Origin of the sequence: Roseomonas sp. CECT 9278, assembly GCF_918698155.1 — a bacterium.
In the GTDB taxonomy this organism is placed as follows: Bacteria; Pseudomonadota; Alphaproteobacteria; order Acetobacterales; family Acetobacteraceae; genus Neoroseomonas.
Genome location: NZ_CAKKLX010000009.1, coordinates 1 through 54450, shown reverse-complemented (window position 1 = coordinate 54450; position 54450 = coordinate 1). Strand labels below are relative to the sequence as shown.

56 protein-coding genes (1 of these 56 only partly in view) are annotated in these 54450 nt (G+C 73.2%); 27 read left to right on the top strand and 29 right to left on the bottom strand.

Annotation, left to right across the window (positions count from 1 at the left end; translation table 11 throughout):
* The 5 genes in view from addB to tsaE are tightly spaced (at most 25 nt apart) and all read right to left on the bottom strand, a layout consistent with a single transcriptional unit that may run on beyond the window.
* Window positions 1-2859, bottom strand: the 5' portion of a protein-coding gene (gene addB / locus LQ222_RS08415) for a double-strand break repair protein AddB (protein WP_230165744.1). 171 nt of this gene lie to the left of the window's left edge; the window shows 2859 of its 3030 coding nt (coding positions 1-2859); its start codon is at window positions 2857-2859; its stop codon lies off the left edge, out of view.
* 25 nt (window positions 2860-2884) lie between these two features.
* The gene (locus LQ222_RS08410) at window positions 2885-3508 is read right to left on the bottom strand and encodes an OmpA family protein (protein ID WP_230165743.1); all 624 of its coding nucleotides are present in this window, start codon (window positions 3506-3508) and stop codon (window positions 2885-2887) included.
* Entirely contained in the window at window positions 3508-4236 is a 729-nt protein-coding gene (locus LQ222_RS08405; RefSeq protein WP_230165742.1) for a nucleotidyltransferase family protein, read from the bottom strand. Before LQ222_RS08405 ends, LQ222_RS08410 begins: the two co-directional genes overlap by 1 nt.
* Window positions 4233-5222 carry an aminoglycoside phosphotransferase family protein gene (locus LQ222_RS08400; protein ID WP_230165741.1) on the bottom strand — a complete coding sequence of 330 codons (990 nt, stop codon included), beginning with the start codon at window positions 5220-5222 and terminating at the stop codon, window positions 4233-4235. The genes LQ222_RS08405 and LQ222_RS08400 overlap by 4 nt, the downstream gene beginning before the upstream one ends.
* Complete coding sequence (tsaE, locus tag LQ222_RS08395; protein ID WP_230165740.1) at window positions 5219-5677, bottom strand: tRNA (adenosine(37)-N6)-threonylcarbamoyltransferase complex ATPase subunit type 1 TsaE; 459 nt, start codon at window positions 5675-5677, stop codon at window positions 5219-5221. The genes LQ222_RS08400 and tsaE overlap by 4 nt, the downstream gene beginning before the upstream one ends.
* Before the next feature lie 80 nt (window positions 5678-5757).
* On the opposite strand from tsaE, the gene LQ222_RS08390 reads away from it, so the two are divergent.
* Window positions 5758-6771 (top strand): NAD(P)/FAD-dependent oxidoreductase, encoded by a 1014-nt coding sequence (locus LQ222_RS08390; protein ID WP_230165738.1) that lies wholly within the window; start codon window positions 5758-5760, stop codon window positions 6769-6771.
* A 28-nt stretch (window positions 6772-6799) separates the two neighbouring features.
* Here LQ222_RS08390 and LQ222_RS08385 read toward each other — a convergent pair whose 3' ends face one another.
* From LQ222_RS08385 to LQ222_RS08375, 3 genes are all read right to left on the bottom strand, one after another.
* On the bottom strand, window positions 6800-7744 hold the full coding sequence (locus tag LQ222_RS08385) for a tripartite tricarboxylate transporter substrate binding protein (RefSeq protein ID WP_230165736.1): 945 nt from the start codon (window positions 7742-7744) through the stop codon (window positions 6800-6802).
* Between the two features lie 304 nt (window positions 7745-8048).
* Entirely contained in the window at window positions 8049-8609 is a 561-nt protein-coding gene (locus LQ222_RS08380) for a hypothetical protein (RefSeq protein ID WP_230165734.1), read from the bottom strand.
* Between the two features lie 202 nt (window positions 8610-8811).
* On the bottom strand, window positions 8812-10047 hold the full coding sequence (locus tag LQ222_RS08375) for an argininosuccinate synthase (protein WP_230165733.1): 1236 nt from the start codon (window positions 10045-10047) through the stop codon (window positions 8812-8814).
* Between the two features lie 33 nt (window positions 10048-10080).
* Here LQ222_RS08375 and LQ222_RS08370 point away from each other — a divergent pair, with 33 nt between their 5' ends.
* The 3 genes from LQ222_RS08370 (at window position 10081) to LQ222_RS08360 (ending at window position 12907) form a co-directional block, all read left to right on the top strand.
* On the top strand, window positions 10081-11139 hold the full coding sequence (locus LQ222_RS08370; RefSeq protein ID WP_230165731.1) for a LysR family transcriptional regulator: 1059 nt from the start codon (window positions 10081-10083) through the stop codon (window positions 11137-11139).
* Window positions 11140-11225: 86 nt separating this feature from the next.
* On the top strand, window positions 11226-11954 hold the full coding sequence (locus LQ222_RS08365) for a class II aldolase/adducin family protein (protein ID WP_230165729.1): 729 nt from the start codon (window positions 11226-11228) through the stop codon (window positions 11952-11954).
* Window positions 11951-12907, top strand: coding sequence for a tripartite tricarboxylate transporter substrate binding protein (locus LQ222_RS08360; RefSeq protein WP_230165728.1), 957 nt, complete (start codon window positions 11951-11953; stop codon window positions 12905-12907). The genes LQ222_RS08365 and LQ222_RS08360 overlap by 4 nt, the downstream gene beginning before the upstream one ends.
* Before the next feature lie 82 nt (window positions 12908-12989).
* Here the strand turns inward: LQ222_RS08360 and LQ222_RS08355 are convergent, their stop codons facing one another.
* Together LQ222_RS08355 and LQ222_RS08350 are read right to left on the bottom strand one after the other, a co-directional pair.
* Complete coding sequence (locus tag LQ222_RS08355) at window positions 12990-13715, bottom strand: superoxide dismutase (protein ID WP_230165727.1); 726 nt, start codon at window positions 13713-13715, stop codon at window positions 12990-12992.
* A gap of 693 nt (window positions 13716-14408) precedes the next feature.
* Window positions 14409-14735 carry a TIGR02300 family protein gene (locus LQ222_RS08350; protein WP_230165726.1) on the bottom strand — a complete coding sequence of 109 codons (327 nt, stop codon included), beginning with the start codon at window positions 14733-14735 and terminating at the stop codon, window positions 14409-14411.
* Window positions 14736-14845: 110 nt separating this feature from the next.
* Here LQ222_RS08350 and aroA point away from each other — a divergent pair, with 110 nt between their 5' ends.
* Both aroA and cmk read left to right on the top strand, forming a co-directional pair.
* Entirely contained in the window at window positions 14846-16204 is a 1359-nt protein-coding gene (aroA, locus tag LQ222_RS08345; protein ID WP_230165725.1) for a 3-phosphoshikimate 1-carboxyvinyltransferase, read from the top strand.
* On the top strand, window positions 16170-16841 hold the full coding sequence (gene cmk, locus LQ222_RS08340; protein ID WP_230165724.1) for a (d)CMP kinase: 672 nt from the start codon (window positions 16170-16172) through the stop codon (window positions 16839-16841). Before aroA ends, cmk begins: the two co-directional genes overlap by 35 nt.
* A 207-nt stretch (window positions 16842-17048) precedes the next feature.
* Here cmk and LQ222_RS08335 read toward each other — a convergent pair whose 3' ends face one another.
* The gene (locus LQ222_RS08335; RefSeq protein WP_230165723.1) at window positions 17049-17609 is read right to left on the bottom strand and encodes an NADPH-dependent FMN reductase; all 561 of its coding nucleotides are present in this window, start codon (window positions 17607-17609) and stop codon (window positions 17049-17051) included.
* A 189-nt stretch (window positions 17610-17798) separates the two neighbouring features.
* Window positions 17799-19037: a methyltransferase gene (locus LQ222_RS08330; RefSeq protein WP_230165721.1), complete on the bottom strand. Its 1239-nt coding sequence runs from the start codon at window positions 19035-19037 to the stop codon at window positions 17799-17801.
* A gap of 135 nt (window positions 19038-19172) precedes the next feature.
* On the opposite strand from LQ222_RS08330, the gene LQ222_RS08325 reads away from it, so the two are divergent.
* Window positions 19173-19706, top strand: a complete 534-nt coding sequence (locus LQ222_RS08325) for an invasion associated locus B family protein (RefSeq protein ID WP_230165719.1) — start codon at window positions 19173-19175, stop codon at window positions 19704-19706.
* A 29-nt stretch (window positions 19707-19735) separates the two neighbouring features.
* Window positions 19736-20947 (top strand): 23S rRNA (adenine(2503)-C(2))-methyltransferase RlmN, encoded by a 1212-nt coding sequence (rlmN, locus tag LQ222_RS08320; protein WP_230165854.1) that lies wholly within the window; start codon window positions 19736-19738, stop codon window positions 20945-20947.
* Here the strand turns inward: rlmN and LQ222_RS08315 are convergent, their stop codons facing one another.
* From LQ222_RS08315 to LQ222_RS08295, 5 genes are all read right to left on the bottom strand, one after another.
* Window positions 20948-21328 carry a rhodanese-like domain-containing protein gene (locus LQ222_RS08315; RefSeq protein WP_230165717.1) on the bottom strand — a complete coding sequence of 127 codons (381 nt, stop codon included), beginning with the start codon at window positions 21326-21328 and terminating at the stop codon, window positions 20948-20950.
* Window positions 21329-21567: 239 nt separating this feature from the next.
* A complete protein-coding gene (locus tag LQ222_RS08310; RefSeq protein WP_230165716.1) occupies window positions 21568-22746 on the bottom strand; it encodes a cupin domain-containing protein in 1179 nt (392 codons plus the stop codon).
* Window positions 22743-23198, bottom strand: coding sequence for a hypothetical protein (locus tag LQ222_RS08305; protein WP_230165857.1), 456 nt, complete (start codon window positions 23196-23198; stop codon window positions 22743-22745). The genes LQ222_RS08310 and LQ222_RS08305 overlap by 4 nt, the downstream gene beginning before the upstream one ends.
* A 24-nt stretch (window positions 23199-23222) precedes the next feature.
* Window positions 23223-23750 (bottom strand): hypothetical protein, encoded by a 528-nt coding sequence (locus LQ222_RS08300; RefSeq protein WP_230165715.1) that lies wholly within the window; start codon window positions 23748-23750, stop codon window positions 23223-23225.
* Window positions 23751-23911: 161 nt separating this feature from the next.
* Window positions 23912-24310 (bottom strand): hypothetical protein, encoded by a 399-nt coding sequence (locus tag LQ222_RS08295; protein ID WP_230165714.1) that lies wholly within the window; start codon window positions 24308-24310, stop codon window positions 23912-23914.
* Window positions 24311-24499: 189 nt separating this feature from the next.
* Here LQ222_RS08295 and LQ222_RS08290 point away from each other — a divergent pair, with 189 nt between their 5' ends.
* The 6 genes from LQ222_RS08290 to LQ222_RS08265 all read left to right on the top strand — a co-directional run bounded on the left by LQ222_RS08290 (window position 24500) and on the right by LQ222_RS08265 (window position 30303).
* On the top strand, window positions 24500-25459 hold the full coding sequence (locus tag LQ222_RS08290) for a tripartite tricarboxylate transporter substrate binding protein (protein WP_230165713.1): 960 nt from the start codon (window positions 24500-24502) through the stop codon (window positions 25457-25459).
* 10 nt (window positions 25460-25469) lie between these two features.
* The gene (locus LQ222_RS08285) at window positions 25470-25976 is read left to right on the top strand and encodes a tripartite tricarboxylate transporter TctB family protein (protein ID WP_230165712.1); all 507 of its coding nucleotides are present in this window, start codon (window positions 25470-25472) and stop codon (window positions 25974-25976) included.
* A gap of 192 nt (window positions 25977-26168) precedes the next feature.
* A complete protein-coding gene (locus LQ222_RS08280; protein ID WP_230165711.1) occupies window positions 26169-27062 on the top strand; it encodes a PhzF family phenazine biosynthesis protein in 894 nt (297 codons plus the stop codon).
* A 147-nt stretch (window positions 27063-27209) separates the two neighbouring features.
* A complete protein-coding gene (locus LQ222_RS08275; protein ID WP_230165710.1) occupies window positions 27210-28706 on the top strand; it encodes a tripartite tricarboxylate transporter permease in 1497 nt (498 codons plus the stop codon).
* Window positions 28707-29339, top strand: coding sequence for a flavin reductase family protein (locus LQ222_RS08270; RefSeq protein WP_230165707.1), 633 nt, complete (start codon window positions 28707-28709; stop codon window positions 29337-29339). It abuts the gene before it with no gap.
* Between the two features lie 16 nt (window positions 29340-29355).
* Complete coding sequence (locus LQ222_RS08265; RefSeq protein ID WP_230165706.1) at window positions 29356-30303, top strand: DUF563 domain-containing protein; 948 nt, start codon at window positions 29356-29358, stop codon at window positions 30301-30303.
* Between the two features lie 4 nt (window positions 30304-30307).
* On the opposite strand, the gene LQ222_RS08260 is transcribed toward LQ222_RS08265, so the two are convergent.
* Genes LQ222_RS08260 through LQ222_RS08245 form a run of 4 tightly spaced genes read right to left on the bottom strand, consistent with a single transcriptional unit; the run spans window position 30308 to window position 34141 of the window.
* Complete coding sequence (locus LQ222_RS08260; RefSeq protein ID WP_230165705.1) at window positions 30308-31555, bottom strand: MFS transporter; 1248 nt, start codon at window positions 31553-31555, stop codon at window positions 30308-30310.
* Between the two features lie 57 nt (window positions 31556-31612).
* Window positions 31613-32881, bottom strand: a complete 1269-nt coding sequence (locus LQ222_RS08255) for a DNA polymerase IV (RefSeq protein WP_230165704.1) — start codon at window positions 32879-32881, stop codon at window positions 31613-31615.
* Window positions 32862-33254, bottom strand: coding sequence for a hypothetical protein (locus LQ222_RS08250; RefSeq protein WP_230165703.1), 393 nt, complete (start codon window positions 33252-33254; stop codon window positions 32862-32864). The genes LQ222_RS08255 and LQ222_RS08250 overlap by 20 nt, the downstream gene beginning before the upstream one ends.
* Entirely contained in the window at window positions 33251-34141 is an 891-nt protein-coding gene (locus LQ222_RS08245; RefSeq protein WP_230165702.1) for an ROK family protein, read from the bottom strand. The genes LQ222_RS08250 and LQ222_RS08245 overlap by 4 nt, the downstream gene beginning before the upstream one ends.
* A 217-nt stretch (window positions 34142-34358) precedes the next feature.
* Here LQ222_RS08245 and LQ222_RS08240 point away from each other — a divergent pair, with 217 nt between their 5' ends.
* From LQ222_RS08240 to LQ222_RS08195, 10 genes are all read left to right on the top strand, one after another.
* Complete coding sequence (locus tag LQ222_RS08240) at window positions 34359-34598, top strand: sulfurtransferase TusA family protein (RefSeq protein ID WP_230165701.1); 240 nt, start codon at window positions 34359-34361, stop codon at window positions 34596-34598.
* Window positions 34595-35524, top strand: a complete 930-nt coding sequence (locus LQ222_RS08235) for a histone deacetylase family protein (RefSeq protein ID WP_230165699.1) — start codon at window positions 34595-34597, stop codon at window positions 35522-35524. The genes LQ222_RS08240 and LQ222_RS08235 overlap by 4 nt, the downstream gene beginning before the upstream one ends.
* Window positions 35521-37092 carry a GMC family oxidoreductase gene (locus tag LQ222_RS08230; protein WP_230165697.1) on the top strand — a complete coding sequence of 524 codons (1572 nt, stop codon included), beginning with the start codon at window positions 35521-35523 and terminating at the stop codon, window positions 37090-37092. Before LQ222_RS08235 ends, LQ222_RS08230 begins: the two co-directional genes overlap by 4 nt.
* A gap of 100 nt (window positions 37093-37192) precedes the next feature.
* The gene (locus tag LQ222_RS08225; protein WP_230165695.1) at window positions 37193-37891 is read left to right on the top strand and encodes an NYN domain-containing protein; all 699 of its coding nucleotides are present in this window, start codon (window positions 37193-37195) and stop codon (window positions 37889-37891) included.
* Window positions 37892-37963: 72 nt separating this feature from the next.
* The gene (locus LQ222_RS08220) at window positions 37964-38932 is read left to right on the top strand and encodes a tripartite tricarboxylate transporter substrate binding protein (protein WP_230165693.1); all 969 of its coding nucleotides are present in this window, start codon (window positions 37964-37966) and stop codon (window positions 38930-38932) included.
* 35 nt (window positions 38933-38967) lie between these two features.
* Window positions 38968-39225, top strand: coding sequence for an exodeoxyribonuclease VII small subunit (locus tag LQ222_RS08215; RefSeq protein ID WP_230165692.1), 258 nt, complete (start codon window positions 38968-38970; stop codon window positions 39223-39225).
* Between the two features lies 1 nt (window position 39226).
* Entirely contained in the window at window positions 39227-40141 is a 915-nt protein-coding gene (locus tag LQ222_RS08210) for a polyprenyl synthetase family protein (protein WP_230165690.1), read from the top strand.
* A complete protein-coding gene (dxs, locus tag LQ222_RS08205; RefSeq protein WP_230165689.1) occupies window positions 40141-42060 on the top strand; it encodes a 1-deoxy-D-xylulose-5-phosphate synthase in 1920 nt (639 codons plus the stop codon). Before LQ222_RS08210 ends, dxs begins: the two co-directional genes overlap by 1 nt.
* Window positions 42061-42372: 312 nt before the next feature.
* A complete protein-coding gene (locus tag LQ222_RS08200) occupies window positions 42373-43143 on the top strand; it encodes a hypothetical protein (RefSeq protein ID WP_230165688.1) in 771 nt (256 codons plus the stop codon).
* 16 nt (window positions 43144-43159) lie between these two features.
* Window positions 43160-43909 carry a TlyA family RNA methyltransferase gene (locus tag LQ222_RS08195; protein WP_230165687.1) on the top strand — a complete coding sequence of 250 codons (750 nt, stop codon included), beginning with the start codon at window positions 43160-43162 and terminating at the stop codon, window positions 43907-43909.
* Window positions 43910-44046: 137 nt separating this feature from the next.
* Here the strand turns inward: LQ222_RS08195 and LQ222_RS08190 are convergent, their stop codons facing one another.
* The 5 genes from LQ222_RS08190 to LQ222_RS08170 form a co-directional block, all read right to left on the bottom strand.
* The gene (locus tag LQ222_RS08190) at window positions 44047-44184 is read right to left on the bottom strand and encodes a peptide chain release factor 1 (protein WP_230165686.1); all 138 of its coding nucleotides are present in this window, start codon (window positions 44182-44184) and stop codon (window positions 44047-44049) included.
* 166 nt (window positions 44185-44350) lie between these two features.
* Window positions 44351-45253 carry a S1C family serine protease gene (locus tag LQ222_RS08185; protein WP_230165685.1) on the bottom strand — a complete coding sequence of 301 codons (903 nt, stop codon included), beginning with the start codon at window positions 45251-45253 and terminating at the stop codon, window positions 44351-44353.
* 51 nt (window positions 45254-45304) lie between these two features.
* Window positions 45305-46210 carry a hydroxymethylglutaryl-CoA lyase gene (locus tag LQ222_RS08180; protein ID WP_230165684.1) on the bottom strand — a complete coding sequence of 302 codons (906 nt, stop codon included), beginning with the start codon at window positions 46208-46210 and terminating at the stop codon, window positions 45305-45307.
* 136 nt (window positions 46211-46346) lie between these two features.
* Window positions 46347-46967, bottom strand: a complete 621-nt coding sequence (locus LQ222_RS08175; protein ID WP_230165683.1) for a hypothetical protein — start codon at window positions 46965-46967, stop codon at window positions 46347-46349.
* A gap of 78 nt (window positions 46968-47045) precedes the next feature.
* The gene (locus tag LQ222_RS08170; RefSeq protein WP_230165681.1) at window positions 47046-48377 is read right to left on the bottom strand and encodes a FliI/YscN family ATPase; all 1332 of its coding nucleotides are present in this window, start codon (window positions 48375-48377) and stop codon (window positions 47046-47048) included.
* A gap of 301 nt (window positions 48378-48678) precedes the next feature.
* On the opposite strand from LQ222_RS08170, the gene LQ222_RS08165 reads away from it, so the two are divergent.
* The 3 genes from LQ222_RS08165 (at window position 48679) to LQ222_RS08155 (ending at window position 51740) form a co-directional block, all read left to right on the top strand.
* Window positions 48679-50139 carry a hypothetical protein gene (locus tag LQ222_RS08165; RefSeq protein WP_230165679.1) on the top strand — a complete coding sequence of 487 codons (1461 nt, stop codon included), beginning with the start codon at window positions 48679-48681 and terminating at the stop codon, window positions 50137-50139.
* Window positions 50136-50960, top strand: coding sequence for a hypothetical protein (locus tag LQ222_RS08160; RefSeq protein WP_230165678.1), 825 nt, complete (start codon window positions 50136-50138; stop codon window positions 50958-50960). Before LQ222_RS08165 ends, LQ222_RS08160 begins: the two co-directional genes overlap by 4 nt.
* A gap of 90 nt (window positions 50961-51050) precedes the next feature.
* Window positions 51051-51740 carry a YjbF family lipoprotein gene (locus LQ222_RS08155; RefSeq protein ID WP_230165676.1) on the top strand — a complete coding sequence of 230 codons (690 nt, stop codon included), beginning with the start codon at window positions 51051-51053 and terminating at the stop codon, window positions 51738-51740.
* Here LQ222_RS08155 and LQ222_RS08150 read toward each other — a convergent pair.
* The 3 genes from LQ222_RS08150 to LQ222_RS08140 form a co-directional block, all read right to left on the bottom strand.
* Window positions 51721-52779 carry a glycosyltransferase family 4 protein gene (locus LQ222_RS08150; RefSeq protein WP_230165675.1) on the bottom strand — a complete coding sequence of 353 codons (1059 nt, stop codon included), beginning with the start codon at window positions 52777-52779 and terminating at the stop codon, window positions 51721-51723. The genes LQ222_RS08155 and LQ222_RS08150 overlap by 20 nt on opposite strands.
* 270 nt (window positions 52780-53049) lie before the next feature.
* Window positions 53050-53721 carry a hypothetical protein gene (locus tag LQ222_RS08145; RefSeq protein WP_230165674.1) on the bottom strand — a complete coding sequence of 224 codons (672 nt, stop codon included), beginning with the start codon at window positions 53719-53721 and terminating at the stop codon, window positions 53050-53052.
* A complete protein-coding gene (locus tag LQ222_RS08140; RefSeq protein WP_230165673.1) occupies window positions 53718-54215 on the bottom strand; it encodes an RNA polymerase sigma factor in 498 nt (165 codons plus the stop codon). Before LQ222_RS08140 ends, LQ222_RS08145 begins: the two co-directional genes overlap by 4 nt.
* Between the last annotated feature and the right edge of the window lie 235 nt (window positions 54216-54450).

Genomic DNA, 54450 nt, shown 5'->3' with positions numbered 1-54450 from the left:
CGCGGTGGCGTCGATTTTCTTGACCTCGCCAGGCTGCTCGCCGCCGGTCAGGCGCCAGTAGATCAGGTCGCGCGCGACCCCCGGCGTGCCGCGGAAGGCACCCTGCCGCAGCAGCCAGGCCTCGATGGGCAGTTGCGGCGCGCCGCCATCGGCCAGCGCCGCTTCCTTCGGGACCGTGCCGGTCTTGTAGTCCACCACGCGCCACCCGCCGGAGGAGAGCTGGTCGAGCCGGTCGGCGCGTGCCTCGATCTCGACCTCGCCGCCCGGCAGCGACAGTGCGGCTTTGCCCTTGGTCTCGACATGGCAGGCGATCAGGCCGCCATCGCCGCGCAGCGCGGCTTCCTCGGCGATCACGAAGTCACCGATATTCGCCAGCCGCGGCGCCCAGAAGGCGAGGATGCCGGGCCGGTCGGCATGGACGCTCAGCGCCGCCTCGCTGGCGCGCGTCCAGGTCGCGCGCGCGGCCTCCTCGCCCGGCCAGGCCAGCGGCAGCGCGCGCAGGAAGCCCGCCATCGCGTCGTGCACCAGCGTGCCGTATTCGATGGCGCCGACATCCTCCTCCAGCGCCTTCAGCGGCTGCAGCCGCAACACGCGCTTCGCGTAGAAGGCGTAGGGGTCGGCGATCAGCAGCGCGGCATCGGAGACGGTCAGGCGCCGCGGCCGCAGCACCGCCGGCGGCGTGGGGGCCGGCCGCGCGCAGTGTGCCACCACGCCCGGCGCATCCAGCGCCGTCGCCCATCCCGCAGCGGTCGATGCCACGAGCGCCATCCCGCCCTGCCCCGCCAGGAAGGTGTCCAGCCGCACCATCCAGCGCGCCGGCACGCGCGGCGACCCGCCACGCCGCAGCGCCGATGACAGCACCGCCCCGCGCGCCGAAGCCGCGGCGAACAGGAAATCCGCCGCGACACGCCCGATGCGCGCCTCCGCTTCCGGCAGGCCGAAGGCGGCGCGCATCGGGCGGCTCATCCATGGGCCGGGTTCGGTCGCCTGCGGCCAGACGCTCTCCTCCAGCGCGCCGAGCACCACGCGGTCGAAGGATTGCAGCCGCGCTTCCAACAGGCCGAGCACCGCGATGCGCGGATGCGCCGCCGCCCCCCGCCCGCGCGAGGCGCGCAGCGACGGCGCGACCGGCCCGGCCAGCGCGCCCTCGAACAGGTCCGGCCAATCGGCGGGCGCGATCGGCGGCATGTGCGGCAGCGCGGAGGCAAGCGCATCGAGGTGGCGCGCCAGCGGTTCGCCTTCCTCCCCGGCATAGAGGCGCAGCCCGCCCGGCAGGTCGGGTGTCGCGGCCAGCGCCTCCGCCGCCGCCATATGCGCGGCGAGCAGGTCGGCGGGCGGGCGCGCCGGCGCATCGGGCAGCGTGTCGAAGCCCGCCAGCGCCGCTTCCAGCGCATCGAGCAGCGCCGTGACCGAGGCCGGCGCATCGCCTGCCGCCTTCACCGACGCGCGCAGGCCGGCCAGCCCGGCGGCCGGCCGCGGCCCGCGCAGCGCGATGCGTTCCAGCGCGCGCGCCGCCGCCAGCCATTCGTCCCGCGCCATGCCGCCCGCGCACAGCGGATGCTTCAGGACCGACAGCAGCGGCACCGGCGCGAAGCCCTCCGCCACCATGCGCGCCAGCAGGCGCAGGAAAGCAGCGGCAGGGGTCTCGGCGAGCGGCGCGCCGGCGCTGTCATCGGCGGTGATGCCATGGCGCGCGAGCTCGGCGCAGACGCGCCGCGCCAGGTCGCGGTCGGGCGTGATCAGCGCGGCGCGCGCGCCCTCGGTCTCCATCGCCTCGCGCAGCAGCAGCGCAATGGCGGCGGCTTCCTGCTGCGCATCGGCGGCGACCAGGCGCGTCAGCCCCTCACGCGCCGCATCCCAGCGTGCCGGGTCGCGCTGCGTCCAGGCAGCGAGCCCCGCCGCCGGCGCCAGCGCGCGGCCCAGCAGCACGGCACGATCCGGCGCGGCGCCGGCTGGCGAGGGTTCATGCCAGGCCAGCAGGTCGCTGCGCGACGCCCCCATCGCCGCGAGCAGCCGCGCCTGGCCCGCGAGCGGATGCGTAGGCGATGCGCGCACGGCCTCCCACAGCGCGTCGTCCATCGCTTCCGGCAGGCCCTGCAACACCACGGCACCCTGCGGCGCGCGCGCCAGCGTGCCCAGCAGCGCCGCCGCCGCCGGGATGGTGCCGCCGGCGCCGATGCCGGCCGCGATGGTCGGATGCGCCGGCGGTGCGTCGCGCCACGCCGCGGCCTGCGCCGCCAGGGCGCGCACGCGCCGCAGCCCGATATCGAGCAGCCCGCGGTCGTCGAGCCAGCCGTTCCAGTCGGTCGCGATTCCGCGCAGCACCGTGGTGGTGATCTGCCAATGCGCCGCGTGGCGGTCGGGCACCAGCGCATCGAGCCGCGCCAGCCAGCCCTGCGCGACCTCGCCCGGCGTCATCAGCGCCAAGGAATCGAGGTCGTGTTCCTCCAGCGCGATCTCGTCGAACAGCCGCGCCAATTCACCGGCCAGCAGCCAGGCCTGCTCAGGCGTGGCGGGGCCGCCGGCACGGCGCGGGATGCGCGCGGCCATCGCCGCCAGCACCGCCTGGCGCGTCAGCGGCTCGACCGCCGGCGCCAGGTCGAGCAGGTCGGGCAGCGCGAGTTCGTCGGCATCCTCGGTGGACAGGCCGGCGAGCGCACGCATGCGCGGCAGCAGCAGCGCGCGACCGGAGGCGGCGCGCAGAAAGGCCTCGCGCAGCGCACGCGCGGCGCGGCGCGTGGGCAGCAGGATGGTGGTGCGTGCCAGCGCGTCGGGCGCGGCATCCGACAGGCGCGCGAGCACGCCGGCGGCGAGGGTGTCGAGGAAGGGCGACGCGGGCGGGATGGCAAACAGGTTCATCGTGATCCCACCCGTCCTGGCCGTTTCATGGGCGGCGTCTTTGCCACACGTGCGGCGGCCACTGGTTTGCTGCTGGCGGAACGCCACCTCCGAGTATGGTGAAGCCGACCTCGCATTCCCAAGCGTTGTTGCGTCCGGCGTCGCCGACGCAGTTCTGACGCACGGATTCGGCCACGCGTTGCTGATAGTCGCGACGGCACGTGGAGCCCCACGCCGTCGGTGTGATTTCCACACGGCGATTGTGCATGGCATCCGTCTCTGACGCGCCGCTGATCAAGGGCTCCGTATCACCACGTCCGGCGACCCAGATGCGGTTCGGCGGGACGCCACGCTGAACGATCAGTTGGGCAACGGCTTCGGCGTTCCGAAGGTCGGACCCATCCGCATCGCGTGTATCCCGATGCCCCGCAACAAGCACGGAGCCGCCGTCCTGACGGAAGACCTCGACCACCTGATCGACAACACGGTCGGCCCGAGCGTCCGGCCCCGCATTCGTCACGAAGGCACCGATTCTCCCGCTGTGTCCGGCGCAGTGAGAATACACGGTGAATAGCCGTATAAGGTCGAACAGGTCGTCAGCGGCCCAAGCCCGCTGAGGCAGATGGAAGCCGACCAGGACGGCAAAGGCCACAGCCAGTCGCGCAACCATCAGAACAACGCCCGCACCAGCCCCGCCCGCAGCGTCTCCTCCGCGTATCGAAGGTCCTCCGGCGTCGAGAGGTGAAACCACACCCCATCATGCACCAGCCCGAACAGCCGCCCGTTCTCGACCGCGCGGTCATACAGCCGGTTCAGGCTGAAGGCCCCTGACGGCGCGCCCTCGAACAGCGCCGGCGAGAGGATCTGCACCCCCGCATAGAGATACGGCGCGATCTCGCGCTCCTTCGGCCGCCGCATCCGCCCGAGCGGATCCAGCAGGAAATCCCCCAACCCCACCGCGCCATCGACCTGCGTGGTGCGGACCATCAGCAGCAGCGCGTCCATCTGCGCGGGGTCGAAGGCCGCGGCCAGGCGCCGCAGCGCCGGGGTCGGCCCGTCCAGCCAAAAGGCGTCGCCATTCACCACCGCGAAGGGGGCATCGCCCAGCAGCGGCAGCGCGCGCGCCACGCCGCCGCCGGTCTCCAGCAATGCCTCCTCGCGCTGCAAGGCGACGCAGGGATGGTCCCGCAGCGACATCGCCTCCGCAACGCGGTCCGCCCGCCAATGCGCATTGACCACCGCCTGCGTCACGCCGGCCGCCGCCAGCCGATCCAGCGCATGGTCCAGCAGCGACCGCCCCCCCAGGTCGAGCATCGGCTTCGGCATGTCGTCCGTCAGTGGCCGCATCCGCGTTCCGAGGCCGGCGGCGAGCACCATGGCATGGGTCAGGTCGATCATGCGGGCTCCGTCACGGCAATGGGATTGCGGCGCAGGTCATGCGGGACGCGCGCATCGAGGAAATCGCGCAGCGGCCGGGTCGCGGGATGCGCCAGCGCCGCGTCCAGCAGGCGCCAGCAGCGCGGCCCGTGCACCAGGTAGCCAGGCTTCGCATCGCGCCGCGCAAGCCGCACCCACAGCGCCGCCACGCGCAGGTGCCGCTGCGCCGCGCAGGCCGCCATGGCCGCGTGGAAGCGGTCGCGATCGACGCCGCCGCGCGCATCGAGGTACCGCGCGATGGCGGCATCGCGCACCGCCGGCGCCACGTCGCGCCGCGCATCCTCGACCAGCGAGACCAGGTCGTAGGCCGGGCTGCCGCGCGCGGCGTCCTGGAAATCGAGCAACCCGGTGCGGCGCGGCCCTGCGCGACCGGAAAGCCGCATCAGGTTGGCCGGGAAGAAGTCGCGATGGACGAAGGCGCCATCCTGCGCGAAGGGCGCGACCATGGCGCCGATCGCGGCGTCCAGCGCGGCGCGCGTGTCGGCATCGGCCGGCGCGCCCATCGCCGCCGGCCACCACCAGTCGAGGAAGGTCGCCGCGGTGGCGCGCGCCATTTCCGCCCCGCCCCAGGCCGGCAGCGACGCCGGCGGCGGCGCTTCATGCAGCGCGGCCAGCGCCTCGGCGGCGTCGAGGTAGCAGGGCAGCGCCGCCTCACCGGCGTCCAGCAGCGCGGCATGCGTGGCGTCGCCGAAATCCTCGATCAGCAGCAGCCCGGCGGCGTCGTCGGTGGCGATGATGTCGGGCGCCGAGAGCCCGATGCCGGCGATGTGGCGTGCCACCGCGACGAAGGGGCGCACATCCTCGGGCGGCGGCGCATCCATCAGCAGTGCCGGGCGCGGCCCGCCGCGCAGCCGCGCGTAGCGGCGGTGCGAGGCATCGCCCGGCAGCCACTCCGCGCGCGCCGCACCGAAGCCGTGGTCGCCGAGGAAGGCGGCGACATCCCTCATGCGGCGAGCGCCCGAAGCCGCGCATCCCAGCCGGACAGGCGCGCATGTCGCGCATCCTCGGCGTCCAGCGGCGCCAGGGCGATCCGCAGCGCCTCGGGCGGCGCCAGCGCGCCCAGGCGGTCCGGCCATTCCACCAGCACGATCCCCTCCCGCGCCTCGTCCCAGCCGAGTTCGTCCAAGCCTGCCGGCCCGTCCAGCCGATACAGGTCGAAATGATGCGCCGGGCCGGCCGGCAGCTCGTAGGACTGCACCAGGGTGAAGGTCGGGCTCGGCACCTCCAGCGCCGGATCTCCCGCCGCCGCCCGCAGCACGGCGCGCGCCAGTTCGCTTTTGCCCGCCCCCAGCGGGCCTTCCAGCAGCACCGCGTCGCCCGCGCGCAACAGCGCCGCCAGCCGCGCCGCGAGGGCATGGGTGGCGGAAAGGTCGGGCAGTTCCAATGTCACGGTCGGGGGCATGGGGGGCCTGCCGGGGGGCGCCGGCTATGAACCTCGGGGCGTCCCGTCTATCACGCGGGGCAGGATTCGGGGGAGTGGCCATGACGGCCGTCATCGATACGGATGTGGCGATCATCGGCGCGGGGCCCGTGGGCCTGTTCGCGGTGTTCGAATGCGGCATGCTGCGGATGAAGTCGGTGGTGGTCGATGCGCTGGAAGCCGTGGGCGGGCAATGCACCGCGCTGTACCCGGAAAAGCCGATCTTCGACGTGCCGGCGCATCCCTCGATCGCCGGGGCCGACCTGATTGCGAAGCTGGAGGAACAGGCCGCGCCCTTCGCACCTACCTACCTGCTCGGCCGGCGCGTCGAACGGCTGATGAGCGAGGGCGGCGTGCTGACGCTGGGCACCAGCGCCGGCGACACCATCCGCTGCAAGGCGGTGATCATCGCCGCCGGTGCGGGCGCCTTCGGGCCGAACCGTCCGCCGCTCGATGGCCTGCCGGGCTACGAGGCCTCGGGCGCCGTGCGCTACCTGGTGGCGCGGCGCGAGGATTTCCGCGGCAAGCGCGTGGTGATCGCCGGCGGCGGAGATTCCGCGGTGGACTGGGCGCTGTCGCTGAAGGACATCGCGACCGTCACGGTCGTGCATCGCCGCCCGAAATTCCGCGCGGCACCCGAGACCGCCGCGCAGCTCGACGCCGCCGCCGCGCGCGGCGAGGTCGAGATGGCCATCCCCTACCAGCTGCACGGCCTGAAGGGCGATGGCGCGAAGCTGGACGCGGTCACCCTCGCCACGCTGAAGGGCGAGCAACGCGACATCCCCGCCGACCACCTGCTGGCCTTCTTCGGCCTGTCGATGGAACTGGGCCCGATCGCGGAATGGGGGCTGGGGCTCGACCGCAGCCACATCGCCGTGCAGCCGGCGACCTGCGCCACCAACATCGACGGCGTCTTCGCCATCGGCGACATCGCGACCTATCCGGGCAAGCTGAAGCTGATCCTGCAGGGCTTCAGCGAGGCCGCCATGACCGCGCACGCCATCCACCCCCGGGTGTTTCCGGGGGAGGCGCTGCACTTCGAATACTCGACGACGAAGGGCGTGCCCGCGGGTTGAGGGCCGGAGGGCTGCTCCGCCGCCGGCATCACCGCCTGACGCTGGCCCGCAGCCCGTCCAGCACGGCATCCATCGCCGCCTGGTAGCCAGGCCCGTCCAGGTAGCCCTCGAAGGTGCCGGTGCGGTCGAGAAAGCCGCGCCAGGCGGGTTCCTGCAAGGCGCGCCGGAAGCGGTCATGCAACGAGGCATAGATCTCGTCCGGCAATCCGGCCGGTGCGTTCAGGCCCTTCATGTTCTCGACCACCACGTTCCAGCCCTGCTCGCGCAGCGTCGGCACATCGGGCAGGACCGGGATGCGCTCCGCCGAGCAGACCGCCAGCGCGCGGATCTCGCCCGACTGGACCATCCCGCCGGTCTCCTCCGGCGCCAGCACCGCCAGGTCCACCGTGCCCGCCAGCAGCGCCTGCAAGGACGGCGCACCGCCCGAGAAGGGCACGTGCAGCATCTCGAACCCCGCCGCGGCCGAGAACAGCACGAAGACCGCATGGTAGATCGACCCGATGCCCGAGGAGGCGTGCGTGACGGACCCCGGCGAGGCCTTGGCAGCGGCGACCGCGGCGGCAAGGTCGGCGAAGCGCCCGCCGCGCTTCGCCACGATCAGCAGCGGCTGGCGCGTGATGCGCAGGATGGCGCGGAAGGACCGCTTCGGGTCGTAGGGCAGGTCGCGGAAGGCAGCGAGCGAGGTGCTCTCGGACCCGCCGCCGACCAGCAGGTTCAGCCCGTCCGGCGCCATGCCCGCGACCTGCTGCGCGGCGATCGCGCCGCCGGCGCCTGGGCGGTTGATCACCACCAGCGGCGTGGGGAAGAAGCGGCTCGCGGCCTCGGCCAGGGCGCGCGCCTGGAGGTCCGTGCCGCCCCCGGGCGGAAAGCCGGCGATCAGCTGGATCGGCCGCGCGGGCTCCCAGGCGCGGGCGACGGACGGCGCGGCAAGCAGCCCGGCGGCGCCCGCAAGGATGGTCCGGCGTGTGGTCATGACGTTTGCGCTCCCTGGCTTTGGCAGGAGGCTACGGTTCCGCGCGGCGGGGGGCCAGCCCCCCGGACACCCCGCTGGGAGGCAGCCGCCTCCCAGACCCGGGGTCAAATGGCCAGGATGGGGAGGAGGGGCATGGCGCGCCCGTCGCGCAGGTGCCGCCGACGAGCCCCTCCCCCATCCTGGCCATTCACTCTCTCCGCGGGTCCGAGGGCACATAGGCCCCCGGCGTCGGGACCCATCGCAGAAGCAGAGCATCTGCGATGGGAGCCCGCGAGGGTCCGGGCGGGCAAAGCCCTCCCGGCGCTCAGAACGGCCGGCCCGCCGCGGACTGCCCAAGCAGCGGCGCCACCGCGCCGGCCAGGTGCGTGAACAGCGCCTCGTCATCCGTGCCATGACGTTCGCAGGTGATCACGGCGGTCCAGACCACCCGGTTCGCGGCCCGGTCGCGCAGTTCCACCGTGCCGCTGACGCGCAGCACCGGCACGCGGCGGCCGCCGGCGCGCGGCACGTTCTGCACCCAGGACAGGTCGTCGCTGTCGCGGAAACTGCGGCCCTGCATGGTGTCGCCAAAGCCGCCGAAATTGTCGCCCTCGGCGCTCACGCCGCCACGCCATGACAGGATGAAGGGCGCATCCGCCGCGATGCGCCGGCCGTTGCCTTGCAGCGCGGCCACGATCGCACGGCGCAGCCGCTGTTCATTCGGCGACCCGCCGGCGCGGTCGGGCACCGTAATGGCGGCATCGCGCGGCACCGGCGCGAAGGCATTGGCGGAGATGCGGCCGGGACAGGCGGATTGCGCGAGTGCCGCCGGCGCGGCGAACGCCAGCAGCGCGACGGCAAGCGAGATGCGGGCAATGGCGGGCATGGCGTGTCCTCGCGGCGAATCGCGGCACGGTAGAGCAGCCCGGGAAGCATCACAAACCGCCGGTTTCCGCCAGCGCGCGGGAGGCGGCGACCCAGGAAGCGCCGATCCGGGCAGCCACCATCATCAGCGACTGAGAGCCGGCGGGGCGCTGCCCCTCCGGACCTCCCCGCCAGGGGGCGACGGCCCCCTGGACCGCGGGAACCTACAGGGCGCCGCCGCGGCGGCCGGCCATCGCACCGAGGCGCAGGCGGAGCGCGTTCAGCTTGATGAAGCCCTGGGCGTCGAACTGGTCATAGGCGCCCTGGTCGTCCTCGAAGGTCACATGCTTCATCGAGTACAACGAATGCGGCGACTGCCGGCCGGTCACGATGGTGTTGCCCTTGTAGAGCTTCAGCCGGACGGTGCCGGTCACGCTCGCCTGGCTCTCGTCGATCAGCGCCTGCAGCATCCGGCGCTCGGGGGCGAACCAGAAGCCGTTGTAGATGATCTCCGCATACCGCGGCATCAGCGAGTCCTTCAGGTGGCAGGCCTCGCGATCCAGCGTGATGGATTCCATCGCGCGATGCGCCACGGACAGGATCGTGCCGCCCGGTGTCTCGTAGCAGCCACGGGACTTCATGCCGACGAAGCGGTTCTCCACCAGGTCGAGGCGGCCGATGCCGTTCTCGCGGCCCAGCGCATTCAGCTTCGTCAGCAGCGTGGCGGGCGACAGGCGCTCGCCATTGATGCCGACCGCGTCGCCGCGCTCGAATTCGATGGTGATCTCGGTGACCTCGTCCTTCGCATCCATGGGCGAGATCGTGCGCTGCCAGACCATCTCGTCCGGCGCATCCCAGGGTTCCTCGAGGATCTTGCCCTCGGACGACGAGTGCAGAAGGTTCGCGTCCACGCTGAACGGCGATTCACCGCGCTTGTCCTTGGCGATCGGGATCTGGTGCTGCTCGGCGAAGGCGATCAGCGCGGTGCGCGAAGTCAGCTCCCATTCGCGCCACGGCGCGATGATCTTGATGTCCGGCTTCAGCGCGTAATAGCTGAGTTCGAAGCGGACCTGGTCGTTGCCCTTGCCAGTCGCGCCATGCGCCACGGCATCCGCACCCATCTTCTCCGCGATCTCGATCTGCCGCTGCGCGATCAGCGGCCGCGCGATCGACGTGCCCAGCAGGTACATCCCTTCGTACAGCGCATTCGCCCGGAACATCGGGAAGACGAAGTCCTTCACGAAGGTCTCGCGCAGGTCGTCGATGAAGATGTTCTCGGGCTTGATGCCGAGCAGCAGCGCCTTGTCGCGCGCCGGGCCCAGTTCCTCGCCCTGGCCGAGGTCGGCGGTGAAGGTCACCACCTCGCAGCCATAGGTGGTCTGCAGCCACTTCAGGATCACGCTGGTGTCGAGCCCGCCGGAATAGGCAAGCACGACCTTCTTCACGTCCTTCACGCGCATCGGGCGCTCCCACTTGTCTAGAACGGGCGCGGTATGGCGCCCCGCACCCGGACAGGCAAGGGCGCGCCGGGCGGCCCCCTGGTCGTGGGGCTGGCCGTCTGCCACGCTGCCCCATCGCCTTGGAGGCATGCCGGCCTGAACCTGCGCCAGCTCCGCTATTTCATCGAGGCCGCCGAGGCCGGCAGCATGACGCGCGCCGCCGACCGGCTGCGCATCGCGCAACCCGCGCTCGGCATGCAGATCCGCGCGCTGGAGGAGGAGCTCGGCGTGGCCTTGCTCGAACGCCATTCGCGCGGGACCGCCCCGACCGAGGCCGGCCGCCTGCTGATGCGGCGCGCCCGCGCCATCCTCGACCTGGTGGAGGCAGCGCGGCAGGACGTCACGGCCCTGCGCGGCCACGCGGACGAGACCATCCGCCTCGGCCTGACGCCCAGCCTCATGCACATGGTCGCGCCCGAGATCGTCCTGCTGGCGCGCGAGCGCGCGCCGCGCCTGGTGCTCAGCCTGGCGGAAGACATGAGCCACCTGCTCGCCGATGCGCTCGAACGGGGCGACCTCGATGCCGCGCTCGCCTACGAGCTGCCGGACATCCCGGGCGTCGCGCGACGCGGCCTGTACCAGGAGGATCTGGCGCTGGTGACGCTGCCCGGCCCCGGTCAGGGCACCTCCGTCGCCTTCGCCGAAGCGCTGGCGCAGCCCCTGGTGCTGCCCGAGGCGCGCGACAGCGTGCGCAGCCTGGTCGAGGGCACCGCGCGGGAGCTCGGCCTCACGCCGCGGCTCGCCTACGAGGTCCGCTCGATCCCGGGCATCAAGAACATGATCCTGCGTGGCGGCGTCGCCGGCATCCTGCCCTTCGGCACGGTCGCGCAGGAGGTGGCCGAGGGGCGGCTGGTAGCCCGCCCGGTGGTAGCGCCGGCCCTGCGGCGCACGCTCTACCTCGCCGTCACCGGGCCTCAAGGCCGGCTGCGGCACGAGGCGGTGCTCACCGAAGTGGTCCATGTCGCGCTGGTGGTGCTCGCGAAGGCGCTCGGGCCCTTCGCCCATCCGCTGCTGCCCGCGCCGGGCGACATGCCGGCGGAAGGAATCGCTTAGGGCTGCGCGAAGCCGAAGGTGTTGGACGCGGCTGCGCGGGCGACGCTTCTATGCCCACGCGCAGACGCAAGGGAGAACGACCAGCCGTGAGCATCAGCACCCAGGCCCTGCTGCGCGAGGTCGTGGCCGCCAGCCGCATCCTGGCGACCGAGGGCGTGATCGACAGCTTCGGCCATGTCTCGGCCCGCGACCCCGCGGCGCCGGACACGTTCCTGATGCCCCGCGTGCGCGCCGCCGAACTGGTCGAGGACGCCGACATCCTCGCCTTCCACCTGGACGGCACGCCGGTGGCGCCGACCGACCTGCGCATCTTCGCCGAGCGCGCCATCCATGCCGCGATCTACCGCACGCGCCCCGATGTCATGGCGGTCTGCCACCACCACGCGCCACCCATGATGCCCTTCTGCATCACCGGCGTGCCGCTGGTGCCGGTGTTCCACCTGGGTGCGACCATGGGCGCCGTCGTGCCGCTCTGGGACAGCCAGGAGGAATTCGGCGACACCAACCTGCTCGTCTCGACCCCGGAGCAGGGCGACAGCCTGGCCAGGGCGCTCGGCCCCCACTGGACCGTGCTGATGCGCGGCCATGGCGTGAGCGTGGCGGCGCGCGGCGTGGTGGAGCTGGCGTTCCGCTGCATCTACGGCATGCGCAACGCACAGGCCCAGGCGGCCGCCGCGGCGCTCGGCCAGGTCCGCACGCTGACGCCGGGCGAGGCCGTGGCCGCGGCGGAATTCAACCTGCGCCCCTTCGCCATGGACCGCGCCTGGGAACAATGGCGCCGTCGCGCCGGCCTGCCGGAAGGAAACCCCGCATGACCCGCATCGCCCGCCGCGCCTTGTTCGCCACGTTGCTGCCTTTGCCCGCGCTGGCGCAGGCCGACACGCGCCCGATCCGCCTGATCGTGTCCGTCGCCCCGGGCGGCGCGGTGGACCTGACCGCGCGGCTGCTGGCGCAGCACATGGCCGGGCCGCTGCAACGCACGATCCTGGTCGAGAACCGCCCCGGCGCGAACGGCATCCTGGCCGCCGAGGCGGTGGTGCGGTCCACGCCCGACGGCACCACCCTGCTCGTCGCGCCGGGCGAGGTATTCTCGGTCAACCCGGTCCTGCACGCGCCGCTGCCCTACGACGCGGACCGCGCCTTCGCGCCCATCGGCATCGCCACCACCGGCCACTACGTGCTGGTGGTGAATGCGGGGCTCGGCGTCACCTCGCTAGCCCAGCTGGTCGAATTGGCGCGGCGGCGGGAGCTCGCCTACGGCAGCACCGGGGTGGGCAGCATCCCGCACCTCAATGCCGCGGCCTTCGCGCGCGATGCCGGCATCCGGATGCTGCACGTGCCCTATCGCGGCACCGGCCCGGCAGCGACGGCGACGGTGGCAGGCGACGTGGCGCTGCTGGTGTCCACGCCGCCCTCGGTGGCGGCGCTGGTGCAGGATGGACGGCTGGCGGCCTTGGGGGCCGGCGGCACGGCGCGGCTGCCGCAATTCCCGAACGTCCCGACCATGGCGGAGGCGGGGATCGCGCCCGAGGCGCTGCGGCCCAACTGGTTCGCGCTGGCCGGCCCGGCCGGGCTGCCGCCAGCGCTGGTGGCCAGGCTGAATGCCGCGATGCGCCAGGCAGTCGCCGCGCCCGAGATGCAGGACCGCCTGCGCGCCGGCGGGCTGACCCCCGCGGCGGGGTCGCCGGAGGAGCTCGCCACGACCATCGCCGCCGACCTGCGCCATTTCGGCGACCTGATCCGCGCGACCGGGATCACGCGCGAATAGCATGGGCCGGGCCGCGGCATCGTGCCGCCGGTCCTGCATCAGCCTGGCCCCGGCGGCGGGTTCGGCGCGCCGCCGCGCCCGGTCAGACCCTGAGCGTGCCGCCGCGCGCCGCGTCGTAGCGCGCCTGGAGCTTCTCCCAGTTCAGCACGTTCCACCACGACGCCAGGTAGTCCGCGCGGCGGTTCTGGTAGCGCAGGTAGTAGGCGTGCTCCCAGACGTCGTTGCCCATCAGCACGCGCTGCCCGTCCATCAGCGGCGTGTCCTGGCCGGGCTTCGTCGTGATCGCGAGGGCGCCGGCCGGCGTCACGGTCACGAAGACCCAGCCCGAGCCGAACACGCGCATTCCGGCCGCGTTGAAGTCGGTGCGGAACTTCTCCATCCCGCCCAGGTCGCGGTCGATCGCCGCCTTCAGGTCGCCGGTCGGCTCGCCGCCCGCCCCGCCCATGATCTCCCAGAACATCGAATGGTTGGCATGGCCGCCGCCATTGTTGCGCACGGCGGTGCGGATGGCCTCCGGCACCTGGGACAGCCGCATCAGCAGGTCGTCGAGCTGCATCGCGGCCAGTTGCGGCTGGTCGCGCACCGCCGCGTTCAGCCCGGCCACCTGCGCGCCGTGATGGCGCGCGTGGTGGATCTCCATGGTCATCGCGTCGATGGCGGCTTCGTTCGCGTTGGGCGCATAGGGCAGCGGCGGCAGGGTGAAGGGCCCGGCGGGCGCCTGGGCATAGGCCGGACGGCGTGCCACGGCGAGGCTCGCGGCAAGGCCCGCGGCACCGAGGAACAGGCCGCGGCGATGGAGGATGGTCATGGGTTTCTCCCTGTCATGCCGGGAGAATGTGCGCCCGCGCCACGTCGGGGCAACAGGCGCGTTGTGCCGGCGGACGGAACGCGTGGCGCGCCGACATCGCCCGCGACCTGCGCAGAACGGCGGGTCGCGCGGCGGTTCGGTGGCGTATGGCGCGACCGCGCCGAGACAACCTGTCGCGATGGGTTCAACAGCGCGTTGCGCGCAAGCCAAGCCCGCGGATGCGGGCGCCCAACGCCTACGGGCAGACAAAACGGATCGCGCAGCGATCCGGGAGCGCACGGCGCGACCGCGCCCAACCCATCAGCCGCGCCCGGCGCACCCGTGCGTGGCGCGCAAGCCAAGCCCGCGCATGCGGGCGCCCGGCGCCTGAGGGCAGACAAAACGGATCGCGCAGCGATCCGGAAGCGCACGGCGCGACCGCGCCCAACCCATCAGCCGCGCCCGGCGCACCCAAGCGTGGCGCGCAAGCCAAGCCCGCGCATGCGGGCGCCCGGCGCCTGAGGGCAGACAAAACGGATCGCGCAGCGATCCGGGAGCGCACGGCGCGACCGCGCCCAACCCATCAGCCGCGCCCGGCGCACCCGTGCGTGGCGCGCAAGCCGAGCCCGCGCATGCGGGCGCCCGGCGCCTGAGGGCAAAGAAACTAGGATCGCGCAGCGATCCGCGGGCGCCCGGCGCCTGAGGGCAAAAAAGTTACGTCTCTTCGTCGCGCTCGGTCTCGACCTCGATCGCCTCGTCGATGCCGTCCGCCTCGTCCTCGAGCTCCTCGGCGTCCTCGATCGCCTCGTCGCCCTCGACATCCTCCACCTCGAGCTCCTCGCCCTCCGCCTCCGCGGCGACGGCGCGCTTCTTCAGCTTCTCGTCCGGGATGGGCGTGGCGGCGGCGCGGCGCAGGCGCGGCTGCTCCGCCGGCTGCTCCGTGCCGCATTTCGGGCAGACGGCAGGCGCGCGCGCCAGGTCGTAGAACCTGGTGCCGCAGGAGACGCAGCTGCGCTTCAGGCCGAGTTCAGGCTTCGCCATGGATCACATCCGTCTCGCGCAACGGGGCCGGGGGGTGGTGCCTCGTCGCGGATTTCCAAAAGGTCGGGCGCATTGCCACGCGATGCCGGGGCGTGTCAAACGCCCAAGCCATGTCCGATCCCGCGCCGAGGCCGCTTCGTGCCGCCGCCCCCTCCGCCCCGCTGTCCGGCCGGCTCGGCGTGCCGGGCGACAAGTCGATCAGCCACCGCGCCCTGATGTTCGGCGCCATGGCGGTCGGCACCACCACCATCACCGGCCTGCTGGAAGGCGAGGACGTGCTCCGCACCGCCGCCGCCATGCGCGCCCTGGGCGCCGAGGTCACGCAGACCGGCCCCGGCGCCTGGCGCGTGGCCGGGCGCGGCGTGGGCGGGCTGGTGGAACCGGCCGATGTGCTGGACATGGGCAATTCCGGCACCGCGGCGCGGCTGCTGCTGGGGCTGATCTCGGGCCATCCGGTCTTCGCGGTGATGACCGGCGATGCCTCCTTGCGGAAACGCCCGATGAAGCGCGTGACCGACCCGCTCTCGGCCACCGGCGCCCAGTTCTGGACGCGCGAGGGCGGCCGCCTGCCGCTGGCCGTGCGCGGTGCCACCGACCCGCTGCCCATCGACTACGTGCTGCCGGTCGCCTCCGCGCAGGTGAAATCGGCCTGCCTGCTGGCGGGCCTCTGCGCGCCCGGCACCACCCGCGTGGTCGAACCGGAACCCACGCGCGACCACACCGAGAACATGCTGCGCCATTTCGGCGCGACGGTGTCCGTGACCGATACGCCCGCCGGCCGCGTGGTCACGCTGGAGGGCCAGCCGGAACTGGTGGCCGCGCCGGTGGTGGTGCCCGGCGACCCGTCCTCGGCGGCCTTTCCCATCGTGGCGGCGCTGCTGGTGCCGGGATCGCGCGTGGTGATCGAGAATGTCGGCCTCAACCCGCTCCGCACCGGCCTGATCGCGACGCTGCGCGAAATGGGCGCGGCGTTGCGCGTCGAGAACGAACGCATCGCCGGCGGCGAGCCGGTCGGCGACATCGTCGCGGAATACACGCAGCTGACCGGCGTGACCGTCCCGCCCGGCCGCGCGCCGTCGATGATCGACGAATACCCCGTGCTGGCCGTGGCCGCCGCCGCCGCGCAGGGCATCACCCGCATGAAGGGCCTGGCGGAACTGCGCGTGAAGGAAAGCGACCGCCTGTCCGCCACCGCCGCGCTGCTGGCGGTGAACGGCGTGACCGCGGCGATCGAGGGCGACGACCTGATCGTGCAGGGCACCGGCGGCGCCATTCCCGGCGGCGGCACGGTCGAGACGCACATGGACCACCGCATCGCCATGGCGGCGCTGGTGATGGGCCTGGGCGCGCGGATGCCGGTGACGGTGGATGATGCCGCCTTCATCGACACCTCCTTCCCCGGCTTCGCAGTGCTGATGAACGGGCTGGTGGGCAATGGCGCGCCGGGCGGGCCGATTGCCGGCGCCTGACCCCGCGCCGCGCGCGATCATCGCGGTGGATGGACCGGCCGCGGCGGGCAAGGGCACCCTGGCGCGCCGGCTCGCGGCGGCGCTGGGCCTGCCCTACCTCGACACCGGCCTGCTGTATCGCGCGGTCGGGCGGCGCGTGCTGGATGCCGGCGCCGACCCGCGCGACGCCACGATCGCCGAGGCCGCGGCCCGCGCCCTGGTGCCCGAGGACCTGGCCCGCGCCGACCTGCGCGGCCCGCTGGCCGACATGGCGGCCAGCGCGGTCGCCGCCATCCCGGCGGTGCGCGCCGCGCTGCTGGATTTCCAGCGCGATTTCGGCCGCGCCCATGGCGCGGTGCTGGATGGGCGCGATATCGGGACCGTGGTGTTTCCCGACGCGGCGGCGAAGCTGTTCGTCACGGCCAGCGTCGCGGAACGCGCGCGCCGGCGTTTCCTGGAACTGGCCGGCCGCGGCGTGGCCGCCGACCCCGCGCAGGTCGAGGCCGAGATCCGCGATCGCGACGCACAGGACGCCAACCGCCCGGTGGCACCGCTGCGCCCGGCGGCGGATGCGCTGCAGCTCGACACCACCACGCTGGATGCCGATGCCGCCTTCGCCGAGGCGCTGCGGCTGGTGCGCGCGCGGCTGGGGGCTTAGGGCAGATCCCGATCAGATCGAATCTTCTGAACGCGTGAAGATGCTCTGAAAACAACAGGCTAGAGCCTGCGAAGTGAGCGCGAGCGAACGTAGCATGCTCTAGCCGCGCCGCATGACCGGCGATGCCACCGCTCGCCGCAGCGCGGCCGACACGTTGGGCCGCGCCCGTCGCGACGCGACCCGACGGTCCCGCTGATCGGACGCGGTCTACGCCGCCCGCGCCGCGACGTAGGCCGTGAAGCCCTCCATGTAGCCGCGCAGTTGCTTCTCGACCGCGGCATCCGTCAGCGCCCCGCCGGCATCGAACACGCCACCCGCGCGCGACACCATGAGCCGCCCGCCGGTCCACAGCTCCGTGCCCAGCGTCCGCAGCACCGGCAGCCACGCATTCTGCGCGAGCATGGTGCCGAACCCGCCCGGCGAGGCGCCGATCAGCCCGACCGGCCTGCCGCCGAACACCCGCGCAATGTCGGATGACGGCCGCGACAGCCAGTCGATCGCGTTCTTGAACACGCCCGGGATGCCGTTGTTGTATTCCGGCGTCACCAGCAGCAGGCCCTGCGCCGCGGCAATCCGGTCCTTCAGCGCCGTCACCGCGGCGGGCAGGCCCTGCGCCGCCTCCAGGTCGCCGTCATAAAGCGGAATTCCTTGCAGGGTCGCGACATCGAGGCGCGCGCCCGGCGGCATCAGCCCTTGCGCCGCCTTGAGCAGCGCGGTGTTGAGCGAGCCGCCGCGCAGGCTCCCGGACAAACCAACGATCACCGTCATGCGAGGCCCTCCTGGCCATGTCTGGTGCCATCTTCCGGGAGAACGCGCGCGGCGGCCAGCACGTCGCGGCGGCGTTCAGGCAGGTCGCGGCGCGATGCCCGACCGAGCGGCGCGCAGGCCGGCCCGGGATCGGGCGGGCGCATCGGCACGAGACGGCAGCAGCGCGCGAACTGGTCGCCGGACGCCCCGTCAGGCGGCCGCCAGCAGCAGCCGGTTGACGCGCTCCAGCGCCCGCGCCAGGGCGGCGAAATCCTTCGCGAAGACCTCGCGCGAGACGCCGTTGGCCGCGAGCTGGTCGCCGATTTCACCGACCGACCGCCGGCCATCGACCCGCGCGATGATGGCGGCAGCCAGGCGCGGCAGCGCGACCGGCACCACCAGCCCGTCGGCAGCCACGCGCAGGATGCCGTCGCCCGGGATGCCGGCGGCGACCTTCGCGGCATCCAGTTCGCGCAGCACCGGCACGGCGGCGGGGTCGGTCCAGTCGGGCAGCACCGCCTCGCCGCGCCGCACGCAATAGGCGATGTGGATGCCCATGTTGCCGGCCGCCGCCTCGGCCAGGGCGGCGCGCTGAACCGGGTCCAGCCGCGCGGTGCGCTCGCGCAGCCGCGGGTCGGTCAGGAAACTGTCCGGGTCGTAACGGAAGGGTTCGACCAGGCAGCGGATCTCGAGCCCCGCGCCATCCACCAGCGCCGCCAGCGCCGGGACCGAGAAGGCGACATCGCGCGGGTTCAGCAACAGGTCGTAGATGCCGGCATCGCCGCCCTTCAGGTGGTCGGTGATCCAGGGGTTGCGGCGCAGCCAGGCGGTCTCGGGCGCCTGCTTCCACAACCGCTTGGCCACATCCACGCGCTGCGCCGGCGGTTCATCGGGCGGCGCCAGCAGCCGCAGCGCATCCTGCAGCATGTACACGCCGGTGCGGCCATGCGGCGCATAGACCATCAGCCCGATGCCGCCGCCCGGCGCCAGCACCGACACCAGCGCCCGCAGCCCCTCCAGCGGGTCCGGCAGGTGGTGCAGCACGCCGCAGCAATCGATGTAGTCGAAGGGCCCGAGCCCGCTGCCCGGCAGGTCCAGGATCGACGCCTCGGCGAAGGTCACGTTGGACAGCGACCGGGCCGCCACCCGCGCCCCGGCCACCTTGCGCGCGGCGGCGGAACGATCGAGCCAGGTCACGCCGCCCGGCCGCCCAGCCCAGGCCAGCTGCTGCGCCAGCATCACGGTGGCATCGCCCGACCCGCCACCGGCCACCAGGGCCTGCAGCGGCGTGGCGGCCGGGCGGCGGGCGCCGAAGATCCAGTGGTCGACCTCGCGCAGGTGTGACGGGCTGCCGACCACCAGGCGCTTCGCCTCGTCCCGCGGGTCGCGCAGGGGATAGGGGTAGGCCTCGTACTGGGCGGCCAGGGCGGCGTCGGCGGCGTCGGTCATGGCGGCCTGTTACGCCGGGACGCGGCGGACGGCCAGCCAGCCATGGCGTCGCGGGACGGCGCCGGCGCCTTGGCGCGGCGCTCCCCCGGCGCGGCGCGGTTGCCCCGCGCGCCCGGGCTTCGTAGAACACCGCCCATGCGCGCCGCCATCCTCTGCCTCGCCCTGTCCGCCCTGGTCGCCGTGCCGGCCATCGCGCAGCAGCGCGCACCCGCGGGCGCCGCGCCGGCGCAGCAGGGTCCGCGACGGCTGGGCGATTTCCAGGACTGGATCGCCGCGGTGCATACCGAGGCCGGGCAGAAGGTGTGCTACGCCTTCACCCGCGCGTCGCGGTCCGACCCGGCGCGGGACGGCGTGATCCTCACCGTCACCCACCGGGCCGCGAGCCGTGACCAGGTGGCGCTCTCGGCGGGCTATGCCTATCCGCGCAACGCGGCGGTCACGGTCGCCGTGGGCAGCCGCGAACTGCCGTTCTACACCGGCGGCAATTCCGCCTTCGCACGCGACGGGCGTGCCGCGGTGGCCGCCTTCCGTGGCGGCGCCAATGCCGTGGCGCGCGGCCCGCGGGCCGGCGGGCGCGGCACCGCCACCGACACCTTCAGCCTGACCGGCTTCTCGGCCGCCTACGACGCCATCAGCCAGGAATGCCCGGCGTCGCCGCCGCGGCGATGAGCCCCGGAGGCGGTGGAGCGACGGTGAGCATGGACGCCGGCAGCACGGCGACCAGCGCGACCACCGATGGCCTGCTGGATGCCGAGCGCGCCCGCATCCTCGCCAAGGCCGCGATCTTCGCCCCGCCGCCCGCCACCCTGCCCGATGGCCGCCGCGACCTGGTCGGCCTGTCGCGCGAGGAACTCGCCGCCGAAATGGCCGCGATCGGCGAAAAGCCCTTCCGCGCCAAGCAGGTCTGGCACTGGATCTACCACCAGGGCGAGACCGACTTCGCGAAGATGACGACCATCGCCAAGCCCATGCAGGCCAGGCTGGCGGAACGCTTCGTGGTCGGCCGGCCGGAGGTCGCGACCCGGCAGGACAGCACCGATTCCACGCGCAAATGGGTCTTCGCCTTCCGCGACGCACAGCGCATCGAGACGGTCTACATCCCCTCGGCGGAGGAGGATCGCGGCGCGGTCTGCATCTCCACCCAGGTCGGCTGCACCCTGTCCTGCACCTTCTGCCACACCGGCACGCAGAAACTGGTGCGCAACCTGGGCGCGGCCGAGATCGTCGGTCAGTTCATGGCGGCGCGGGATTCCTACGGCGAATGGCCCTCGCCCAAGGATGGCGCGCCGCGGCTGCTGTCCACCATCGTCGTGATGGGCATGGGCGAGCCGCTCTACAACTACGAGAACGTGGCCAAGGCGCTGCGCATCATCATGGACCACGAGGGCATCGGCCTGTCGCGCCGGCGCATCACGCTGTCCACCTCCGGCGTGGTGCCGATGATGGATCGCTGCGGGGCGGAGCTGGGCGTCGGCCTGGCGGTCTCGCTGCATGCCGTGACGAACGAACTGCGCGACGAAATCGTGCCGCTGAACCGCAAATACCCGATCGAGGATTTGCTGGCGGCCTGCCGGCGCTATCCCGGTGCCTCGAACGCGCGGCGCATCACCTTCGAATACGTCATGCTGCGCGGCGTGAACGACAGCGAGGCCGAGGCGCGCGAGCTGGTGCGCCTGCTGCGCGGCATCCCGGCCAAGGTGAACCTGATCCCGTTCAATCCCTGGCCCGGCAGCGCCTACAGGACCAGCACCAGCGAAGCGATCCAGCGCTTCGCCGGCATCCTGAACGATGCCGGCTACTCCAGCCCGATCCGCCGCCCGCGCGGGCGCGACATCCTGGCGGCCTGCGGGCAGTTGAAGACGGAAAGCGAGCGTGCGCCCCGCCCGCGCGCGCCCAAGCCGGCGGCCTGATCAGACCTTCTCGATCTCGCCGCCCGCATCGGCCCAGCCCTTGAAGCCGCCGAGGTTCCGCACGTTCGTGTAGCCCATGTCGTGCAGCGTCTTGAGCACCAGCGCCGAGCGCCCGCCCGAGGCGCAATAGGCCACCACGGTCTTGGCCCGGTCGAAATTCGCATCGTGCAGGGCCGATGCCGGGTCGGCGCGGAATTCCACCAGGCCGCGCGGGATGGCCAGCGCGCCCGGCACCTTGCCGGAGGCCGCGACCTCGTTGGGCTCCCGCACATCCAGGAACACCACGTCGTCGCGCCCGACCAGGCCCTTGGCCTCCTCGGGCGAGATCCGCGGCACCACGGCCTCGGCGGCGGCGAGCATCTGTTGGACGGTGAGGGCCATGGCTGGGGTTCCCGGCTGGTGGTTGCCCCGCCACGGTAGGGCAGGCGCCGGCGCCGGGCCAGTTGCGGGAGGTCCGGGCGGCACGGCTTGCCGGCGGAGCGACCCGGCCGCCCTGCCAGATGACGGCCGCCAGGGCCGCGCAGGCGATCACCCCGAAGGGCGCGGGCATCCCCGCCAGTCCCCGGTCTTCACGAGCACCCCGACCCGATCAGGCAAGCCCCATCGGACCGGGCTTTGCCTCAGACGGGCTCCAGCAGCCCGACGCGGGCGAGGCGGCGGCAGAAGGCCAGCGCGTCCTCGCCCAGCGATGCCGGCGTCGCGCCGTCCTCCAGCGCGACCAGCCAGGCGAACTCCGTGGCACTCAGGGTCTCGACGCCGCCATACCAGCGCAGCGCGGCGCCGCCCGCGGGCAGCGGCACCAGCGTGTGGTGCATCGTCTCGGACAGCAGCAGCCGATCCTGCGGGCCGGGCACGCGCGCCACAAGGCCGCGCCGCGGCAACGACATGCGGTCGCGCACCAGGCGGTCGAGCGCCGCGACCGCGACCCGATCGGCCAGGCCGTCATGGCCCAGCGCGGCCAGCGCGCCACGCAGCACGGAACGCACCGCCGCCACGCCCTCGGGTTCGCCCAGGCGCCAGGTCGGGATGGCGGCGCGCAGCGCGGGTTCCTCCGCCTCCAGCTCGCCCAGCAGGTCACGCAGCATCTCGCCGATCGCTGGTTCCATGAAGCCGACGGTCACGTGCAGCGACGGTTCCGCGCCGTCCTGGACCATCGCCTCGTGCAGCACGCCGCGCGGCAGGTACAGCGCGTCGCCCGGCGCCATCAGCAGCGCATGGGGCTCGCCCTCGGGCGCGGCATTGTTGTGCCAGGGCGTGTGGCGCGTCGGCGCGGCATAGGGGATGGCGTCCCACACCCGCCACGCCTTGCGGCCGGAGACCTGCAGCACCAGCACGTCATGGGTGTCGAAATGCACGCGGAAGCCCTGCGCGCCCGGCGGCGTCAGGTAGATGTTCGCCTGCACGCCATGCAGGAAGGCCTTCTCCAGCCCGCGGCAGAAGCGTGCCAGCGGCGGATGGACCTCGTGGAACTGCGAGACCACCAGGCTCGCGCCATCATCATGGCGCGCCAGCAGTCGCGGCAGGTCGACGCGGTCGCCGCCATCCTCGATGTATTCCTCGAACGGCACGCCGGCGCCGCCCTTGCGGGCGCCATCGGCCATCGACACCCGCGGCGTCCGCGCGGCATCCGTGCGCAGGAAGGCATCGAGGTCGGCGATCGACAGCAGCCCGGCATAGCGGTCGGGGTCGTTGCCCGGCATCAGGCGCCAGGCGGTGGCCTCGCGCAGCGCCAGCCCGTCCTCGAGCGGCATCGTCCCGAAGGCCAGGGACCAGGCGTCTTCAGCCAAGGTGGCAGTCATCGGGATCCTCGTCCGCGCCCGGCGGCATCGCGCGGGTCGCTGTCGGAAAAGCCGGTGCGCGGGCGGCCACGGCCCGCGGCATCGCGGGGGTCGCTGTCGGACAGGCCGGTGCGGGGGCGGCCACGCCCGGCGGCATCGCGGGGGTCGCTGTCGGACACACCGGTGCGCGGGCGACCGCGGCCGGCGCCGTCGCGCGGGTCGCTGTCGGAATAGCCGGTGCGGGGCCGGCCGCGTCCGGCGCCATCGCGCGGATCACTGTCGGATTGCCCGGTATAGGGCCGCCCGCGCCCCGCCGGGTCGCGCGGGTCGCCATCCGAATAGCCGGTGCGCGGCTGGGCCTGCGCGACAGCGGGCACCAGCGCCGCGATCGGCACCAGCGCGGCCGCCGGCGTACACAGCACCAGCAGGCGGCGCGAGAGCCGTCCGCGCCGCGTGAGGTCATCCCCGGCCATCGCAGCGCGTCCGGCGGGTGCCGGTCAGCGCCAGCCGCGGCCGCGGCCCGGCGCGTCGTTCGGGTCGTTGTCGGTCACGCCACGCGGCTGCTGGCGTTGGCGCCAGCCGGTGCCGTAGCCGGACGGATCGCCCGGGTCGCCATCGTTGATGCCGGTATAGGGCCGGCCCTGCGGGCGCGGGCGATAACCGCCGCGGCCCTGGCCGGGGCCGTCATTGGGGTCGGCATCGGTGATCCCGGTGCGCGCCGGCCCGCGATAGCCGCCACGCCCGAAGCCCGGCCCGTCGCTGGGATCGGCATCAGTGATGCCGGTGCCACGGCGGCCACCGCCGCGGCCATAGCCTGGCCCGTCGCTGGGGTCGGAATCCGTGAGCCCGGTACGGTACTGGACGGGCGTGGCCTCCAGCGCCTGCGCCGCCGGGGCCGCAATGGCCGCCACGCCCGCGGCCGCGGCCACGCGCAGCACCAGCAGGCGCCGGCCAAGCCGACGCTCCTCGCCATCCTCCGCGGCTGCAGGCGGTGGTGCGTCCTGGGCGGAATCCCGATCGGTCATCTCAGCACTGCTCCTTCCCCTGGCTGCATCATCGGCCCGGCGGAACAGTTTCGGCAAGCGGCGTGAAGGCTTGGTGAGTGCGCTGGCACACCGGTCCTGCGAAGGATTTCGCAACAGCGCCGCCGCACCGGCCCCGCCGCATGCGGCGCGCGCGCGGGTCGCTACCAGCCGCGGCCGCGGCCCGGCGCGTCGCGCGGGTCGCTGTCGCTGACCTGGCGCCGGCCGCCGCCGCGCCCCTGGCCCGGACCATCATTCGGGTCGGAATCCGTCAGCCCGGTGCGGGCGCGCCCGCGATACCCGCCGCGCCCCTGGCCGGGCCCGTCATTGGGATCGGCGTCGGTCACCCCGGTGCGCGCCGGGCCACGGTAGCCGCCACGGCCCTGGCCAGGCCCGTCACTGGGGTCGGCATCGGTCCGCCCCGTGCGGACCGGGCCGGGCGCATAGACCGGCGCCGGCGCCACGACGCAGCCCGACAGCGTGGCCGCCGCGGCACCCAGCCCGGCCACGCGCAACACCAGCAGCCTGCGGCCAAGCCGCGGCGCATCCCCGTTCCCCGTCATGGTGGCGTCCTCCCCCGATTCCCCCGGGGCATCCTTCCGTCACCGGATGCGGCAGCGCAAGCGGGCTCCAAGCGAATGCGTCGCACCCGCGGCAGGGCCAGCGCGCCCGGGCGCGTGCTTTCCCTGCTTCCCTTGGCCCTGGCCGCGTCGCAGACTTGCCCAAGATTCGAGGAAACGACCGGAACCGCCATGACCCAACGCCGCACCTTCCTGGCTGCCGCCGCCGCGCTCGGCCTTGCCCCGCGCCTGGCCTTCGCGCAGCAGCGCTTCGCGAGCATCTACATGTTTGTCCCGGCCGGCCCGGGCGGCGGCTGGGACGGCCTGGGCCGCGCCATCGAGCAGGCCGCCCGCGCCGCCAGCCTGGTCGGCACCTTCCAGTTCGAGAATGTCGGCGGCGCCGGCGGCACGGTGGGCCTGCCGCGCTTCCTGGCGCAGCGCCGCGGGCGCGCCGATGCGCTGATGGTCTCGGGCTCCGTCATGGTCGGCGCGACGCTCACGAACAAGACGCCGGTGACGCTGCAGAACACCGTGCCGATCGCGCGCATGACCGCCGAGGCCGGCGTGATCATCGTGCCGGCCAACAGCCCGATCCAGACCATCACGCAGTTCGCCGATGCGCTGAAGGCCAATCCGCGCGGCGTGTCGGTCGCGGGCGGCAGCGCGGGCGGCACCGACCACATCATCCTGGGCCTGATGCTGCAGAAGCTCGGCCGCCAGGCGCGCGAGGCGTCCTTCGTGGCGTTCCCGGGCGGCGGGCCGGCGCAGGCCGCCATCCTGGGCGGACAGGTCACGGCAGGGATTTCCGGCTGGTCGGAATTCTCCGAACAGATCAAGGCCGGGCGCGTGCGCGCCCTGGCCACCACCGGCGAGCGGCGGATCGATCCCGCGGTGCCGACGCTGAAGGAAAGCGGCATCGACGTGGTGGCGATCAACTGGCGCGGCGTGTTCGGCGCGCCGGGCATCAACCCCGCACAGCGCCAGGCGCTGGTCGACCTGATGACGGCCGTGCACGCGACCGATGCCTGGAAGCGCATCCTGGAGGATCGCGGCTGGGAGGATGCCTTCCTGACCGGCGCGCCCTTCGACCAGTTCCTGGACCGCGACCGCGCCGACATGGAGGCCGTGCTCAAGGATCTCGGCCTCGCCTGAGGCCGCGGCGATGAAGCCTGGCGCGGTTCCGGATCTGGCGGTCGGCCTCGGCGTGGTGGCGCTGGGGGCGATGGCGGGGTGGCTCACCTGGGTGATCCCGGTGACGCCGGTCTATGCCGTGGTGGGGCCGAAGCTGGTGCCGGCGCTGGTCGCCGGCGCGCTGGCGGCGCTTGGCCTGTTGCTGGTGGTGGCGGCGCTGCGCGGCGGCTGGAGCGCCGACATTCCTGAGGTCGCGGAGGCGGGGCCGCCGAACGTGGTCTCGCTGGCCTGGCTGGGCGGCGGGATGCTGCTGAACCTGGTGCTGATCGTGCCGCTCGGCTTCGCGCTGTCCGCCGCCATCCAGTTCGTCTGCACCGCGCGCGCCTTCGGCAGCCGCAGCCCGCTGCGCGATGCCGCGATCGCGCTGCTGGTGTCGCTCGGCGCCTTCTTCCTGTTCGTCGAGGCGCTGGGCGTGAATATCGGCGCCGGATTGCTGGAGGGCGCGATCCTGCGCGCGCTGGGGCGGGAGGTGACGTGATGCCGGCGCACCAGGACGCGCCCGTGGCCAGCGCACGCCCGCCGGCCACAGCAAACCGGATCGTGCCCCTGCACGATCCGCGAGCGCGCAGCGCGACCGCGCCCAACCCGCAAGCCGCCGCCCACGCACCAGTGCCCGGCGCGCAAGCCAAGCCGGCGCATGCCGGCGCCCGGCGCCTGAGGGCATAGAACAATGCGCGCCTTCCGCTTCGTCACCGTCGATGTCTTCACCGACACCCGCTTCGGCGGCAACCAGCTCGCGGTGTTTCCCGATGCCCGCGGCCTGACCGATGCCGAGATGCAGTCCCTCGCCGCCGAGTTCAATCTCAGCGAGACGACCTTCGTGCTGCCGCCCGCGCATCCGCAGAACAGCGCCCGCGTGCGCATCTTCAACCGCGTGGCGGAGATGGCCTTCGCCGGCCACCCCAATGTCGGGACCGCCTGGGTGCTGGGCCGCGAGGACGAGGCCGCGCCGCGCGCCTATCGCTTCGAGGAACCCGCCGGCCTGGTGGAGGTGGTGCTGGACCGCGACCAGGCCGGGCGCGTGGTGGGCGCGGAGGTCGCCGCGCCACAGCCGCTCAAGCTCGGCGCGACCTTGCCGGCCGCCACCGCCGCCGCCTGCGCCGGCATCGCCGAGGACGCGATCGTGACAGCGCGCCACGCGCCGGTGCTGGCGGCCGATGGCGGCAACCACCGCCTGCTCACCGAGGTGACGCCGGAGGCCCTGGCCGCCGCCACGCCCGACCTCGCGGCCTTCCGCCGTGCCGTCGCGGAGCATCCGGAGGCCACGCGCGGCTTCCTGTCGCTCTACATCTATTGCCGCGACGGCGCGGCGGTGCGCGCGCGCATGTTCTCGCCACTGACCGGCACGGTCGAGGACGCGGCGACCGGCAGCGCGGCGACGCCGCTGGCGGGCTTCCTGCTGCACCTCGATGGTGCCGAGGAAGGCGCCTGGGACATCACGCAGGGCGCGCAGATGGGGCGGCCAAGCCTGCTGCGCGCGCGGGCACGGCGCACCGAGGACGGCATCCGGGCGCGCGTGGGCGGGGGCTGCGTGGCGGTGCTGCGCGGGGAGGCGGTGCTGTGACGCAAGATGAAGGTCGGGGGAGGACACCTCCCCCGAATCCGCCGCCGTTTTCTGGCACTGGGGAACTGACCTCGGCTGTCAGTTCCCCAGTGACAGAAAATGGATCGCGGGCGTTCCCTCCCCCGACCTTCCCTTGAAAGCACCCTGATGGATTCGATCGCGGGCCTCGCGCTCGGCTTCGGCAATGCGCTCACGCTCACCAACCTGGCCTGGGCGCTGCTGGGGTGTTTCCTCGGCACGGCGGTGGGCGTGCTGCCGGGCATCGGACCGGCGCTGACCATCGCGCTGCTGCTGCCCATCACCTTCCAGGTGAGCGCGACCGGCGCCTTCATCCTGTTCTGCGGGGTGTTCTATGGCGCGATGTATGGCGGCTCCACCACGTCGATCCTGCTGAACACACCAGGCGAGAGCGGATCGATCATCACCGCCCTCGAAGGGGCCAAGATGGCGCGCAACGGGCGCGCGGGGCCGGCCTTGGCCACGGCGGCGATCGGGTCCTTCGTGGCGGGCACGGTGGGCACGCTGGGCATCGCCTTCATCGGGCCGGTCATCGTGGAATGGGCGCTGGTGCTGGGACCGGCGGAGTATTTCTCGCTGATGGTGCTGTGCTTCGTGACGGTGTCGGCGGTGCTGGGTTCGTCGGCGCTGCGCGGGCTGACCTCGCTCGCCTTCGGGCTGATGCTGGGCCTCGTGGGGATCGATCTGCAGACCGGCCAGCCGCGGCTGACCTTCGGCGTGCCGGAGCTGCTCGATGGCGTGAACGTGGTGCTGGTCGCGGTTGCGCTGTTCGCGGTGGGCGAGGCGCTGCACATGGCCTGGCGCCATCACGGCGGCGAGGCACAGGTGCTGCCGGTGGGCAGCGTGATGCTGTCGAAGCAGGACCTGAAGCGGTCCTTCTGGCCCTGGATGCGCGGCGCGGGCCTGGGCTTCCCCTTCGGCGTGCTGCCGGCCGGCGGCACCGAGATGCCGACCATGCTGAGCTACTACGCCGAACGGAAGCTGGCGAAGCCGAAATACCAGAAGGAATTCGGCACCACCGGCGCGATCGAAGGCGTGGCCGGGCCGGAAGCCGCGAACAACGCCGCCGCCGCCGGCATCCTGGTGCCGATGCTCACGCTCGGCCTGCCCACCAGCGCGACCGCGGCGATCATGCTGAGCGCCTTCCAGTCCTATGGCATCAATCCCGGGCCGCTGCTGTTCACGCAGCAGGCGGAACTGGTCTGGACGCTGATCGCGTCCCTGTTCATCGCGAACGTGATGCTGGTGGTGCTGAACCTGCCGCTGGTCGGGCTATGGGTCCGCATCCTCAAGATCCCGGTGCCGCAATTGTATGCCGGCATCCTGGTGTTTGCGACGATCGGCACCTACGGCATCTCGAACAGCGTATGGGACCTCGTGATCCTCTATACGCTCGGCGTGGTGGCGATGTTCATGCGGCGCTTCGACTTCCCGGTGGCCCCGGTGGTGATCGGCATGATCCTGGGGCCGATGGCCGAGCAGGCGCTGCGCCAGGCGCTCACCATCAGCCAGGGGGAATGGTCGGTCTTCGTGACGCGGCCGGGCAGCGCGGTGATCCTGGCCATCGCCGTGCTGGCGCTGGCGGGGCCGCGGCTCTGGGCGATCGTGGCGAAGCGGAGGGGCTGAATGTTCTACGAACCGCGCCACGGGCACGGCCTGCCGCATGATCCCTTCAAGGCCATCGTGGCACCGCGGCCGATCGGCTGGATCTCGACGGTGGATGCGCAGGGGCGGGCGAACCTGGCGCCCTATTCCTTCTTCAACGCGGTGCATTCGCGCCCGCCGATGGTGATGTTCACCACCGAGACGATGAAGCACAGCGCGGCGAACGCCATCGCGACCGGGGAGTTCGTCTGCAACCTGGTCCCGCGCCACCTGTTCGACGCGATGAACGTCTCCTCCGGCGCGCAGCCGGCGGGCGAGAGCGAATTCGCCGCCGCGGGGCTGGAGGAAGCGCCCTGCCGCGTGGTGCGCGCGCCACGTGTCGCGGCGTCCCCGGCGTCGCTCGAATGCCGCGTGGTGTCGTCGATGCAATTGCATGACACCGAGGGCGCGGCGCTGCAGGGCTGGATCATCATCGGCCAGGTGGTCGGCGTGCATATCGACCAGGCCTATCTGCGCGACGGCCGCTTCGACACGCTGGCCGCGCAGCCGGTGGCGCGCTGCGGCTACCGCGACTACGCGGCGGTGACCGACCTGTTCGAGGCACTGCGCCCCACCGATGGGGGCGCCTTCGTGGCGGGGCAGCGGGATCGCTGAGATCGCGCCAGGCGGGATGACGGCGTCGCGCCTGCTGCGCCTGCCCGCGCTGTCCTGGCCCACCTGCCCGGCCCGGCTCCATCGCGCGCGCGTCATCGGCGGCGACTGGACGGTCTTCAACACGGCGGGGGCCCTGTGGTGCCCGACGCAGCGGCCGCGCGCCTGCACGCGGCGCGACGGCGCGTCGATCGAGATCGACGCCTCGCTGCCCGTGCAGCACCTGCGCGAACCCGTCGCGCTGCTCGGCGGATCCTGGAACTACTACCACGCGCTGGCGGATTTCGCGCTCAACCTCGGGGCGCTGGAGCAGGTCCCGGGGGGCGCGGCGCGGACGCTCCTGGTCGACGACTTCGCCGAACAATACGCGGCGCGCATCGCGACCGCGCTGGGCGTGGCGCCGGGGCGGTTCCAACGGGTGCCGAAGGACAGGATGGTGCGCTGCGACGACCTGCTGGTGCTGCCCCACGCGCTGGGCGGGGCGGGGCAGTTGCGCGACATGGCGGCGATCGACTGGCTGCGGGCGGCGGCCGCCCGGGCGGCGCTGGCCGACCGGGACGCGCCGGCGCTGCCGCGGCGCATCCTGGTCTCGCGCAGCGGGGCGGCACGGCGGCGTGTCAGGAATGCGCAGGCGATCGCGCGGCTATGTGCGCTGCGCGGCTTCACCGAAGTGCAGATCGAGACATTGCCGCTGGTGCAGGCCTGGCGCCTGTTCGCCCAGGCCGAGGCCGTGGTGGCGCCGCATGGCGCGGGGCTGGCGAACATCCTGTTCATGCAGCGCGGCGCGCTCTTGCTGGAACTGGTGCCGGGGCGCGGCTATTGCCCGCCGATGTTCACCAACATCGCGGCGGTGCTCGGCCTGCGCCATGTCGTCCTGCCGCAGGATGCCGGCCAGAATGCGCCGGACTTCCGCGTCGATCCCGTCGCGCTGCGCACCACGCTGGACACGATGCTGGGGCGCGGCTGACGGATCACCCCCGCACCGGACGGACCGTCGCCAGGATGCCGGCGCCCAGCACCAGGAAGACCAGCACGGTCGACATCCCCAGGGCCTGGCTGCCGGTCGCCGCGGTGACCGCCGCCAGCGCGGCCGGCCCCAGGAAGCCCGTGACACGCCCCGACAGCGCGAACAGCCCGAAATGCGCCGCGCACTGCCCCTCCGGCGCCATCTGCGCCATCAGCGTGCGCGACCCCGCCTGCGCCGGCCCCATGAACAAGCCAAGCGCCATCGCCAGCCCCCAGAACCACGCCACGCTGTCGGTCAGCAGCAAGGCCGCCCCCAGCACCACCATGCTGGCCAGCGCCACCATCACCGTGCGCTTCGACCCCAGGCGGTCCTCGACCAGGCCGAAGCCCGCGGCACCCAGGCCGGCCGTGACATTGAGCGCGATGCCGAACAGCAGGATCTGCTCCATCCCCATGCCATGCACGCCGGCCGCGTAGATGGCGCCGAAGGCGAACAGCGTGTTCAGCCCATCCGTGTAGAACAGCCGCGCGACCAGGAAGCGCAGCATGTCGGGCCGCCCCGGCAGGCCCTGGACCAGGCGCTTCGTCTCGGCCAGGCACGCTGTCACCGCCTGGCCCACCGGCAGGCGCGCACCCGGCGGGTCGGGCACGAACAGCAGCACCGGCCAGGCGAAGACCACCGTCCACAGGCCGACCAGCAGCGCCGTCGCGCGGACATGCTCCGACGCGCCGCGGTCGAGGCCGAACAGCGACGGGTTGGGCTGCACCAGCAGCACCAGCGCCACGCCCAGGCAGGCCAGCCCCCCCGCATAGCCCAGCCCCCAGGCCAGGCCGGAGACGCGGCCCATCGTCCGCGGCGTGGTCACCTCGGGCAGCATGGCGTTGTAGAAGACCGTGCCGATCTCGAAGGCGATGGTCGCGATGCCGACGCACACCAGCGCATAGAGGGTCCAGGACGGGTCGGGCCTGGCGAACCACACCAGCGCGGTGAACATGCCGGTCAGCAGCGTGCAGGCCGCGAGCATGGCGCGCCGCCGCCCGCCATTGTCGGCCAGCGCACCCAGGATGGGCGACAGCAAGGCGATGCACACCGCCGCGATGGTCTGCATCCAGCCCCATTGCGCCTGGCCGGTGGCCGGGTCGGGCGCGATGCCCTGGGTGAAATAGGCGGCGATCACGAAGGTCGAGACGACCGTCGGGAAGGCGCTGTTCGCCCAGTCGAAGGTGGCCCAGGCGATCGCCTTGCGGTTCATGCGATGGGCGTGCCGGAAAGCAGGCGCCGGCGCAAGGGTGTTGCCCCGGGGCCTGCATCATGCGCGCGGCGGCTTGCGAAGGCCGCGGCCGCGCACCACCGCGCCATCGCCGAACTTCGCGCGCAGCGTCTCCACGGCGGCCCAGCGCGCGGCGCGCCGCGGCGCCTCGGGGTCGGCCAGGTCGCCGCGATCGGCGTCGTCGGCCGCCGCCAGCGGCTGCGCGCTGATGCCGATCAGGCGGAACGCCGTGCCATCCGCCTCGCGTGCCAGCAGAGGCCGGGCGGCGTCGAACAGCATGTCGGGCAGGCGCGTCGGCTGCGCCAGGCGCGCCGCGCGGGTGCGTGTCGCGAAGGTTGCGGTCTTCAGCTTCAACGTCACGCCCGCCGCCGCCAGCGCCTTGTCGCGCAGCCGTGCCGAGAGCTTTTCGCACAATCGCCACAGCACCGCCTCGAGCTCCGGCGGCGCCGAGAGGTCGGAGTCGAAGGTCGTCTCGGCGCTGACCGACTTGGTCTCGCGGTCGGGATCGACGCGGCGCGCATCCTCGCCGCGCGCGCGGGCCGCCAGGGCCGGCCCGTCCTCCCCGAAGCGGCGCAGTGCCTCGCGCGGGTCCAGCACGGCCAGCTGCCCCAGCGTGCTGAACCCCGCCGTCGTCAGGCGCTTCGCCATGGCGGGCCCGACGCCCGGCAGCAGCGCGACCGGCTGCGGCGCAAGCCACCCCGCCGCTTCCCGCGCACCGATCACCGCGAAGCCGCGCGGCTTGTCGCGTTCCGCCGCCAGCTTCGCCATCAGCCGGTTCGCCGCCAGGCCGATCGACACGGTCACGCCGACCTCGCGCTCCACCGCCGCGGCGAAGCGCGCCAGCACCACCGCCGGCGGCGCGCCATGCAGCGCCTGCGTGCCCGACAGGTCCATCGCCGCCTCGTCGATCGACAGCGGCTGCACCAGCGGGGTCAGCGCCTCCATCATCGCGCGGATGCGCCGGCCCTCGGCCACATACTTCGCCATGTCCGGCCTAATCACCACGGCATCGGGGCAGGCGGCCAGTGCCTTGAACATCGGCATGGCGGAGCGCACGCCGCGCGTCCGCGCGATGTAGCAGCAGGCCGAGACCACGCCGCGCCGGCCGCCGCCCACGATCACCGGGCGGGTCAGCAGGTCCGGCCGGTCGCGCTTCTCGACGCTGGCATAGAAGGCATCGCAATCGACATGCGCGACCGCGAGCGCGAACAGGTCGTCATGCGCGACCATGCGGCGCGACCCGCAGGCCGCGCACCGCGCCAGGGCGCGGTCGTCCGGGCGCAGGCAGTCACGGCACAGCGACGGCATGGCGGCGCACCGCGAAGGGCATCGCCACCAGCCACGCGAGCAGCGCGAGGCCGGTGAGCTGCAGCGTCAGGTCGCGCGGCGCACGGCCCGCGCTCAGGCCGCTGGCATCCAGCAGCAGCCCCAGCGCGGCATCGCTGGCCAGCACCAGCGCCAGCGCAATGCCGGCCATGGCGGCGCGTGCGCGCAGCGTGGGCGCCGCCAGCCGCGCCACCACCCGCCGCGCCGCGAGCCAGAGCAGCAGCGCCATCGCCGCGGCCTCGGCCATCGCGGCGCCGGGCGCGCCGATCGCCGGCACCAGCAGCAGCTCGCGCAGCGGCCCCAGCACGCCGCCGGCGGCGAAGGCGAGCGCGCCATAGATCAGCCCGGCGTTCACGCGCCGTCCCACAGCCGCGCCGCGCCGAACACGCCGGACGAATCGCCGTGCCGCGCCTGCACCACGGGCGTGCGCGCCACGTCGCCCAGCACGTGCCGGGCCATCAGCGGCGGCACGTCGCGGTACAGGTGCGCCATGTTCGACAGCCCGCCGCCGAGCACCACCACGTCGGGGTCGATGATGTTGGCGATCAGGCCGAGCGCGCGCGCCAGGCGGTCGGTGTGGCGCGCCAGGGCGGCCTGTGCCTGCGCCTCGCCGGCGGCGGCGCGCGCCGGGATGCTTCCGGCATCGCGCGCACCCGGCCCGTCGCAATCGGCCGCCAGGCCCGGGCCCGACAGGAAGGTCTCGAGGCAGCCATGCCGCCCGCACCAGCAGCGCGGGCCGGGGAATTCGTCATGCGTCATCCAGGGCAGCGGCGTATGGCCCCACTCGCCGGCGGTGCCGTTCGGGCCGTCGAGGATGCGCGCCGAACTGACGATGCCGCCGCCGCAGCCGGTGCCGATGATGACGGCGAAGACCGTGCGGTAGCCGGCGCCGGCGCCGTCCGCCGCCTCGCTCATGGCCAGGCAATTGGCGTCGTTGGTGACACGCACCTCGCGCCCGATCGCGGCCGCGACATCGCGGTCGAGCGGCCGGCCGTTCAGCGCCTGGGAATTGGCATTGCGGACCAGGCCGGTGGCCGGGCTGAGGCTGCCCGGGATGCCGATGCCGACGCTGCCGCGCATGCCGGTCTCGCGCTCGGCCTGCGCCACCACCGCGGCGATCGTCTCGACGATGCTGTCATAGCCCTGCGGCGTCGGCCGGCGATGACGCAGCCGCACCACGCCGTCGCGGTCGAGTGCCACGATCTCGATCTTGGTGCCGCCGAGGTCGATGCCGAACCGCATGCCGTCCCATCCCCGAACGCCGTAGCCGCCATCATATGGCCCGGCACGGCCCTGGCTGCGAGCCGCCCACGGGCCGGCTGCGGCCTTTGGCAAGCCGACGACAGCCCGGCCGAATCGAGCGCCGTGGCGACGCCCCTGGGTGCAGTGTGCACCGGCGGCGGGTCGGCACGGAACCCCGCGCTGGACGCGATGCGCGGCGGGTGGTGCAATCATCGCCATGAGCGAGACGCTGCTCGATGTGAAGGGCCTGAGCTGCCCGCTGCCGGTGCTCAAGGCCAACAAGGCGCTGCGCGGGCTGCCGGCGGGGGCGCGGCTGACGGTGCTCGCCACCGACCCCGCCTCGGTCGCGGATTTCCGCGCCTTCTGCAAGGAGACCGGCCACGCGCTGGTGGCCTTCGGGGAAGAAGCCGGCGCCTACCGCTTCGTGATCCGCAAGCGCGAGGACCCGCCGGCGTGAGTGTCCTGCTGCTGACGCACCGCGCCTGCCTGCACCATGATCCGGGGCCGCACCATCCGGAATGCCCGGACCGGCTGCGATCCGTGCTCCGCGCCCTGGAGGCCGGGGAGTTCGTGGACCTCATCCGCGACGAGGCGCCGCTGGCGACCGAGGCGCAGCTCGCGCGCGTGCATCCGGGGAACTACGTCGCCGCCATCCTGGGGATCCGCCCCGAACCCGACGAACGCGTGGCGCTGGATGGCGACACCATCATGTCCTGGGGCAGCGCCGAGGCCGCGCTGCGCGCCGCCGGCGCCGCCGTGGCCGCGGTGGATGCGGTGATGAGGGGCGAGGTCCGCCGCGCCTTCTGCGCCACGCGCCCGCCGGGGCATCATTGCGAACCCGGCCGGCCGATGGGGTTCTGCCTGTTCGCGAATGCCGCGATCGCGGCGCGCCACGCGCAGGCCGAACACGGCGCGCAGCGCGTCGCGGTGGTGGATTTCGACGTCCACCACGGCAACGGCACGCAAGCCTGCTTCGACGCCGATGCATCGGTGTTCTACGCCTCGTCGCACCAATGGCCGCTGTATCCCGGCACCGGCGACGAGACCGAGCACGGCGTCGGCAATATCCTCAATGTGACGCTGCCGCCGGGGGCGGATGGCGCGGCCTTCCGCGCCGCCTGGGCGGAGCGGATCATCCCCGCGATCGAGGCCTTCGCGCCCGACCTGCTGGTGATCTCGGCCGGCTTCGACGCGCATGCCGCCGACCCGCTGGCGCAGCTGCGCGTGCGGGAAGCCGACTTCGCCTTCGTGACCGAGGCGCTGTGCGCCGTGGCCGACCGCTGCTGCGGCGGGCGCGTGGTCAGCCTGCTGGAAGGCGGCTACGACCTGGAGGCGCTCGGGCGCTCGGCGGCGGCGCATGTGCGGGCGCTGATGCGGGCATGAGGTACGACGTGATCGTGGTCGGCGCCGGGTCAGCCGGCGCGCCGCTGGCGGCACGGCTGTCGGAGGACCCCCACCGCCGCGTGCTGCTGCTGGAAGCCGGGCGCGACTGGCGTTCGGCCGAGGCCCCGGCCGCGCTGCGCAGCGCCAACATCATCCCGTTCATGCACGACCCGGCGCACCAGGCCGCCTGGCAATGGCCGGGGCTGACGGCGCGCCGCACCGCCGTGCAGGACCCCCGCTTCTACTGGCGCGGCAAGGCGCTGGGCGGGTCGTCGGCGGTGAATGCGCAGATCGCCATCCGCGGCGTGCCGGCGGCCTTCGACAGTTGGGCCGAAGCCGGCTGCGAAGGGTGGTCGGCGGCCGATGTGCTGCCGATCTACGACGCCATCGAGGATGACGCGGATACCGGGCTCGCGCCCGGCCTGCGCCGCGGCGGGCCGCTGCCGGTGTTCCGCATGCCGGTGGACCGCTGGGGCGCGGTGGATCTGGCGCTGCGCGATGCGGCGCTGGAAGCCGGGTATCGCTGGAAGGCGGATTTGAACGCGCCCGAGGGCGAGGGGATTTCCTGCAACCCGATCAACCTGCGCGATGGCAAGCGCGTCACGACCAATGACGGGTATCTCGAACCCGCGCGTGGGCGGAAAAACCTGACGATCCGCGGCGGCGCGCTGGTCGATCGGGTGTTGTTCGATGGCGCGCGGGCGCGCGGCGTGCGCGTGCGCTTCGGCGATGCGTGGGAGGAGGTCGCCGCGCGCGAGGTGGTGCTGTGTGCCGGCGCGATCCATTCGCCCTGCATCCTGATGCGGTCGGGCATCGGGCCGGCGGCGGCGCTGCGTGGGCTGGGCATCGCAGTGGTCGCCGACCTGCCCGCGGTCGGGCAGCATCTGATGGACCACCCGATCCTCCGCGCGACGCTCGCGCTGAAGCCGCAGTTCCGCGCGCAGGGTACCGAGGCGCGCCACACCAATTGCTGCCTGACCTACAGCAGCGGCCTGGCGGGCGGCGGCGAGCGCGACATGATCATGATCGCCTACAATCATCGCGGATTGACGACGGACGGGCTGCCGGCGGGCGAGGGGGCGATCGGCGTGGCGCTCTACGACGCCTTCTCGCAGGGGGAATTGCGCCTGGTCTCGGCGGACCCGGAGGCGCAGCCCGTGGTCGACGAGAACATGCTGGCCGACCCGCGCGACCGCGAGCGCATGCGCAACGGCGTGAAGCGCCTGGCGCAGCTGTGCGTGCGCGATCCGGTAGCGGGCATCGCGGAGGCGGTCACCTTCGGCGACAGCGGGCTGTCGATTCAGGCCGCGGCGGGGCTGCCGGATGGCGACCTCGATGCGCTGATGCTGCGCGAGGCATCCGACATCCAGCACGCCGCCGGGACATGCCGGATGACGGCGCATGAGGATCCGCGCGGGGTGGTGGACCCGGATCTGTGCGTGCGCGGGGTGGCGGGGCTGCGGGTGGCGGATGCGTCGATCATGCCGACGGATTGCCGGGCGAACCTGCACTTCACGTGTGTGATGATCGGGGAGATGGCGGCGCGAAGGATGCGCAGGGCAATGTGACTGCAGTGGGAGGTCGCGCACCGAATCTCACCGAAGGTGATGAGCCGTCCGATCCGGAGGAAAAGCAGCCCGCTTTCCTGATCGTCGCCGCCGCCTGGCCGTGCTGATCGATGCGGACAATGCCAGCCACCGCACGATACCGGACCTGCTCGCGACCATCGAGGCTCATGGCACGACCGTCATCCGCCGCGCATACGGCGACTGGCGCAGTTCGAACCTGGATGTCTGGAAGCAGTTGCTCAAGGCATTCGCGATCCGACCCATCCAGCGTTTTCCGATCCGCGGCGGCACAGGCAGGGGCAGGAACGCGACGGATATCGCCCTTGTCGTCGATGCCATGGACCTGCTCCACACCGCTCCGCTGGACGGTTTCTGCATCGTGTCGAGCGACAGTGACTTTGCCGACCTCGCGCTTCGCATCAGGGAAGCCGGGTTGATGGTGATCGGTGTCGGGCGGACGGCAACGCCCGACGCCTTCCAAGCATGCTGCACAATCTTCATTCCGACCGATGCCCGCGTGCCGCACACCGCGACGCCTCGGAAAGCGGTTGCCGCGGTGGCGGCGAATGACGCGAAGCGCGTCGCCGCCTATGGGAGGGCGATACTCCAGGCGACAAGGGATGGCGAATGGGCGCGGCTGACGGATCTCGGAGCGACAGTGCCGACTGGGTTGCGCGCGAAACTGAAGTGGCTCGACAGGCAGTCGGCTTTCGTGGTCGACAAGCGCCAATTCAAGGGCCAGCCGCCTGACGTGGATTGCATCATGCTCCGCACGTCTGCGATGCCGAAGAAGGGTTGAGACGCCCCCCACCCTGGACGCGCCCCCCACCCCGTCCTATCTCGCCCCCGACCTTCCGGGAGGACGCCCCCCATGAACCGCCGCACCCTGCTGGCCCTGCCGGCCGCCGCCCTGCTGCCCGCGACCGCGGCCGCCCAACCCGCCTGGCCCACCGCCCCCATCCGCGCCATCGTCCCCTTCGCCCCCGGCTCCGCCACCGACACCGTCGGCCGCCTACTCGGCGAGGGCATGCGCGCCACGCTTGGCCAGCCTGTCGTGGTCGAGAACCGCGCCGGCGCCAACGGCCTGATCGGCGCCGAGGCCGTCGCCCGCGCCACGCCCGACGGCAACACCCTGCTGGTCGGCACCAACTCCACCAACGCCGCCGCCCGCGCCCTGTTCCGCCAGGTGCCCTTCGACATGGAGAACGGCTTCGCGCCGATCTCCACCATCGCCACCGTCCCGCTGCTGGTCGCCGTGAAGGCCGACAGCCCCTACCGCACGCTGGCCGACCTCATCACCGCCGCCCGCGCGCGGCCGGAGGGCATCACCTACGCCACCGCCTCCTCCTCCCAGCAGGTTGCGGCGGCCGCGCTGGCCGCCCAGGCGAACGTGCGGATGCTCGGCGTTCCCTACCGCTCCTCGCCGCTCGCGGTGCAGGACATGCTGGCCGGGCGCGTCGACATGTTCATCGCCGACCAGGCGGTCATCCTGCCGCAGGCCCAGGCTGGCTCGCTGCGCATCCTGGCCGTAACCTCGGCCCAACGCTCCGCCGCCGTGCCCGACGTGCCGACGGTGCGCGAGGCCGGCTCCCTGCCGGAGTACGAGGTGATCGCCTGGTTCACCCTCTTCGCCCCCGCCGGCACGGCGCCCGACCGCATCGCGCTGCTCAACCGCGCCGTGCAGGCCGCACTCGCCACCGAGGAGATGCGCTCGCGCCTGGCCGGCGCGCTCGGCATGACCGTCCGCGGCTCGACGCCCGAACAGGCCGCCGCCTTCGTGCGCGCCGAGACCACCAAGTGGACCAATGCCATCCGCCAGGCCGGGATCGAGCCGCAATAGCCTTCCCCCCCGATTGACTGTTAACCTCGCCTGACATGGCCAGGACAAGCACAGCGGCGGGCGACACGCCCCCCGACATCGCAACCCTCACCTTCGAGCAGGCTCTGGCCGAGCTCGAAGGCATCGTGAAGGCGCTGGAATCGGGCGCCGGGGCGCTCGAAGCCTCGGTCGCCGCCTACCAGCGCGGCGCCGCGCTGCGCGGCCATTGCGAGCGCAAGCTCGCGGAGGCCGAGCAGAAGGTGCAGGCCATCGTGGAAGGGCCCGCCGGGCTGACCCTGCGGGACGTGGAGTAGCATGGACACCATGACGGCTTCCGCCGACGCCCTGCGCGCCGCCATGGCCGAGGCCGCCATCGAGATCGACCAGGCGCTCGACATGCTGATCCCGCGCGCCGAGGGGCTGGAGGCCCCGCTGTTCGATGCGATGCGCTACGCCGCGATGGGCGGCGGCAAGCGGCTGCGCGGCTTCCTGGTGCTGGAAGGTGCGCGGCAATTCGGCGTCTCGCGCGATGCCGCGCTGCGCACCGCCGCCGCGATCGAGATGCTGCACGCCTATTCGCTGGTCCATGACGACCTGCCCTGCATGGACGACGACGACCTGCGCCGCGGCAAGCCCACCGTCCACAAGGCCTTCGACGAAGCGACCGCGGTGCTCGCCGGCGATGCGCTGCAGGCCAATGCCTTCTATGCCCTGGCCGAACCCGAGGCGCATTCGGACAGCTTCGTGCGCGCCGAATTGTGCCGCGGCCTGGCCCGCGCCGCCGGCCCGCGCGGCATGTGCGGTGGCCAGATGATGGACATGATGGCCGAACGGGTGGGCGAACCGCTCGAGGAAGCCGAGATCGGCCGCCTGCAGATGCTCAAGACCGGCAAGCTGATCGAATTCTCGGCCGAGGCCGGCGCCATCCTGGGCAAGGCGCCATTGCAGATGCGCCACGCCTTCGCCGCCTATGGTCGTGACCTGGGCGCGGCCTTCCAGATCGCCGACGACCTGCTGGACGCGACGGTCAGCGCCGAGCAAGCCGGCAAGCGCACCGGCAAGGATGCCGCCGCCGGCAAGGCCACGCTGGTCGGGCTGCTCGGGCTCGACCGCGCCCGTGCGCAGGCGGAACGTCTGGCCGCCCAGGCGGCGGCGCATCTGGACGCATTGGGTGATCGTGCCGATCTGTTGCGCGCGCTCGCCGGCTACGCGATCGCGCGGAGGAATTGATGAACCGCCCGGCCACCCCCCTGCTGGATCGCGTGAGCGTCCCGGCCGACCTGAAGAACTTCTCCGGCGACCAGCTCAAGCGCCTGGCCGAGGAATTGCGCGCCGAGACGATCGACGCGGTGTCCTCCACCGGCGGGCATCTCGGTGCGTCGCTCGGCGTGGTGGAATTGACCGTGGCCGTGCATGCGGTGTTCGACACGCCGAATGACCGGCTGATCTGGGATGTCGGCCACCAGGCCTATCCCCACAAGATCCTGACCGGGCGGCGCGACCGCATCCGCACGCTGCGCCAGGGCGGCGGGCTGTCGGGCTTCACGCGGCGGTCGGAATCCGAATACGACCCCTTCGGTGCGGCGCATTCCAGCACGTCGATTTCGGCCGGCCTCGGCATGGCGGTGGCGCGCGACCTGAAGGGCGACGACCGGCACGTCATCGCCGTGATCGGCGACGGCGCCATGAGCGCGGGCATGGCCTACGAGGCCATGAACAATGCCGGCGCGTCGAAGGCGAACCTGATCGTCATCCTCAACGACAACGACATGTCGATCGCCCCGCCGGTGGGCGCGATGTCGGCCTATCTGTCGCGCGTGGTCTCCTCGCGCCCCTTCCTCAGCCTGCGCGACCTGATGGCGCGGGTGGCCAAGCGCTTCCCCGCGCCGCTGGAACGCGCCGCCCGCCGCGCCGACGAATACGCGCGCGGCCTGCTGACCGGCGGGACATTGTTCGAGGAGCTGGGCTTCTACTATGTCGGCCCGGTCGATGGGCATGACCTCGACCACCTGCTGCCGGTGCTGCGCAACCTGCGCGACACCGACCATGCCGGCCCCATCCTGCTGCATGTCGTCACCCAGAAGGGCAAGGGCTACGCGCCCGCCGAGGCAGCCTCGGACAAGTATCACGGCGTGCAGAAGTTCAACGTCGTGACCGGCGAACAGGCCAAGGCGCCGCCCGGCCCGCCGACCTACCAGAAGGTGTTTGCCACCGCGCTGATCGCCGAGGCCGAGCACGACGACACCATCGTCGCGATCAACGCCGCCATGCCGTCAGGCACCAGCCTCGACATGTTCGGCAAGAAATTTCCGAAGCGCTGCTTCGATGTCGGCATCGCCGAACAGCACGCCGTCACCTTCGCCGCCGGCATGGCGACCGAGGGCATGAAGCCCTTCTGCGCGATCTATTCCACCTTCCTCCAGCGCGCCTACGACCAGATCATGCACGATGTCGCGCTGCAGTCGCTGCCGGTGCGCTTCGCGATGGACCGCGCCGGGCTGGTCGGTGCCGACGGCGCGACGCATGCGGGCATCTTCGACATCGCCTATTTGGGCTGCCTGCCGGGCATGGTGCTGATGGCCGCGGCGGACGAGGTCGAGCTGATGCACATGGTCGCCACCGCCACCGCGATCGACGACCGCCCGACCGCCTTCCGCTACCCGCGCGGCGAGGGCCTGGGTCTTGCGCTGCCGGCGCGCGGCACGGTGCTGCCGATCGGCCGCGGCCGGGTGCTGCGCGAGGGCACGTCGATCGCCATCCTGTCCTATGGCGCGCGGCTGGCCGAATGCCTGAAGGCGGCGGATGAGCTCGCGACGCACGGCCTGTCCTGCACCGTCGCCGATGCCCGCTTCGCCAAGCCGCTCGACGCCGCGCTGGTGGAACGCCTGGCGCGCGAACACGAAGTTCTGATCACCATCGAGGAAGGCTCGATCCTCGGCTTCGGCGCGCTGGTGATGCACCACCTGGCGGAGCGCGGGCTGCTCGATGGCGGGGTGAAGTTCCGCCCGATGTGCCTGCCGGACCGCTTCATCGACCACGACGCGCCGCGCAAGCAATACGATGAAGCGGGGCTGAACGCGCCGCAGATCGCCGCGACCGCGCTGGCGGCGCTGGGCCAGGCCCACAAGGCGCAGCCCGCGCGCGCCTGACATGCGCGGGCTTCGGTGACACAACCGGCACGTGTCGCGACGCCCGCGATACGATTGGGTCAGCCGGACTGTCGTTGTGAATTGACAGTGCCATTGTCACAGTCGCCGAGGCGGGGCTAGGCTTACCCCCAGGGATGGTGCCGCCTCGCCGGGGCGGACCAGGGCCCAGCCCCTGCGAGGTGCGGCACGCGCGTCCACGCCGCAGGACATGGCAATGCGACGGCGGGAATCCGCCGGGAGAAAGGGGGGCTGATCAGAATGTCGCCGCTCGACGGGACCGCCCGACCGCCCACCGCCCGGTTCAGCCCGGTGATGCCCCTGACCGCCGCGCGTCGCGGCGCCCTCCTGGCGAATGTCGCCGCCCAACTGCTGGTGCCGGCGCTGGCCGCGCGCTTCGGCGCGCCGCGGGCCGGCACCTGGCGGTCCGACGCCGCCGCCCTGGCGGGCACCCTGGCCGATGGCACGCTGGCGGACGGCATCGCCGCGCTCGCCGCGCTCAATCCCGATGGGCACATGTTCCGCCCGATCTGCCGCGACATCATCCTGCCGGCCGCCGATGCGCTGCGGCGGCGCTACGATCCGACCGAATTCGACCAGACCGAGCGCCTCGCGAAGGTGTGGCAGCTGCGCATGTGCCTGCTGTCGCTGGACGATGCAGAAGTGCCGGGCAGCGGCGAGCCGGCGTCCATGAACACCGCGCTGACGCTGTCCGGCGCGCTTGACATGCCGAGCGTGGAGCACGGCGTGGCGCTGCGCTTCTTCGACCGCGCCGGCTGGGATGTGTGCGACGTGCCGAGCCACGGTGCCGAGGAAGCGCGCGATTCGGCGCATGACCGCACCTTCGACGTCGCCTGGATCAGCATCGAGCCCGGCGCGCAGGAGGCCGATATCCGCGCCACCGTGGAGGGCCTCCGCCGCGCCTCGCGCAATGCCGCGATCCTGGTGCTGGGCGGCGGGCTGCCGGGCCAGGTGCCTGGCGATGCCAGCGCGCTTGCGCTCGATGGCTTCACCGGCAGCGCGATCGAGGCCGCGGTGATCTCCGAGACCGCGCTGCGCCTGCGCCGGGCCGGCCTGCGCGACTGATGACGGCCGGGGCGCCATGAGCGGCCCCGGGCGGGTGCGTGCCGATGTCCTGGTGGTCGAACGCGGCCTGGCCGTGTCGCGGCCCCGTGCCCAGGCCCTGATCCTGGCCGGCAAGGTGTTCTCGGGCGAACGGCGCATCGACAAGGCGGGGGACCTGCTGGCCTGGGACCTGCCGCTCGAACTGCGCGGGCAGGACCATCCCTGGGTGAGCCGCGGCGGCATCAAGCTGGCACATGGGCTCGCGCATTTCGGGCTGGATCCGGCAGGGCGCGTCGCGGTGGATGTGGGTGCGTCGACCGGCGGCTTCACCGACGTGCTGCTGACCCGCGGGGCGGCGCGCGTCTATGCGGTGGATGTCGGGCATGGGCAGCTCGACTGGAAGCTGCGCAACGATCCGCGCGTGGTGGTCCTGGAACGCACCAACGCCCGCCACCTGGGCACGGAGCAGGTGCCCGAGGCGCCCGGCGCGGTGGTCTGCGATGCGTCCTTCATCGGGCTGCGGACGGTGCTGCCGGCTGCTCTCGGCCTGGCGGCCCCGGGCGCCTTCGCGGTCGCGCTGATCAAGCCGCAATTCGAAGCGGGGCCCGATCGCGTGGGCAAGGGCGGCGTGGTGCGCGACGCGGCGGTGCACGACGACGTCTGCGCGACCATCCGGGACTGGTGGGCGTCGCTGCCCGCCTGGCGCGTCCTGGGCATCGAGCCGAGCCCGATCACCGGCCCCGAGGGCAATCGCGAATTCCTGATCGCGGCGGTGAAGGACGCATAGGGGCCGACCGGCCGGCGATGCGCGCGCCGCGGCCCAAAGCCGTTGCCGCTCGCCTTGGCTCGCTTCAGTGCCTCTGGATCATTGATGGAACGGGCAACTTTGCCCGATCGGAGGATTCCGTCTGATCGCGACCTGCCCTACCGGCGCGCCGGCTCGGGCTTGCGCGCCAGTTCGGCCGCCAGCGCCCAGACCCGGTTCGCGTCCATGCGCGTCTCGGGGTCGTTCAGCAGGCGGTCCAGTTCCGCCATCCGCCGCTCGATCTCGGCTTCGGACATGCAACCTCCGTTCGCCGCGCTGCGCGACCTCATCATCATCATCGCCACTCAAAGCGCCGGAATGACGGAAAGGTTGCGGCAAGGGCGTGGCAGCCCGCAGTGACGTGGCGCATGGTGCGGGTCGCCGGACCGGTCCTGCGGGCCTCACGGCCCGCGGCGCGCCGGGTCAGGCGCGGCACAGCACCTGGAAGACCGCCGGCGCCACGGTGGCCGACACCGCCCGCGCGCCCGTGCCGCCCTGCGGGCCACGCGCCGGGCGGACATTCTGCTCGGCCAGGAAGCGTTCCACCTCGGTCGCGCGGATGGCGAAGTTGACGCCCTGCGGCAGGGAGCCGGTGGCCCGCAGCACCGCCAGGTCGTTCAGCCGACCGACCGCGACGCCCAGCAGCAGCCCGGCATCATCCACCGCCGGCCCGCCGGAATTGCCGGGCTGAACCGCGGCGTTCATCTGGAAGCGGGAGACATCGCCGCCCGGCCCGGCCAGGCCGGTCACGATGCCGTTGGTCACGTTGATGCCGGTGCCCAGCGCCTGGCCATAGGGGAAGCCGAAGACCAGCACGGTCTCCCCCAGGTCCACCGCCGCCTGCGGCCGGAACCGCACGACCGACCCGAAGCCGCGCCCGGTATCGATCAGCGCCAGGTCGCGCCGGCGGTCGGCCGCCACCACGCGGACCGGGCGCCCCTGTTCGTCCACCACGCTCGCGCAGCCCTGCACGACATGGGCGTTGGTCACCGCAAGCCCGTTGGCGGTGACCGCGAAGGCCGACCCGGTGCTGGTGGCTCGGCCGGACCGTGGGCGCGGCGCGGGTGCCTCGGCCACCGCGTCGCCGCCGCCCGCCGGCTTGCCGTCGGCCCCGGGCGTGGGCGCCGGCGCGGCGGCACGCGGCGGCGCCTCGACCGGCACGGCGCGGCCATCGGGCAGGCGGACATAGCGCGCCACCGGCGCGGTGCCGCCGCCATAATCGGCCACGAAGGTGCCGCCATCCCCGCCGCCCGGCAGGGCAGCCCCGGGCGGCGGCTCGGCGGCGCAGGCGCCGATCAGCAGGAGAAGGGGGAGGACCGGGCGCATCACGGGGTCAGATTGGGTGCCACGGGCGCGCAAGGAAGGGGGCGCGCAGCATCATGCCGCCAGCCGCGCCGCCGGCACCGCGCGCATCCGCCCGCCCGGGACGGCGCCGGGGATGCCGGCCGCCATGTCGGCGGCGACCAGCAACCGCGGCCAGTCCACGCCGGTCTGCACGCCCATGCGGGCAAACATCCAGGCCACGTCCTCGGTCGCCACGTTGCCGGTGGCGCCCGGCGCGAAGGGGCAGCCGCCGATGCCGCCGGCGGCGCTGTCGAACACGCGGCAGCCGGCCTCCCAGGCGGCGGAGACATTCGCCACGCCCATGCCGTAGGTGTCGTGGCCGTGGAAGGCGAAGCGGCCGCCCCACTTGCCGATGGCGTGGCGGAAGATGCGCCCCACCTGGTCGGGGCTGGCATTGCCGGTGGTGTCGGCCAGCGCGATCTCCATGTCGGGATCGAGGGCGACGATGCGCTCGATCCAGGGCATCACCTCGGCCTCGCTCACCACGCCGTCGAAGGGGCAGTGGAAGACGCAGGACAGGTTGAAGCGGATCAGCGTGCCCTTGGGCGTGTCGCGCACCAGCTTCGCCAGTTCGTCGAAGGATTCCTCGCGCGTGCGGTTGAGGTTCGCCTTGTTGTGCCCGGCGGTGGCCGACATGAAGAAGCCGAGCCGGTCGGCGCCGTGTTCGATCGCCGCATCGAAGCCGCGGCGGTTCGGCACCAGCACGGTGGATTCCAGGCCGGGCATCTGCTTGCAGGCGGCCAGCACGATCTCGGTCTGCGCCATCTGCGGGATCGCCTTGGGCGACACGAAGGACCCGACTTCCATCCGCCGCAGCCCGGCATCGTAGCAGGCCTGGATCAGCGCGATCTTGGCGTCGGTCGAGACCGGCGAGGCCGGGTTGATGGACTGGATGCCGTCGCGCGGGGCGACCTCGCTGATGATGGCGGTCTCGGGCATGGGGCGGGGTCCTCGGTGGGCGGCACCGCTGGATGTAGTCCCGGAAGGTGTCGCGCGGCAACGCGCGCGTAGGTCAATCGCGCGGCAACGCGCGCGTCAGGGGAGCGCGCCAGACCGCCGGCGCCAGCGCGGCCCCTCAGCCCGCCGCGCCGCCGGCACCCTCGAAGCGATGGACCAGCTCGGGCCGCGCCACCGCGGCGAAGGCGGCCGTGAATTCCGCGGCATCGACGCCATGCTCCCGCAGCATCGGCTCCAGCGCGGCGAACAGGTAGTCGCCATCCTGCACCAGGGTCGGGAAATGCAGCAGCACATGCGGCACCCGGAACCGCGCGATCGTGCACAGCAGGGCGTGGTTCACGTTGAGCAGCGCCCCCCGCTGCCGCTGCTCGGTCGGCGCCAGCCACATCCCGCCCTGCCGCTCGCCCTCGCGCGAGACGCGGATCCGGCTGGCCGCCGCGTCGGCGGCGGCGCGGACCGGCAGGATCACCAGCTTCACCCGGACCTGCGCGGTCTCCAGCAGGCGATGCAGCACCTGCGCGATGCGCGGCGACTTCACCACATACGGCCAGCGCGCGGGCTGGAGGTGGGAGAATTCCAGCCCGGCCCGCGACACGCCGTTGACCGATTCCAGGGCGGCCTGCCGCGTGAAGCCGGTGTCGAAGCCAAGGAAGGTGAAAAGCTGGACCAGGAAGGTCGTGCCGGTGCGGCCCATGCCGGTGATCACGACATGGCCGGCGGACTTGTCCGTTCGTTGCATCGCGCTGGCTCCCGCTGCTGCGGCCGGGGCTGCTCATGCACCGGCGCGCCGCGCGCGCAAAGGGGGCGCGGGGGGCGCTCAGCCCTCGCCCGCCATCGCCGCCGCCAGGGCGGCGAAGGCCTGGTCGGGGTCGCTGGCCTCGCCCTTGGGCTGCGCCAGCACCTGCTCGATCGCCGGCGCCAGGCGCACGGCCTCGTCCGCCTGCGGGTCATGGCCGATCCGATAGGCCCCCAGCCGCACCAGGTCCTTCACCTCGGCATAGGTGGACAGCAGCCGCCGTGCCTCGGCCACCAGCGGGCGCTCATGCGGGTCGAGCACCGCCGGCGCGGTGCGGCTGAGCGAGCGCAGCACATCCACCGGCGGGTAGCGCCCGGCCTCGGCGATGCGGCGGTCCAGCACGACATGCCCATCGAGGATGCCGCGCACCGCATCGGCCACCGGTTCGTCGTGGTCGTCGCCTTCCACCAGCACGGTGAACAGGGCGGTGATGGCGCCGCCGCTTCCCTCCGGCCCCGGCCCGGCGCGTTCCAGCAGCCGCGGCAATTCGGTGAAGACGGATGGCGGGTAGCCGCGCGTGGCCGGCGGTTCGCGCACCGCCAGGCCGATCTCGCGCAGCGCGAGCGCGAATCGCGTCACGCTGTCCATCAGCAGCAGCACCTGCTTGCCCTGGTCGCGGAAATGCTCGGCGACGGTCATGGCGGCATAGGCGGCCTCGCGCCGCAGCGGCGCCGCGGTGTCGGATGTCGCGCAGATCACCACCGACTTCGCCAGGCCTTCGGCGCCGAGGTCGTCTTCGAGGAATTCGCGCAATTCCCGCCCGCGTTCACCCACCAGCGCGAAGACGATGACATCCGCCGCCACGCCCCCCGCCAGCATGGCCATCAGGGTGGATTTCCCCACGCCCGAGGCGGCGAAGAGCCCCAACCGCTGCCCCTGCCGCACCGGCGCGAACAGATCAAGCACCCGCACGCCGAGCGCCAGGCGCGGCCCCAGCCTGGCCCGCTGCCCGGCGGCCGGCGCCGGCGCATGGGTCGGGCGCCGCGCCGCGCCGGGGGCCGGCGGCGGCCGCCCGTCCATCGGCGCACCCATCGGGTCCAGCACGCGCCCCAGCCAGGCATCGCCCACCGCCAGCGCCGGGCGCGGCGCCAGCACCGCCCGCGCCCCCGCCGACAGGCCGGTGATCGGACCCAGCGCGACAGCCTCCGCCCGCCCGTCACGGAAGGCGGCGATCTCGGCCAGCACGGGCGCGCCGGCTGGCGGTTCGACACGCAGCCGGTCGCCGATCGCCGCCAGCGGGCCGAAACCCTCCAGCGTGATCGCGAGCCCCCCCAGCCCGGTGACGGTGCCATGCACCGCCTGCGGCGGCAGGGTGCCAAGGGCGGCGGCGGTGGCGGCAAGGTCAGGGCGCATCCCGGCATCATGGACGTGGCGGGTTGGCGGCACGTTAGCGACCGCGGGCACGGCACCTTCCTGATCACGCCGGCACCGGCATCGGCCGGCACCCGGCAGCCCGCGGCGGCGGGCGTTGGCGCGCGCCGAACGGCGCCTGCTCCCGCGGTCCGGGAACGCCCGCGCTGCGGCCTTCCTGCACGGGTGCTGCAGCGCAATAGGGCAACCGTCACTTTTCCGCATCACTGTGGCTTCGCTGCGCTTGCGCGGCCCCGTGCCACGCGACCATTGTAGGGTCCGTTCTCCCCCCGGAAGGCCCCGCATGCGCCTGCGTTTCCTGGCGATGGCAGCCTGCCTCGCCTTGTCCCCCCTCGCCGCCCTCGCCCAGGCCGCGCCGCGGCAGGCCGCCCCGCCGCCACCCCCCGTGCGCGAGCGCGAAGCCACCATCACCAACCAATCCGGGCAGACCCTGCGCGAGCTCTATGCCGCCCCCCCCGGCAGCGAGGCCTTCGGCCCCGACCTGCTCGGCGCCGACACCGTGCCCGACCGCGGCAATTTCCGCGCCCGCATCCAGGCCACCGACTGCACGCTGGAATTCCGCGCCGTGTTCCAGGACGGCACCGAGGAACGCCGCCGCCAGAACATCTGCCAGAACCGCCGCGTGCAGTTCGGCGACCCCGCCATCCCGCTGCGCGAGGCCACCATCCGCAACGAGACCGACACCACCCTGCTGCAGCTGTTCGCCGCGCGGCCGGGCGGCGATGGCCGCGGCCCCGACCGGCTCGGCGAGAATGTGATCGAGCCCTCGCGCGAATTCCGCATCCGCCTCGGCCGCACGCGCGACTGCATCTTCGACATCACCGCCATCTTCGAGGATGGCGAGGAAGACACGCGCGCCGCGGTGAACCTGTGCCGCGACCCGCGCATGACCTTCGGCGACCCCAACGCGCCGCGGCGCGAGGCACGCATCGCCAATACCGCCGACCGCACGATCCGCGAATTCTACGCCTCGACCCGCGCGCCGCTGGCCTGGGGGGCCGACCGGCTCGGCAACACGGTGCTCCAGCCGGGCACCAACTTCACGCTGCGGCTGCGCGGTACGGCCTGCCTGTGGGACCTGCGCGCCGTCTATGACGACGATGCCGAGGAAGTGAAGCAGGGCATCGACCTGTGCACCACGCGGGACGTGGCCTTCGACGGCTCGGGCGCGCCGCGCCCGCCGGAACGGCGCGTCACGCTGGTCAACCGCCACGGCGCCACGATCCAGGAAGTCTACCTCTCCGGCGTCTCGGAGGAGGATTGGGGCCCCGACAGGCTGGGCGAGGAAGTGCTGCCGCGCGGCCAGCGCCGCGAGGTCTCCGCCAGGCTGCGCGACTGCGAGGGCGACCTGCGGATCGTCTTCGAGGAACGCCGCGCCGCCGAGGAACGCACCGGCATCAACCTGTGCGAGACCGGCACTATCGTGCTGCGCCCGGGCTGGACCCTGGCCGACCGGCTGGATGAGGGCGAGGACTCCGCCGATACCGGCCCGCGGCCCGGCAGCGTGCGCCTGCGCAACGCCGCCGAGGTGCCGGTCGCCGAAATCTACGCCGATGCGCCCGGCGCGCCCCGCGGCGTCGACCGGCTGGGCCGCACCGTGCTCGGCGTGAACGAAACGCTCGATTTCGCCCCGCCCGAGGGCACGCCCTGCCTGGTCGACCTGGTCGCGGTGTTCCGCGACGGGCGGGAGATGATCCTGGCCGGCACCGACATCTGCGCCGGGGTGGAGCTGGAGCTGCGGTGAAGCGGCTGCTGCTCGCCGCCGCCCTCCTCGCCGCCGGTCCCGCCGCCGCGCAGGGGATCCCGGAGGCGCTGCGCGGCACTTGGGCGCAGGGCGGCTGCACCACGCCCACGGCGGTGCTGCACCTGACGGCACGCAGCGTGGTCCGGCTGCCGGCCGATGGCCCGGCCCGCCTGGTGCGGCTGCGCGGCCTGCGCGCGCTTGGCGACTGGACGCTGGGCACCGGCGCCGGGGCCGAGGCGCCGCGCGTGCTGTTGCGCGCCGCCGGCGACGCGCTGGAGACCGCCGAGCCCGACGCCAAGCTGCGCGACGACCGCCTGCCCGGCGACACGCCCGTGCGGCACTGGGCGCGCTGCGCCGTGCCGCCGCCGGCGCTCGCTGTCCTGCATGGCGAGGGCCTGGCGGCGCTGGCCGCGCTGGAGCGGCTCGAAGCCGCCTGCCAGGCGGGAACGATGGCGCCCTGCCTCGCCGCCCTGGTGGCGGTGGCGGATGTCTCGGGCGACGGGCTGCTCGGCGTGGCGGAGGTGGCGCGGCTGCTGCGCGGCACGGCCTGGGCGATGGCGGCCCAGGATGGCGGCGAGCCGGAGGCGCTGGCGGCCGCGGTGGGTCTGGGCGGCATCGCGGCGTTGGCGGCCGCGCGGCTGCTGGTCGATGGCCTCGATTTCGACGGGGATGGACGGCTTTCGGCGGCCGAACTGGCGCAGGACCGCGCCGCCTGGCCGTCCGGCGGCGATGCCGCGGCGGGGCGGCCGGTGGCGCTGGAGGCGCTTGGCGACGGCGCGGGGCTGTTGCGGGGCCTGCTGGAGCGGCTCGCGAGCCAGTAGCGGCGGACCGCCGGTCGCCGGTGCCGGGCCATCCGGCGCGCGCCTCGAATTTCGCCTGACGGTTAAATAGTGTGGTGATATTCTCGCCTCGTGCGAGGAATTCTCCTGCTCTCCGCCCTGCTGCTCGGCGCCTGCGGCAATACCACCGGCGCCGACGTGCTGCGCGTCATGGTCTGGCCCATCCCGCTTCCCGACAGCCTGTTCGAGGCCAGCACCGCGCTGCCCGAGGCCGATTGGACGACCGCCGGCGAGGCCGTCCAGGCGGAGGCCGCGCTGGCGCTCACGCTCGGCTCGCGCCGCGGCGTCGCCACCCTGGTGCAGGCCGAGGGCGAGCGCCGCATGTGGCGCACCGCCGGCGGCGTGGTGGTCGCCACCGAGGGGCCGCGCATCGTCGCCACGGCGGGGCTGCGCGAAGTGGTCGCCGCCACGCGCTTCGACGGCGTGGATCCGCTGACCCGCATCGGCGAGCTCGGCAGCACCGCGGTCAGCGGCGCGCGTGTGGTCGATGTGATGCGCTCGGAGACCGACCCGTCCCGCATGCGCTTCGGATTGCGGCTCGATTGCCGCGTCAGCGTGGCGCCGGCGGAGGTCGAGGACACGCTGCTGGTGCGCGAGACCTGCCGCGGCGCCGCGACCTTCACCAACCGCTTCTGGGCCGATGCGCGCAGCTACGCCGTGTTCCGCTCGGAACAATGGGTTGGCGAAGGCCTGCCGCCGCTGGTGGTGGAGGTGCTCGGGCCGCCCGCGGCGCCGCCCGACATCATGCCTCTGCCCAGGTGAGGCCGGCGCGTCGCATCCGCCACAGCACATAGGCCACCCAGGCGGCCTGCACCGCCAGCGCCGGCAGCACCACCAGCGGCTTGGTGCCCGCCGGCAGTTGCACGAACAGCCACACCAGCGCGCCATGGAACAGCACGAAGCCCCAATGCAGGCCGGCCACGGCGCGCACGCCGATGCCGCTGCGCTGGGCCATCTGGTACAGGTGGGTCCGATGCGCCGCCGCCACGCGCCGGCCCATCGCCGCGCGCCGCAGCAGCGTGAAGGCGGCATCGAACAACAGCCCGAACAGCAGCAGCGGCACGATCAGGAACGACAGCTGCGCCGCGTCGAACCCCGCCGCCGCCACCGCCAGCACCGCCATCATGAAGCCGAGGAACTGGCTGCCCACATCGCCCATGAAGATGCGCGCCGGATGCAGGTTGAACGGCAGGAACCCCGCCAGCCCCGCCGCCAGCAGCAGCGACGCCGCATAGACGAACCAGCCGCCGCCATCCCCCGCCGCCACGCACAGGATCACCGCCGCCAGGAACACCGACCCGCCGACCAGCCCGTCCAGCCCGTCCATGAAGTTCACCGCATTGGTGCAGCCGACGATCCAGAACAGCGTGATCGGCACGCCGAGCCAGCCCAGCGGCACCACCCCCGCCCAGGGCAAGGCAAACCGCTCCAGCACCAGCCCGCTGCCGATCGCCACCAGCGCCGCCAGCGCCTGCGCCCCCAGCTTCACCGCGAAGCGCAGATCCGCGACGTCATCCCACAGGGACACCAGCGCGATCGCCACCGCGGCGCCGATCACGCCGCCGAACTGCAGCGCCGGCAGCCGCGCAAAGGCCGCCCCCAGATACAGCACCACCATCCCCAGCACGAAGGCGACCACCACCCCCAGGCCACCGCCGCGCGGCGTCGGGCGCAGGTGGGACGATCGCGCATTCGGATGGTCGAGGATCGGCCAGGCGATCATCAGCCGCACCACGGCCGCCGACACCAACGCCAGCACGCCCGCGAACGCCAGATGCCGGAGAACCGCTTCGAACAGCATGCGAGGGCTATGCCCCGGGCGCGGCAGGGGGTCCAGCGGGGGTGGTGGCGGGGCGGCGGGGGCCAGCCCCCCGGCCCCCCCGCCGGGGGCATACATGCCCCCGGACCCGCGGAAACGAAGGGCTGGCGGGGAGGAGGGGCTCGTCGGCGGATCCAACGCGACGGGCGCTGGCGGCCCCTCCTCCCCACCAGCCCTTTGACCCCGGGTCAGGGAGGCGGTTGCCTCCCAGCGGGAGGGTCCGGGCGGGCTGGCCCTCCCGATGGCGCATCCTCACCGCACGCGCCACCCGCGCGCCCGTGCCGCGCCTTCCGCGTTCGCATCCAGGGCCTGCCCGGCCCCCAGGCGTTCGAGCATCTCGGCAATCACCGGATCGTCGGCGCCGGCGGGTTGGAAGCTGCCGCCCTCGGCGCTGCGCGCCACCGCGACGCGCAGGCGCCAGCCTTCGGGGTCGCGGCAGGCCAGGCCCTGCACCGTGCCGGTCTCGTCGGGGATGGCGAAGCGCCGGCAATAGACGCCGCCCTCGGCCAGGTACGTGCCGGCGACGACCACGCCCTGGCCGCCCGCGCCGTCCAGCGCCGTGGCGACGCGCGCAGGCAGCAGCCCGGCTTCGGGGGCTGCGCCGCCAGGCAGCGGCAGGCGGGGGCCGAGGAAGGCGCCCAGCAGCAGCCCGGCCGCCGCCGCCAGGGCCGCCAGGCGCCAGGGGTTGCGGCGGTTGTCGTTGACCGCGGGCGGCGCGGTGGCGGCCGCCAGCAGGCGCGCGGGCACCGGTTGGTCGAGCACATCGCGGAAGGCGCCGGCGGCGATGCGCCGGCCATCCGCCAGCAGCGCCACGCGCTCGGCCAAGGCCGGGTCGGCATCGAGCAGCGCGGCGATGCGATTGACCTCGGCCGGGGGCAGGCTGCCGTCGGCGAAGGCCATCAGGGTTTCGTCGGGGATGCTCATCGGTCGCTCTCCCCCAGTGCCTTGGCCAGCGCGATGCGGCCGCGCGCCGCGCGGCTCATCACCGTGCCCGGCGGCACGCCGAGCACGGCAGCCGCCTCGGCATAGGTCAGGTCCTCGATGCATGTCAGCACAAGCGCCTCACGCTGGTCGTGGGGCAAACGCAGCAGGGCGCGCTCCGCGTCCCGCAGGTCGAGCAGGTTCATTGTAACGCTGGCGCCGTCGGCGCCGGGGATGGATTCGGCGTCGTCCAGCGTTTCATGCACGCCACCGCGGGCCGCCCGCCGGCGATGGCTGTCCAGCCAGAGGTTGCGCAGGATGCGGAACATCCAGGAATCGAAGCGGGTGCCGGGGGTAAAGCCATCCTGGCTGCGCAGCGCGCGTTCGCAGGCTTCCTGCACCAGGTCGTCGGCCTGGTCCGGCCGGCCGCACAGCGCCTGCGCGAAGCGGCGCAGCCGGGGCAGCAGCGCGACCAGGTCGGTTTGGAAGGTGGACACGCGATGGCTGCTCCGAAGGCCGGGGTGTCGCATCGCCGGGCGCGACGCCCATATGCCGGGAAGATGCACATGACAGGCAAGGCGGCAATGCGGCGCCCGCGCGCCATGGCGCTGGCGGCGGTGGCGCTGGTCCTGCTGGCCGGCGGGGCGCCGGCGCGCGCCGATGACGGCGACGATGGCGGCGGTGGCGGCGGCGGGGGTGGCGCAGGCGGCGGCGCGGGGGCCGGCGGCGGAC

Bases quoted from the DNA above. Each gene is read 5' to 3' on its own strand.
- LQ222_RS08410 (WP_230165743.1), bottom strand. From the start codon at position 3,508: ATGGTTGCGCGACTGGCTGTGGCCTTTGCCGTCCTGGTCGGCTTCCAT.
- LQ222_RS08210 (WP_230165690.1), top strand. From the start codon at position 39,227: ATGGACACCATGACGGCTTCCGCCGACGCCCTGCGCGCCGCCATGGCC.
- LQ222_RS08305 (WP_230165857.1), bottom strand. From the start codon at position 23,198: ATGGCCGGGGATGACCTCACGCGGCGCGGACGGCTCTCGCGCCGCCTG.
- LQ222_RS08190 (WP_230165686.1), bottom strand. From the start codon at position 44,184: ATGTCCGAAGCCGAGATCGAGCGGCGGATGGCGGAACTGGACCGCCTG.
- cmk (WP_230165724.1), top strand. From the start codon at position 16,170: ATGGCGCGCCGGGCGGGCCGATTGCCGGCGCCTGACCCCGCGCCGCGC.
- LQ222_RS08285 (WP_230165712.1), top strand. From the start codon at position 25,470: ATGAAGCCTGGCGCGGTTCCGGATCTGGCGGTCGGCCTCGGCGTGGTG.
- LQ222_RS08240 (WP_230165701.1), top strand. From the start codon at position 34,359: ATGAGCGAGACGCTGCTCGATGTGAAGGGCCTGAGCTGCCCGCTGCCG.
- LQ222_RS08175 (WP_230165683.1), bottom strand. From the start codon at position 46,967: ATGCAACGAACGGACAAGTCCGCCGGCCATGTCGTGATCACCGGCATG.
- LQ222_RS08360 (WP_230165728.1), top strand. From the start codon at position 11,951: ATGACCCGCATCGCCCGCCGCGCCTTGTTCGCCACGTTGCTGCCTTTG.
- LQ222_RS08145 (WP_230165674.1), bottom strand. From the start codon at position 53,721: ATGAGCATCCCCGACGAAACCCTGATGGCCTTCGCCGACGGCAGCCTG.
- LQ222_RS08260 (WP_230165705.1), bottom strand. From the start codon at position 31,555: ATGAACCGCAAGGCGATCGCCTGGGCCACCTTCGACTGGGCGAACAGC.
- LQ222_RS08355 (WP_230165727.1), bottom strand. From the start codon at position 13,715: ATGACCATCCTCCATCGCCGCGGCCTGTTCCTCGGTGCCGCGGGCCTT.
- tsaE (WP_230165740.1), bottom strand. From the start codon at position 5,677: ATGCCCCCGACCGTGACATTGGAACTGCCCGACCTTTCCGCCACCCAT.
- LQ222_RS08165 (WP_230165679.1), top strand. From the start codon at position 48,679: ATGCGCCTGCGTTTCCTGGCGATGGCAGCCTGCCTCGCCTTGTCCCCC.
- LQ222_RS08200 (WP_230165688.1), top strand. From the start codon at position 42,373: ATGCCCCTGACCGCCGCGCGTCGCGGCGCCCTCCTGGCGAATGTCGCC.
- LQ222_RS08290 (WP_230165713.1), top strand. From the start codon at position 24,500: ATGACCCAACGCCGCACCTTCCTGGCTGCCGCCGCCGCGCTCGGCCTT.
- LQ222_RS08330 (WP_230165721.1), bottom strand. From the start codon at position 19,037: ATGACCGACGCCGCCGACGCCGCCCTGGCCGCCCAGTACGAGGCCTAC.
- LQ222_RS08280 (WP_230165711.1), top strand. From the start codon at position 26,169: ATGCGCGCCTTCCGCTTCGTCACCGTCGATGTCTTCACCGACACCCGC.
- LQ222_RS08390 (WP_230165738.1), top strand. From the start codon at position 5,758: ATGACGGCCGTCATCGATACGGATGTGGCGATCATCGGCGCGGGGCCC.
- dxs (WP_230165689.1), top strand. From the start codon at position 40,141: ATGAACCGCCCGGCCACCCCCCTGCTGGATCGCGTGAGCGTCCCGGCC.
- LQ222_RS08295 (WP_230165714.1), bottom strand. From the start codon at position 24,310: ATGACGGGGAACGGGGATGCGCCGCGGCTTGGCCGCAGGCTGCTGGTG.
- LQ222_RS08220 (WP_230165693.1), top strand. From the start codon at position 37,964: ATGAACCGCCGCACCCTGCTGGCCCTGCCGGCCGCCGCCCTGCTGCCC.
- LQ222_RS08170 (WP_230165681.1), bottom strand. From the start codon at position 48,377: ATGCGCCCTGACCTTGCCGCCACCGCCGCCGCCCTTGGCACCCTGCCG.
- LQ222_RS08310 (WP_230165716.1), bottom strand. From the start codon at position 22,746: ATGACTGCCACCTTGGCTGAAGACGCCTGGTCCCTGGCCTTCGGGACG.
- LQ222_RS08255 (WP_230165704.1), bottom strand. From the start codon at position 32,881: ATGCCGTCGCTGTGCCGTGACTGCCTGCGCCCGGACGACCGCGCCCTG.
- LQ222_RS08180 (WP_230165684.1), bottom strand. From the start codon at position 46,210: ATGCCCGAGACCGCCATCATCAGCGAGGTCGCCCCGCGCGACGGCATC.
- LQ222_RS08350 (WP_230165726.1), bottom strand. From the start codon at position 14,735: ATGGCGAAGCCTGAACTCGGCCTGAAGCGCAGCTGCGTCTCCTGCGGC.
- rlmN (WP_230165854.1), top strand. From the start codon at position 19,736: ATGGACGCCGGCAGCACGGCGACCAGCGCGACCACCGATGGCCTGCTG.
- LQ222_RS08195 (WP_230165687.1), top strand. From the start codon at position 43,160: ATGAGCGGCCCCGGGCGGGTGCGTGCCGATGTCCTGGTGGTCGAACGC.
- LQ222_RS08300 (WP_230165715.1), bottom strand. From the start codon at position 23,750: ATGACCGATCGGGATTCCGCCCAGGACGCACCACCGCCTGCAGCCGCG.
- LQ222_RS08405 (WP_230165742.1), bottom strand. From the start codon at position 4,236: ATGATCGACCTGACCCATGCCATGGTGCTCGCCGCCGGCCTCGGAACG.
- LQ222_RS08315 (WP_230165717.1), bottom strand. From the start codon at position 21,328: ATGGCCCTCACCGTCCAACAGATGCTCGCCGCCGCCGAGGCCGTGGTG.
- LQ222_RS08325 (WP_230165719.1), top strand. From the start codon at position 19,173: ATGCGCGCCGCCATCCTCTGCCTCGCCCTGTCCGCCCTGGTCGCCGTG.
- LQ222_RS08370 (WP_230165731.1), top strand. From the start codon at position 10,081: ATGGCGCCCCGCACCCGGACAGGCAAGGGCGCGCCGGGCGGCCCCCTG.
- LQ222_RS08150 (WP_230165675.1), bottom strand. From the start codon at position 52,779: ATGCTGTTCGAAGCGGTTCTCCGGCATCTGGCGTTCGCGGGCGTGCTG.
- LQ222_RS08185 (WP_230165685.1), bottom strand. From the start codon at position 45,253: ATGCGCCCGGTCCTCCCCCTTCTCCTGCTGATCGGCGCCTGCGCCGCC.
- aroA (WP_230165725.1), top strand. From the start codon at position 14,846: ATGTCCGATCCCGCGCCGAGGCCGCTTCGTGCCGCCGCCCCCTCCGCC.
- LQ222_RS08375 (WP_230165733.1), bottom strand. From the start codon at position 10,047: ATGCGCGTGAAGGACGTGAAGAAGGTCGTGCTTGCCTATTCCGGCGGG.
- LQ222_RS08335 (WP_230165723.1), bottom strand. From the start codon at position 17,609: ATGACGGTGATCGTTGGTTTGTCCGGGAGCCTGCGCGGCGGCTCGCTC.
- LQ222_RS08265 (WP_230165706.1), top strand. From the start codon at position 29,356: ATGACGGCGTCGCGCCTGCTGCGCCTGCCCGCGCTGTCCTGGCCCACC.
- LQ222_RS08245 (WP_230165702.1), bottom strand. From the start codon at position 34,141: ATGCGGTTCGGCATCGACCTCGGCGGCACCAAGATCGAGATCGTGGCA.
- LQ222_RS08385 (WP_230165736.1), bottom strand. From the start codon at position 7,744: ATGACCACACGCCGGACCATCCTTGCGGGCGCCGCCGGGCTGCTTGCC.
- LQ222_RS08230 (WP_230165697.1), top strand. From the start codon at position 35,521: ATGAGGTACGACGTGATCGTGGTCGGCGCCGGGTCAGCCGGCGCGCCG.
- LQ222_RS08400 (WP_230165741.1), bottom strand. From the start codon at position 5,222: ATGAGGGATGTCGCCGCCTTCCTCGGCGACCACGGCTTCGGTGCGGCG.
- LQ222_RS08270 (WP_230165707.1), top strand. From the start codon at position 28,707: ATGTTCTACGAACCGCGCCACGGGCACGGCCTGCCGCATGATCCCTTC.
- LQ222_RS08275 (WP_230165710.1), top strand. From the start codon at position 27,210: ATGGATTCGATCGCGGGCCTCGCGCTCGGCTTCGGCAATGCGCTCACG.
- LQ222_RS08380 (WP_230165734.1), bottom strand. From the start codon at position 8,609: ATGCCCGCCATTGCCCGCATCTCGCTTGCCGTCGCGCTGCTGGCGTTC.
- LQ222_RS08215 (WP_230165692.1), top strand. From the start codon at position 38,968: ATGGCCAGGACAAGCACAGCGGCGGGCGACACGCCCCCCGACATCGCA.